At 40.4% G+C, this 41497-nt stretch carries 33 protein-coding genes and 2 tRNA genes; 23 read left to right on the top strand and 12 right to left on the bottom strand.

Going from position 1 to position 41497, the window contains the following annotated elements; genetic code table 11:
- Positions 1–154: 154 nt before the first annotated feature.
- Positions 155–829: a monofunctional biosynthetic peptidoglycan transglycosylase gene (mtgA, locus tag AXW61_RS09375; protein ID WP_062034112.1), complete on the top strand. Its 675-nt coding sequence runs from the start codon at positions 155–157 to the stop codon at positions 827–829.
- 110 nt (positions 830–939) lie between these two features.
- Complete coding sequence (gene ppk1 / locus AXW61_RS09370; RefSeq protein ID WP_062034111.1) at positions 940–3024, top strand: polyphosphate kinase 1; 2085 nt, start codon at positions 940–942, stop codon at positions 3022–3024.
- Positions 3025–3111: 87 nt separating this feature from the next.
- On the opposite strand, the gene oxyR is transcribed toward ppk1, so the two are convergent.
- The 4 genes from oxyR to rubA all read right to left on the bottom strand — a co-directional run bounded on the left by oxyR (position 3112) and on the right by rubA (position 6435).
- Positions 3112–4014: a LysR family transcriptional regulator OxyR gene (gene oxyR / locus AXW61_RS09365; RefSeq protein ID WP_058869206.1), complete on the bottom strand. Its 903-nt coding sequence runs from the start codon at positions 4012–4014 to the stop codon at positions 3112–3114.
- Between the two features lie 13 nt (positions 4015–4027).
- Positions 4028–4966 carry an alpha/beta hydrolase gene (locus AXW61_RS09360; protein WP_004694383.1) on the bottom strand — a complete coding sequence of 313 codons (939 nt, stop codon included), beginning with the start codon at positions 4964–4966 and terminating at the stop codon, positions 4028–4030.
- A 57-nt stretch (positions 4967–5023) separates the two neighbouring features.
- Positions 5024–6202 (bottom strand): FAD-dependent oxidoreductase, encoded by a 1179-nt coding sequence (locus AXW61_RS09355; protein ID WP_062034110.1) that lies wholly within the window; start codon positions 6200–6202, stop codon positions 5024–5026.
- A gap of 68 nt (positions 6203–6270) precedes the next feature.
- Positions 6271–6435 carry a rubredoxin RubA gene (rubA, locus tag AXW61_RS09350; protein WP_004694381.1) on the bottom strand — a complete coding sequence of 55 codons (165 nt, stop codon included), beginning with the start codon at positions 6433–6435 and terminating at the stop codon, positions 6271–6273.
- Positions 6436–6950: 515 nt separating this feature from the next.
- On the opposite strand from rubA, the gene AXW61_RS09345 reads away from it, so the two are divergent.
- Positions 6951–7493 carry an adenine phosphoribosyltransferase gene (locus tag AXW61_RS09345; RefSeq protein WP_062034109.1) on the top strand — a complete coding sequence of 181 codons (543 nt, stop codon included), beginning with the start codon at positions 6951–6953 and terminating at the stop codon, positions 7491–7493.
- A 35-nt stretch (positions 7494–7528) separates the two neighbouring features.
- Here the strand turns inward: AXW61_RS09345 and AXW61_RS09340 are convergent, their stop codons facing one another.
- On the bottom strand, positions 7529–8035 hold the full coding sequence (locus tag AXW61_RS09340; protein WP_062034108.1) for a YqiA/YcfP family alpha/beta fold hydrolase: 507 nt from the start codon (positions 8033–8035) through the stop codon (positions 7529–7531).
- Between the two features lie 278 nt (positions 8036–8313).
- On the opposite strand from AXW61_RS09340, the gene lysS reads away from it, so the two are divergent.
- From lysS to AXW61_RS09320, 4 genes are all read left to right on the top strand, one after another.
- Positions 8314–9840, top strand: a complete 1527-nt coding sequence (gene lysS, locus AXW61_RS09335) for a lysine--tRNA ligase (RefSeq protein WP_062034107.1) — start codon at positions 8314–8316, stop codon at positions 9838–9840.
- Between the two features lie 482 nt (positions 9841–10322).
- Positions 10323–11237, top strand: coding sequence for a sulfate adenylyltransferase subunit CysD (cysD, locus tag AXW61_RS09330; protein ID WP_004694369.1), 915 nt, complete (start codon positions 10323–10325; stop codon positions 11235–11237).
- A gap of 139 nt (positions 11238–11376) precedes the next feature.
- The gene (gene cysN, locus AXW61_RS09325; RefSeq protein ID WP_062034106.1) at positions 11377–12993 is read left to right on the top strand and encodes a sulfate adenylyltransferase subunit CysN; all 1617 of its coding nucleotides are present in this window, start codon (positions 11377–11379) and stop codon (positions 12991–12993) included.
- Positions 12994–13137: 144 nt separating this feature from the next.
- Complete coding sequence (locus AXW61_RS09320; RefSeq protein WP_062034105.1) at positions 13138–13410, top strand: hypothetical protein; 273 nt, start codon at positions 13138–13140, stop codon at positions 13408–13410.
- A 119-nt stretch (positions 13411–13529) separates the two neighbouring features.
- On the opposite strand, the gene AXW61_RS09315 is transcribed toward AXW61_RS09320, so the two are convergent.
- A complete protein-coding gene (locus tag AXW61_RS09315) occupies positions 13530–14693 on the bottom strand; it encodes a sterol desaturase family protein (protein WP_062034104.1) in 1164 nt (387 codons plus the stop codon).
- 239 nt (positions 14694–14932) lie between these two features.
- On the opposite strand from AXW61_RS09315, the gene AXW61_RS09310 reads away from it, so the two are divergent.
- From AXW61_RS09310 to AXW61_RS09285, 6 genes are all read left to right on the top strand, one after another.
- The gene (locus AXW61_RS09310; protein WP_010326273.1) at positions 14933–15454 is read left to right on the top strand and encodes a PadR family transcriptional regulator; all 522 of its coding nucleotides are present in this window, start codon (positions 14933–14935) and stop codon (positions 15452–15454) included.
- A gap of 9 nt (positions 15455–15463) precedes the next feature.
- On the top strand, positions 15464–15760 hold the full coding sequence (locus AXW61_RS09305) for a DUF3861 domain-containing protein (RefSeq protein ID WP_058869215.1): 297 nt from the start codon (positions 15464–15466) through the stop codon (positions 15758–15760).
- Positions 15761–15794: 34 nt separating this feature from the next.
- Positions 15795–16055, top strand: coding sequence for a DUF2798 domain-containing protein (locus AXW61_RS09300; RefSeq protein WP_004694355.1), 261 nt, complete (start codon positions 15795–15797; stop codon positions 16053–16055).
- A gap of 230 nt (positions 16056–16285) precedes the next feature.
- Positions 16286–17278 carry an NAD(P)H-quinone oxidoreductase gene (locus tag AXW61_RS09295; protein ID WP_062034103.1) on the top strand — a complete coding sequence of 331 codons (993 nt, stop codon included), beginning with the start codon at positions 16286–16288 and terminating at the stop codon, positions 17276–17278.
- A 231-nt stretch (positions 17279–17509) separates the two neighbouring features.
- Positions 17510–17710, top strand: coding sequence for a hypothetical protein (locus AXW61_RS09290; RefSeq protein WP_062034102.1), 201 nt, complete (start codon positions 17510–17512; stop codon positions 17708–17710).
- A 146-nt stretch (positions 17711–17856) separates the two neighbouring features.
- Complete coding sequence (locus tag AXW61_RS09285; protein ID WP_062034101.1) at positions 17857–18759, top strand: WYL domain-containing protein; 903 nt, start codon at positions 17857–17859, stop codon at positions 18757–18759.
- A gap of 144 nt (positions 18760–18903) precedes the next feature.
- On the opposite strand, the gene AXW61_RS09280 is transcribed toward AXW61_RS09285, so the two are convergent.
- Positions 18904–18989, bottom strand: a tRNA-Leu gene (locus AXW61_RS09280).
- Positions 18990–18999: 10 nt separating this feature from the next.
- Positions 19000–19073, bottom strand: a tRNA-Cys gene (locus tag AXW61_RS09275).
- A 152-nt stretch (positions 19074–19225) separates the two neighbouring features.
- On the opposite strand from AXW61_RS09275, the gene folD reads away from it, so the two are divergent.
- Together folD and AXW61_RS09265 are read left to right on the top strand one after the other, a co-directional pair.
- Complete coding sequence (gene folD, locus AXW61_RS09270) at positions 19226–20074, top strand: bifunctional methylenetetrahydrofolate dehydrogenase/methenyltetrahydrofolate cyclohydrolase FolD (RefSeq protein WP_010326278.1); 849 nt, start codon at positions 19226–19228, stop codon at positions 20072–20074.
- Between the two features lie 271 nt (positions 20075–20345).
- Positions 20346–21020 (top strand): 50S ribosomal protein L11 methyltransferase, encoded by a 675-nt coding sequence (locus AXW61_RS09265; protein ID WP_062034100.1) that lies wholly within the window; start codon positions 20346–20348, stop codon positions 21018–21020.
- A gap of 38 nt (positions 21021–21058) precedes the next feature.
- On the opposite strand, the gene AXW61_RS09260 is transcribed toward AXW61_RS09265, so the two are convergent.
- Complete coding sequence (locus AXW61_RS09260; RefSeq protein WP_062034099.1) at positions 21059–21487, bottom strand: hypothetical protein; 429 nt, start codon at positions 21485–21487, stop codon at positions 21059–21061.
- Positions 21488–21658: 171 nt separating this feature from the next.
- A complete protein-coding gene (locus AXW61_RS09255; RefSeq protein ID WP_062034098.1) occupies positions 21659–22978 on the bottom strand; it encodes an MFS transporter in 1320 nt (439 codons plus the stop codon).
- A gap of 537 nt (positions 22979–23515) precedes the next feature.
- Here AXW61_RS09255 and glpD point away from each other — a divergent pair.
- Positions 23516–25033, top strand: coding sequence for a glycerol-3-phosphate dehydrogenase (gene glpD, locus AXW61_RS09250; RefSeq protein WP_062034097.1), 1518 nt, complete (start codon positions 23516–23518; stop codon positions 25031–25033).
- Positions 25034–25104: 71 nt separating this feature from the next.
- Here glpD and AXW61_RS09245 read toward each other — a convergent pair whose 3' ends face one another.
- The gene (locus AXW61_RS09245; RefSeq protein WP_062034096.1) at positions 25105–25473 is read right to left on the bottom strand and encodes a hypothetical protein; all 369 of its coding nucleotides are present in this window, start codon (positions 25471–25473) and stop codon (positions 25105–25107) included.
- A 104-nt stretch (positions 25474–25577) separates the two neighbouring features.
- A complete protein-coding gene (locus AXW61_RS09240; protein ID WP_062034095.1) occupies positions 25578–27410 on the bottom strand; it encodes a phosphoenolpyruvate carboxykinase (GTP) in 1833 nt (610 codons plus the stop codon).
- A 415-nt stretch (positions 27411–27825) separates the two neighbouring features.
- On the opposite strand from AXW61_RS09240, the gene AXW61_RS09235 reads away from it, so the two are divergent.
- The 7 genes from AXW61_RS09235 (at position 27826) to AXW61_RS09205 (ending at position 41151) form a co-directional block, all read left to right on the top strand.
- The gene (locus tag AXW61_RS09235; protein WP_062034094.1) at positions 27826–28749 is read left to right on the top strand and encodes a diacylglycerol kinase family protein; all 924 of its coding nucleotides are present in this window, start codon (positions 27826–27828) and stop codon (positions 28747–28749) included.
- Complete coding sequence (locus AXW61_RS09230; RefSeq protein ID WP_062034093.1) at positions 28746–29522, top strand: metallophosphoesterase; 777 nt, start codon at positions 28746–28748, stop codon at positions 29520–29522. Before AXW61_RS09235 ends, AXW61_RS09230 begins: the two co-directional genes overlap by 4 nt.
- 194 nt (positions 29523–29716) lie before the next feature.
- Positions 29717–30007, top strand: coding sequence for a co-chaperone GroES (locus AXW61_RS09225; RefSeq protein ID WP_004694333.1), 291 nt, complete (start codon positions 29717–29719; stop codon positions 30005–30007).
- 67 nt (positions 30008–30074) lie between these two features.
- Entirely contained in the window at positions 30075–31709 is a 1635-nt protein-coding gene (groL, locus tag AXW61_RS09220) for a chaperonin GroEL (RefSeq protein WP_004694331.1), read from the top strand.
- A gap of 474 nt (positions 31710–32183) precedes the next feature.
- Positions 32184–35516, top strand: a complete 3333-nt coding sequence (locus AXW61_RS09215; RefSeq protein WP_240487453.1) for a type VI secretion system Vgr family protein — start codon at positions 32184–32186, stop codon at positions 35514–35516.
- A 287-nt stretch (positions 35517–35803) separates the two neighbouring features.
- Positions 35804–40714 carry an RHS repeat-associated core domain-containing protein gene (locus AXW61_RS09210; RefSeq protein WP_062034092.1) on the top strand — a complete coding sequence of 1637 codons (4911 nt, stop codon included), beginning with the start codon at positions 35804–35806 and terminating at the stop codon, positions 40712–40714.
- A gap of 2 nt (positions 40715–40716) precedes the next feature.
- Positions 40717–41151: a hypothetical protein gene (locus tag AXW61_RS09205; RefSeq protein ID WP_062034091.1), complete on the top strand. Its 435-nt coding sequence runs from the start codon at positions 40717–40719 to the stop codon at positions 41149–41151.
- The last annotated feature ends 346 nt before the right edge of the window (positions 41152–41497 follow it).

Genomic DNA, 41497 nt, shown 5'->3' with positions numbered 1-41497 from the left:
CTCGAAAATCATTTTAAAGCCTTTGATTTGACTTTCTTTTACCTTAATAACGGATTCGTTTAACGCCAGCATACTTTTTGAAACACCACCAAATTTTGCTATATTTGCCCAAGCTTAGCATGAATAAAAATGATTTTTGGAGTAAGCCACTGGCATGAAAGCTTTTATTGTTCGTAGTTTGTTAGTCGTTGTCAGCTTCGTGCTTTTGGTACAGTTGTGGATTTTTGCAAGCCTAGCGTGGTGGCGTTACAAGCCAGTGGAAACCACCATGTTTATGCGGATTGATTATTGGTCTGAGCCATCTAAACCTATTCATCACGAATGGCGTGATTATGACGAGATCAGTGAGTACATGAAAAAAGCCATTGTTGCGGCTGAAGATGGCAAATTTATGCAACATCATGGTTTTGACTGGGATGGCATTCAAGCGGCGCTTGAACGTAATAATGACACGGGCAAAGTGGTTGCGGGCGGTTCAACAATTTCTCAGCAATTGGCCAAAAACTTATTTTTATATAACAAGCGTTCATTCATTCGTAAAGGTCAAGAGGCTGTTGCAACTTGGATGATGGAACGGATGTGGAGCAAAGAACGCATCTTAGAGGTTTATCTGAACTCGGTGGAGTTTGGCGATAATATCTATGGCGTGGAAGCTGCAACCCAACACTACTTTGGTAAAAGTTCACGTAGCTTAAGCCGTGAGCAGGCAGTCTTTTTAGCGGCCATTTTACCCAATCCGAAATACTACCAAGACCATCAAAATGACCGTAAGTTGCAAAACCGTGAGCGCATGATTCGAAAGTATATGCGCTATAGTGATATCCCTTAATTTGATTGATCTGAAAAAGCCCAAAATTATGGGCTTTTTTTTATGAAATTGTCACAAAATTGAAGCATACTTATCATGATAAAACGCATTCAAATAATCAAAGGTTAGCTATGAATACGGCAGCAAGCACATCTCCGATACTACAACCTGAATACGCGTATAACGATCGCTATATTAACCGTGAGTTATCGATATTAGATTTCCATTTACGTGTATTGGAACAAGCCGTAGATCCTTTACATCCGCTGTTAGAACGGATGAATTTCTTACTGATTTTTTCACGTAACTTAGATGAGTTCTTTGAAATTCGTGTTGCAGGCGTCATGGAACAGTTGGATCTGGGTAATGAAAGTCGTAGCCCCGATGGCTTAACCCCACGCCAAGTACTCGACCAAATTTCGCAAACTGCACATGCTGCAATTGAACGTCAGTATCGTATTCTCAATGATGAAATTCTACCGAAATTGCGTGAGGAAGACATTTGCTTCTTACGCCGTGGGGAACTGACGCCTGCACAGTCTTCATGGGTGAAGAAATATTTCCAAGAACAGGTTGCACCTGTCTTAACACCGATTAGCCTTGACCCTGCGCACCCATTTCCGCGTTTAGTGAATAAAAGTCTCAACTTTATTGTGACTTTGGAAGGGAAAGACGCATTTGGTCGTCAGATTGATTTGGCCGTTGTTCCTGCACCACGTTCATTGCCACGTGTGGTTCGTCTACCGGATGAACTCACAGGTGGAAAAGAGCATCATGTGATGCTTTCAGCTATCATCCATGAGCATGTTTCTGACTTGTTCCCAGGGATGACAGCAACAGGCTGTTATCAGTTCCGTGTCACACGGAATGCTGATTTGGCGCTCAACGAAGATGTTGAAGACTTAGCCAAAGCACTGAAAGGTGAGTTAAGTTCACGTCGTTTTGGACGAGCAGTACGTTTGGAAGTTACACAAAACTGTCCAGAACATATTTATAACTACTTGCTAGATGAATTTGATCTGCATCAGGAGCAGTTGTATAAAGTCGAAGGACCTGTGAACTTGGCGCGTTTATTGTCCAATTTTAAACGCCCACATCTACGGTATGACGCACATATTCCTGTTATTCCGAAAGTGTTGAAAAAGTCGGAAAGCATGTTCTCTGCAATGCAAAAACAGGATATTTTACTACATCATCCGTTTGAGTCTTTCGCACCTGTGATTAACTTGTTGCGTGAAGCGGCACGTGACCCACAAGTGTTGGCGATTAAGCAAACCCTCTATCGCAGTGGTGCAGACTCTGAAATTGTACAAGTCCTAGCAGAAGCGGCGCGTAATGGGAAAGAAGTCACCGCAGTGATTGAGCTGCGTGCGCGTTTTGATGAAGAGTCAAATATCGAAGTGGCGAATGTACTGCAAGAAGCGGGCGCAGTGGTTGTTTACGGCATTGTAGGTTATAAAACTCATGCCAAAATGATTCTTGTGGTACGCCGCGAAAATAATAAACTTGTTCGTTATGTGCACTTGGGAACAGGTAATTACCATGCGGGTAATGCACGAATTTATACCGACTATGGCTTGCTCACGACCGATAAAGAGTTGTGTGAAGATGTACACCGTATTTTCCAAGAATTGACAGGTATGGGGAAAATGGCGAAGCTGAAAAAGCTACTTCATGCGCCGTTTACGCTCCATGCACAACTGATAAACTTTATTGATGATGAAATTGCCAATGCCAAAGCAGGTAAGAAAGCACAAATTATTGTGAAAGTGAATGCACTAACCGAAGTGCAACTGATCAATAAGCTGTATGAGGCATCACAAGCAGGTGTACAAATTGATCTCATTATTCGCTCGATTTGTTGTCTACGTCCAGGTTTGCCAGGGCTTTCGGAAAACATTCGTGTACGTTCAATCGTTGGGCGTTTCTTAGAACATACTCGTGTTTTCTATTTTAGTAATAATGGCGATGCGCGTATTTATGGTTCAAGTGCCGATTGGATGGACCGAAATCTATTTAATCGTGTTGAGGCCTGTTTCCCAATTGAAGATCCTGCTTTGAAAAAACGTATTTATCAGCAAGGGTTGTTGACCTATTTGCAGGATAATCAACAAGCTTGGTTACTACAGGGTGATGGAACTTGGCTTCGTGCGACACCTGCTGAAGGCGAATCCGAGCATAATGCACAGCGTTATTTGCTAGATGTGATTAAATAACTTTAGGGGTTGTGCTTGAGTCTACTAAAGATTTAGGCACAAAAAAAGGAGTCATGTTTGACTCCTTTTTTATGCACAAAAATAAGCTTAGTGCAGATTTTGAGTAATTTTTTGCAGGATTTGTAATAGCACATCAAATTCGCTTTGTAGCGGGGTGCTTTTACGTGTCACCAAAGCCAAGATACGGCTTGGAGCAGCTTCAATTTGTTTGACCATCAAATCTGGATTCGCTTTAATCATATTGGTATGAATTGCGATTTCAGGTAATAAGGTAAAACCAAGATCAGCCGATACCATTTCCACAAGGGTCGGTAAAGAACTCGCTTTTAAACGATGATCGTTTTTACGCTCACCAATTGGGCAGGCACTTAGAGTGTGGTCACGTAAGCAGTGGCCTTCTTCAAGCAACATTAAGCGTGAAAGGTCTAAGTCATCCAGCGATTTGGCTTGGCTTGCGATATCTGATTTATTGCAGACCAAAAACAAACTTTCTTTTGCGACTTCAGCAACTTTTAAGCCACGTGTATCAAAAGGTAGAGCCAAAACGACCATGTCTAAATTACCATGTTCGAGTTTTTCTACAATTTTCTCACTTTGCGCTTCGTGTAAATGTAGTTGAATTTTAGGGAGTTGCTTATGCACTTCATCTAACAATTGCGCCAAAATAAATGGCGCAATGGTTGGAATAACACCTAGATGTAAATCACCAGTTAAAGGCTCGCTCATTTCTCGGCTTAAACGCATCAGGTCTTGAGCATCTGCCAGTAGAACACGAGCACGAGCAACGACTTGCTCGCCTAGAGGTGTTAAGCGCACATTTTGGCGATCACGCTCTACAAGTACGCCACCGAGTAGGCGTTCAAGCTCCATAATCCCGCCCGACAAAGTCGATTGGGTTACAAATGAACGGCGTGCAGCTTCAGTAAAATGCAGCGTTTCTGACAGTGTAACGAGATATGACAGCTGTCTTAAGGATGGTAATGCAGCCATAGTGTCCTAATGATTATGATTTAAAGTGTTGTGCAAATAATTCGCTAAGATTTGGAATGAAGTGCGGTGGGATATCATGCCCCATTCCATCAATTAATTCAAATTTAGCGCCCATAATTGCCTTTGCAACGGCCTTTCCGTGACTAGGCGGGAGTAAACGGTCTCGCGAACCGTGTACCACAAGGGTCGGTTGTTGAATCTGTTTGTCCAGTTGCAATAAAGAACCTGTACATAATATTGCTAAAAACTGTTGAAGTACACCCGCAGGGTAATAACTTCGGCGATATAATTTGCGAGAAGTCTGAATTGACTCGATTGGATTGTGATAATCAGGCGAGCCAATGATCTTAAATACTTTCAAAGAGTGACTCACAATTCCTTCTTCATCGGTCGATTCAGGTCGACCAATTAGACTAAAGAGTTGCTTTGGAAAAGGCGGCGGCAGTAAAGGTTGGTTGTTACTGGTGAACATTAGGCCGAGCTTTTTGACCTTCTGTGGATGACGCGCTGCTAGAATTTGCCCAATCATACCACCCATGGATGCACCAATCACATAACTTTCATCTAAACCTAAACGGTCTAAAAGCAGTGCCACATCGTCAGCCATGTCGTATAAGTCATAAGGTGCACCACGGTTATCTAAACCTAAAGCAAAACGCCCCATCAGTTTGAGGGTGTTTAAGCGTGGACCTTGATGTTTAATTTTTGAAGATAAACCAATATCGCGGTTATCAAAGCGAATGATACGAAACCCTTGATCAATCAGAGATTTGCAGAAGAAATCAGGCCAAAATAAGAGCTGTGCTCCTAAGCCCATGATCAAAACAATGGTCGGATGATGGTCTTCGCCACCGATTTCGACATGGAGTTCAATACCATTGCCTAAGTCGACTTTGGTTTCGCGCATGAAAGAGGTATAGGGTGAAAGATTATATTGGAGTGCGCTATTCATTATTGTAATCCTCACATAAAGGACATCTATTGTTATAAATGTCCTTTTATTTAAACTCTAAACATGTGCTGGAATCAAGTCTGGAACCAGTTTTGTTAATGCTAAACGTTGTTTCGCTGCGGTTGCACCGAGCAGTACGAAGCCGCGAAGTGTACCTTGACTGTCTAGGGCTTTGGCAATCATGCCATCGTCTAACTCCTCAGTTTCCCAGTTCACCTCTGCATCGATTGGCGCAGGCAAAACAGTGAGCGGCGCAGCGGGTGTTTTAACTGCTACAGGCATAGCAGGGTAATGCACCGCAGTGGTGTCACCATTTAAGGTTTTGGCTAAAGCGCGTGCTTGTTGCATGATTGGCATGACATAAGGCAGCAAGAGTCCGTTCACTTCAGCACAATCTCCTACGGCGTAGATGTGCGGTTGATTGGTCTCAAGTTGTGCATTGGTCAAAATGCCACGACTGGTTTGAATATCTGCTTCTTTTGCCAGGGAGATGCTCGGTTGTAAGCCAATCGCAGATAAGACTACATCTGCAACTAAAGACTGACCATTGGCCAAGGTCACAACATAGTCACCATTTTCAATTTTAGACACTTTTTCAACTGTGGTGCCAAGGACAAAATGAATACCTGTTGCTTCAAGGTTTTCTTTAAAGGCACTTGAAACATGCGCTGGCAATAAACGGCCCAAAGGCTGGTTTGCCAAGTCGATGACGGTAGCTTGATGGCCTGTATGTTGTAAATCATTGGCAAATTCGCAGCCGATGAGACCTGCACCTAAAATGACTACACGTTTGTCTGCACGCTTTTCAAGTTCTGCACGGAAGGCTTTATAGTCGTCTAGATTGTTCACAACTTGAATGTCATTGCTTCCATCACCTGCAATGGCTAAGCGAATTGGGTTTGCACCTACCGCTAAAACCAATTGAGAGTAGGGCTGTGTAGATTCAGCACCATCTTTAACAAGAGTTAACTGCTGTTGTTCAGCATGAATCTCTTTCACCCAAGTATGCGTGGCAATCTGCATTTTCAGTTGTGTTGCCATTTTCTCTGCATCACCCAAAGCAATTTGTTCAGGCGCTTTGTTGGCAACAAAGGCATTGGACAATGTTGGTTTGGCATAATTAGTCGCATCATCTGCACATAGCATAAGCAGCTCTTGTTCAGGGTTAAGCTTGCGAAATTCACGTGCTACAGCATAGCCTGCCATACCTGAGCCAATGATGACGATGGGATGCATAAGGTTCTCCAAAGATTATTTTAAAGACGTAAAAAAAGACCATGCTGCATGGTCTTTAACACTATGAATTAGATTTCAACCATTTCAAAATCGATTTTTGACACGCCGCAATCTGGGCAAGTCCAATCGTCAGGGATATCATCCCATTTTGTTCCCGCCACGATGCCATCTTGTGGCCAACCTTCTGCTTCGTCATAAATCCATCCACAAACGATGCATTGATACTTCTTCATTTGACTCTCCAAAACGCTGAACAAGAAAGGGTTCAGCAAAATAATCCATTACGCAAGCTGCTATTCATCTGAGTGGTTAGCATACTTCGCTAATCTAAATTTTTACGCAGTTCTAATACGAATGTAAAGTAAATATCGGAGTTTAATGATTGAATCTATCTGCTAAAAGCGATGATCAGGACAAAACGTATCATTTAAAACCAGATCGTATTTTGCAAAAGTGTGAAAGATATAGATGATTGCAAGTCAAAAAGCTGTGTTTTTTCAATCAGCTGGTCTTTTAAAATCCTTAAAAATATAGACTATGGTCGTGATTCAAATGTAGAATTAAATTGCTATTTTAACATTGAGTACATCTATACCTAATATTTATTAAAAAAATGATTTAATTGAAAACAATAACTTACATAAATGTTTTGGTTGTTCAGTCGGCTGCATAGCCAGTGCTTGACTGTTTTTTTAACAGATAAAGCTGTAAAATTCATCTATTCCTTTTCAAATTTTATTGATCTCCTATGAGCAACTTGTCTACAACGTTGTGGTCGCACATTCGTACGGTCCAAGATTTTCCAAAACCTGGGATTTGTTTCTTCGATTTAACACCATTGTTTATGAGCAATATTGAGCCTTTAACCGACGCGTTAATTGCAAGTATTCCTGCTGAGCAGTTAGCGGAAGTAGACAGTTTTGTTGCTGTAGAAGCGCGTGGCTTTGTCCTTGCGAGCTTATTGGCACAGCGTTTAGGTAAAGGTTTATTGTTGGTGCGCAAAGCAGGCAAGCTGCCACCACCAGTCGTGGGTGTGGGGTATAGTTTGGAATACGGTTTAGACCGTTTAGAAATGGCAGCCAATACTCCATCGCAAAAAGTGATTATTGTAGATGACGTTTTAGCGACAGGCGGGACATTAAAAGCCGTTAAACAGTTAGTGGCAAAATGTAATCATGAAGTGCTAGGTGCCAGTATTTTTCTTGATTTGCCTGATTTGCATGCTGACTTAGGTTTAAAGATTTGGTCAGTATTAGATGACAAATCAAAACCAGAATCTGTTGCGGCATAAGCAGATAAAAAAGCCTTGGAATCTCCAAGGCTTTTTTATTTATATAAATATTGTTGTTCTAAATGTTCAATCAGTTGATTAATATTTTCAGGTTTAAGTAGTCGGTGATGTCCACCTTCAACCGTTTGAATCAACATGTAATTTTCTAAAATCTCCTGTGCCGCGTACATATCGATTAATTCATCTCCCAGCTCTAAATAGGCCACTTGCGGTACATTGTGATCTAAGTCAGTATCATTAATGCTCGGGTAATCATCGCGGAAGTCAGGGGCTAAGCGTGGGTTGGCAATCACACACGGAATTTGATGCAGTAGCGACATTTTCAATGCCCAATACGCACCAATACAATGTCCAACAATAATTTCAGGTTTTATTTTTTCAATAATATCGTCGTAGAAACTGGCTACGGTAGAAAAATTGAGATAGCGATAATCGATATCGATACAAAATTTCTGCTTTGCATCAATGGCATGGAATTTAGTGGACTCACGTGAGGAGTCTAATCCATGCAAAAACAAAATTTTAGATTCGCATCTGCTCATGATTTATCATTCAATTAAAAAAACTAAATTATTTTATGAGTGGAGAAAAGTTTACTTTTCCACGATTTATAATGTCCATTGTAGAGGGATTAACCGTGAAATGAAGTTAGCTTTTGGTCTAAGAAATAGACAGACCTTTTATACGGTGGGCGTATAAGCTCAGAAATAAACAGGATGTATACTTTTTTATATACCGCGTGGTTTTTGATGATGCTCATTCGTCTGGAATTCTGCTATGCTATGCAACTTCCGTTTTTTAATACATATACGAGGCAGAGATGACGCAACAAAACGCTCAATCGACTTCTGAACAAGCCATTTCCGAAAACGATTTAATTGCACAGCGTCATGCCAAGTTAAAGCAGATTGAAGATCAAGCCAAACAAACGGGCACTAGCCCATGGCCAAACACGTTTAAACGTGAACATTATGCGCAAGACTTACAAGATCAATTTGCAGACAAAAGCAAAGAAGAAATTGAAGCAGCAGAGCATGTTTATGTGTCTGTAGCGGGTCGTGTGATGTTGAACCGCGGTTCATTCATCGTGATCCAAGATATGACGGGTCGTATACAGTTATATGTGGCGCGTAAAGAATTAGCACCAGAAACTTTAGAAACCATTAAGAGCTTAGATCTTGGCGATATTATCGCGGTGAAAGGTTATATCGGTCGTTCAGGTAAAGGTGACCTTTATGTACATATTGAACACTTTGAGCTTTTAACCAAGTCACTTCGTCCACTTCCAGATAAATTTCATGGTCTAAACGACACTGAAGTTAAATATCGTAAGCGTTATCTTGACCTGATTGTGAACGAAGAAACACGTAAGACTTTTGAAATCCGTGCCAAAGTGGTTTCAGGCATTCGTGCCTTCTTAACTGAGCAGCGTTTCATGGAAGTAGAAACACCGATGATGCATGTGATTCCAGGTGGAGCATCAGCGCGCCCATTTGAAACGCATCATAATGCTTTGGATATGCCACTTTTCTTACGTATCGCGCCTGAGCTTTACTTAAAGCGTTTGGTTGTTGGTGGTTTTGAGCGTGTGTTTGAAATTAACCGTAACTTCCGTAACGAAGGTGTTTCGACGCGTCATAACCCAGAATTCACCATGATTGAATTCTATCAAGCTTATGCCGACTATAAAGACTTGATGGAACTTACCGAAAATATGCTTGAGCGTTTAGCGCTGGACATTTTGGGTTCAACTGATGTGCCTTATGGTGAAGAAGTGTATAGCTTCAAAGGCCCATTCAAGAAAATTTCAATGTTTGATGCCATTCTTGCACACAACCCACAGTTCACGCCTGAAAATGTCAATGATCGTGAATTCTTGGCAAAATTTGTGCAAGAAGAGCTGAAAGAACAGGTAAAACCAGGTTTTGGTCTGGGCAAACTTCAAACCATCGTATTTGAAGAAACTGTTGAAACTCAGCTACGTCAACCGACTTTCATTACAGAATATCCAGCTGAAACATCGCCATTGGCACGTCGTAATGATCATAACCCACACATTACGGACCGTTTTGAGTTCTTTATTGGTGGCCGTGAACTTGCGAATGGTTTCTCCGAGTTGAATGACCCAATTGACCAAGCTGAACGTTTTCAAGCACAGGTTTCAGAAAAAGACGCGGGTGACGATGAAGCAATGCACTACGATGCAGACTTTGTTGAAGCACTTGAGTATGGTTTACCACCGACAGCGGGTGAGGGTATTGGTATTGACCGTTTAGTCATGTTATTCGCTAATGCAGCAAGTATTCGTGATGTGATTCTGTTCCCACACATGCGTCATAAAAACTAAGTTTGATCTGAACATAAAAAGCCCGCATTTATTGCGGGTTTTTTATATTTTATGGATTAATCCCAAAGTAATTGGAATCTAAGTTTTTTGACTATCATATTGATATATAAAACAAAAAAGGTGATCTGTATCGAGTGTTATTTTTAGTCTTTTGGGTTGCGAGTTTGGTGAGTCACATACATAGAACCTAAATGAAACCGACTTTAGGTATTTGTAGATGTATTGCCAAGCAGAAATATAGATGAAGAATCGAAGCGTGAAAGGCTGAATACTTTAAATGAAGTTGATGTAATATTTGAGTTTATTTGGGGGATATCTAATTGTTGAATAAAACTTATAGGGCTTATCAATTTTGTTTTATATGAGGTTTTTGCATATAAATATAATAAAACAAGCAATAGTGTGTATAACTAAATCTTTATAATGAATATATATTTTTAAAAGTGTAATAAGTACACGATTTTTGTGAGTTGGTGCTGTCAATGTCATTAAATGAGGAAAGACTTACTCATCTTAAACAGCTTGAAGCTGAGAGTATTCATATTATCCGCGAAGTAGCTGCTGAGTTTGAAAACCCAGTAATGCTTTATTCTATTGGTAAGGATTCAGCAGTGATGCTGCATCTGGCGCTTAAAGCGTTCTATCCTGCCAAGCTTCCATTTCCGCTTCTGCATGTAGATACGGGCTGGAAATTTAAAGACATGATTGCTTTCCGCGACAACATGGCAAAAACCCATGGTTTTGATTTGATCGTACATCAAAACAAAGAAGGGAAAGATGCGGGCATAAACCCATTTGACCATGGTAGCTCCAAATATACCGACATCATGAAAACTCAAGGCTTAAAACAAGCACTTGATAAATACGGTTTTGATGCGGCATTTGGTGGTGCGCGTCGTGACGAAGAAAAATCACGTGCGAAAGAACGTGTCTACTCATTCCGTGACTCGAAACATCGTTGGGACCCAAAAAACCAACGTCCTGAACTTTGGAATCTTTACAACGGTAAAGTGAACAAAGGTGAAAGTATTCGTGTATTCCCACTATCAAACTGGACTGAGCTTGATATTTGGCAATACATATACTTGGAAAGCATTCCATTGGTTCCACTTTATTTAGCTGCAGAACGTCCTGTGGTTGAGCGTAGTGGCACCCTGATTATGGTTGATGATGAACGTATGCCTTTAAAAGAAGGCGAAGTTCCACAAATGAAATCGGTACGTTTTCGTACTCTTGGTTGTTACCCACTTACGGGTGCAGTGGAGTCAACGGCAAATACCTTACCTGAAATTATCCAAGAAATGTTGCTTGCAACCAGCTCTGAGCGTCAAGGTCGTATGATCGATCATGATGAGGCGGGCTCGATGGAGAAGAAAAAGCAAGAAGGTTATTTCTAAAATCTCCCCCTAACCCCTCTTTAGTAAAGAGGGGAGAACTCCCGAAAAAATGGAGGAAAGTCCTCCTTTATCAAAGGAGGATTTAGGTAGATTTGAAGATTAAAAACCGATTTCTAAAGAATATGTGGAGTTTTGAGCAATGTCTCATCAATCAGAACTGATTAGCCAAGATATCTTGGGCTATCTAAAACAACATGAAAATAAAGACTTATTGCGTTTTCTGACTTGCGGGAACGTCGATGATGGTAAGTCAACTTTAATTGGTCGTTTGCTTTACGATTCAAAATTGATTTATGAAGATCAATTGCAAGCGGTGACTCGTGACTCTAAAAAAGTCGGTACAACAGGCGATGCACCTGACTTAGCACTCCTTGTCGATGGTCTACAAGCTGAACGTGAGCAGGGTATTACCATTGATGTGGCTTATCGTTATTTTTCAACTGAGAAACGTAAGTTCATCATCGCTGACACACCGGGACATGAGCAATACACGCGTAACATGGCAACGGGTGCGTCGACTTGTGACCTTGCGATTATCTTGATTGATGCGCGTTATGGTGTACAAACTCAGACACGTCGTCATACTTATATTGCAAGCTTACTGGGCATTAAGAACATTATTGTTGCAATTAACAAAATGGACTTGGTTGAATTTTCTGAAGCGCGCTTCAATGAAATTCAGACGGAGTATGCAGGTTTTGTGGCGCAATTGGGTGACCGTAAGCCAAACAACATTATCTTTACGCCTATTTCAGCATTGAATGGTGATAACGTTGTCAATAAATCACCAAATACGCCATGGTATACAGGCGAAACGTTGATGGGTACGCTTGAGTCTGTGGAAATTAACCGCAATTCAGTGACCAACGATTTCCGTTTCCCTGTGCAATATGTGAACCGTCCAAACCTCGACTTCCGTGGTTTCTGCGGTACGGTTGCGTTGGGTGATGTATCGGTAGGTGATAAAATCGTGGCTTTACCATCAGGTAAGTCATCGACCATCAAAGAAATTGTCACTTATGATGGTAATTTAGAGCGTGCCGTTGCAGGTCAAGCAGTAACGTTGACGCTGAATGACGAAATTGATATTTCGCGTGGTAACGTGCTTGTACGTGCGGATCAAGCTGCGCCAGAAATTTCACGTTCGGTCAATGCCACTGTGGTTTGGATGGCAGATCAACCGCTGGTGATTGGTAAGTTGTATAACTTAAAAGTGGGTACGCAAACTGTTCCTGCAAAAGTCACTGCAATTAACTACCGTACCAATGTCAATACATTGGAAAAGGTACAAGTCGATAGCCTTGAGCTGAATGCCATTGCTAATGTCACCGTTGAGTTTGATGCGCCTGTCGTATTTGATCGCTACCAAGACAGTCGTTATACAGGTTCGTTTATCTTCATCGACCGTTTAAACAACGTGACGATTGGTGCGGGTATGGTGGAAGAGTCTGTGGAATGGTCTGCGCATAGCAACCCTGTCACAGCGGAAGACCGTGCTGCACGTATAGGTCAAAAACCTGCTGCGGTAACTGTATCTGTGAAAGCCCTAGAAAATACACAAGTACTTGAAAACTTGTTAATTCAACAAGGTGTGGTTGCAATTGCGAAAGCAGGTCTAACTGCTGATCAGGTTGCACTACTACGTGAAACAGGTGTGGTTGTGGTGACTGACCTTGTCGATGGTACAGATGTCGCATTCACTCAAGATGCGGTTGAAGAGCTAGCTGATAAAATTGTTGAATTGGTTCGTCTGTAACTGATTGAGCGAATTTGAAAAGGAACCCACCGTAAGGTGGGTTTTTTATTTCTATTTTAGATGGATAAATATTATTCAAATAAATAATGTGATATTTCAATAAAAATTCAGTGCTATAGAATGCCTCTTTTGTAGAGGGGTATTATGAAAAAAATATTATTATTTATTGGTTTAACTTTAACTTTTGCTGCTGATGCTAAACAGGCCACGCAAAGTGATGAAGCGATTAAGCAAAAAATTATTCAACAATCGATACAAGCGTATTCGGGAAATTGTCCTTGTCCTTACAATACTGCAAGAAATGGAAGTCGGTGTGGTAAACGTAGTGCTTACAATCGAGTCGGTGGCGCTGCGCCACTGTGTTATCCAGAAGACGTGAGTGATCGTATGGTCAAAGAATTTAAAGGGCGAGCGTAATTTAAGTTCGATTTACAAGGCTTGGAAAATGAAAGAAAACCTGCTGAGATACAGGTTTTCTATTTTGGTGAGGGATTAGACAAGCTTCAATTATTGAGATTGTTAATCGATTGGTTTTGTTAGGAAGTCTCATTATCTTTGTTTAAGCGCTTTTTCAGTTTATTCACATAACGTTTAAATGGCCAAGTAAACTGCTTCACAAAACTGTTTGGAATTTTATAGCCGACTGTGCCATATACACTGGCCAAATGATTAGGCATGTAAATCGATTTAAAAATCACATCATAAAGGGGGATAAAGGCTGCATAATTTTTATCAATCGCAGGCTGTTCAGAAGAATGATGCCAATGGTGAAACTCAGGTGTTGCGATCAGCCAGCGCAGATAGGGAAAGCGGAAACGCACGTTGGAGTGAATAAAAATGGCATGGAAAGAAATAAAGACCAAATAAGCAAAGACCGCAGAGGTATGAAAACCTAACAAGAAAATCGGTAAGGTTGCGATAAAACGGGTCATTAACACTTCAACGATGTGTAAGCGTGAAGAGGCTAGCCAGTCCATTTGTTCCGTTGAATGGTGAATGGCATGAAAGCGCCATAAAAAGTTCACTTCATGCATCGCACGGTGTAACCAATAGGTGGTGAAGTCCACCACAATCAATAACTCAATAAACTGTAACCAAATTGGCTGCGCCTGCACATAAGGCACAATCGGGTTATTGGGAATATGCGTGATCCAATACTGAATAGGCATGACCGTTAAAAACGAAAAAAGCTGAATGCCAATATGGCTAAACATGAAATATTTCATGTCTGTGACCCAGCCGACGCGCAGAATTTTCTGTTCAGTGTTCTTTGCAAAGAATCCTTCAAGTGGGATAAAAACCAAAGCAAGGATGATTAAGGTAATAACGAAATAATCAAAACCTGCATAAAACGGGAGTGCGGGCAATGTCGGTGCTTTGATCAGCCCACAGCCTAAAACAGCCGCTAAAATGGTGATACACAAACCATAAAAACCATATTTATTCTGTTTAATGATCGCACTATAGGTACCAAAGCCAGCACTGAGGACGATACCAAACAGTAAGCTATAGTAGAAAACATCATAGTGTTTGCTATATAGCGGGCGTAGCTCTGGTGTGGTGAGCACAGTGGGAAATAAAAAGCATAAAGCAGCAAAAATACCCAAAAAGCCTAAGGAAACAGAAAGAAATGCACTGATCTTGCCTTGCCCAGCATTGAGTTGTAGGTTTTCAAATTTTTTTCTGAGTTGATCTGTCATTTTAATTTAATTCTGAATTTTAGGAGTTTTGTCAGAGTTCACTTGAGGGGGAATGTGAAAACATAGGTTAAATTTTAGCGGTATTGCAACTGTTCAGCAATCTTATCTAAAAATATCAAGTAATCCTTCACGTTTATCCATTCGATCTTAAATTTTGATGTTCTATTTCAGGGCTTGAGGTTGCAATCATTAAAAAATTATTTAAGATATATCTTAATAATTTAAAGATGTATCTTTTTATGTCTAAAGCACAAAAAGTTGAACCCTTTGCTGATTTAGAGACAGCACCAGTGTTACGTAAACAGCGCCTATTTGAAGCGGGTCAGATGAAACTTTTAGCCTTACATCTCATTTCATTCGCGCCTAAATATGGCTATGACCTTATTAAAGAAGTGGGTGAAATTGTGGGAGGGGGCTATTGCCCAAGTGCAGGAACGATCTATCCAACCTTGAATTATTTGGAAGAGCAGCAGTTTGTTCAGGTCGCGTTAGATGATGCTGAGCGCAAGCAATACCGTATAACGGCCTTGGGTTTGAAGCATCTTGAGGTTGAGCAAGCAAGTGTGGAAAAGATCTTATCTCGTTTTGATACGCGTAAACAAATTCAAAATAATGAACAATATCTTGACATTAAACGTGCGATGGAAAACCTCAAAGCTTCCTTAAAGCTCAAGATACAACACAGTGAGCTGAGCGCTGAACAAATTCGTGTTATTGCAGAACAAATTGATCAAGCAGCGGTGAATATTGCACGTCTCTAGGAAAACAGAATGAAACAACATGCTTATGAAGTCACACTTAAACACATTGCAGATGCTCAAGGCAACCCGTCGACCTATACCGATATTTTGAGTTTTAACAGCTATAACCACGACGATATTTTTAAAGTGTTACAGGTGATTCAAAACAGTCAAATGCTGGATGATGAAGCAGCGAAATCATTTGCTGTTGGTTTAAAGCTCTTTAGTGAGGTGATGCTAGAGCATAAAAACCTTCCGCTCTTTAAAGATTTTATGCCACATTTTGGGCAGTTTATGAAAGCTTTAAAACAAACCGTTAAAACGTAAAACCAAAGCTAACTTTTATTTACTCAGGTCGATTATGTTCAACACGCTCCCAAAAATTCATATCAAACACTTAAATTGGTTAATGCCTTTATTACTTTCAGGTCTGATGAGCGGATCTATTTCTGGTTTTAACTTACTGTTAAATAAAGGCCTAGTGCATAATTTCTTCCACCTTTGGCTCAAAAGCTGGAGCTTATCTTGGTTGATTGCATTTCCGCTGATTATGGTGTTTTTGCCTTTGGTTCGTAAATTTCTAATGCAGTTTGTGTCTTTGCCTGATCAGCCACGCAACTGAATACTTGTGCTTTTCATCTGGTCCTAATGGTTCTAGGTGATGTTTGAGAAGGATGTTGAATGCAGTCGGATTGATGTCGCAGCTTGCTTTTTTATCAATGATCAGCGCTATCACGTAGCAAAATAGGCTTCAGGCTTATAAATAAGTACGGTGTTCTTCATTTCAATTTATTTCTATGATCAAATAGATCTATGAAACTTGAAAAATATCGCAAGAGTTAGGAATAAATCATGTCACAAACAACGATGCAACAGGTCATTATTACAGAGCCGGGTGGTGTGGATAAGCTGGCATATGAAACAGTGACTATCCCTGAAGCAAAAGCAGATGAGGTCTTGGTTAAGGCCCATGCATTTGGTATTAACCGTCCAGATATTTTACAGCGCCAAGGTTTATATCCGATGCCACCTGGGGTAACACAAGTACCAGGGCTTGAAGTTGCAGGTGAGGTCGTTGCAGTTGGAGCTGAAGTTACCCAGTTTAAAGTGGGTGATAAAGTTTGTGGTTTGACCAATGGTGGTGGTTATGCAGAGTATTGTGTGGTTCCGCAAAGTCAAACTTTACATATTCCAGAAAATGTAAGCTTTGTGGAAGCGGCGGCTATTCCTGAAACTTTTTTTACAGTCTGGGCGAATGTGTTCCAAATGGGTAAAGCCAAAGCAGGGGAAGTGGTGTTAATACATGGTGGAACCAGTGGTATTGGCACCACGGCGCTTATGCTATGTAAAGCATTGGGCATTAAAACCTTTGCAACCGTCGGCAGCGATGAAAAAGTACAGGCGATTGCGAATTTGACGGATGCCATCAATTATAAAACGCAAGACTTTGAACAAGTAATCAATGAGAAAACGGAAAATGCTGGTGTTGATGTCATTTTAGATATGGTGGGTGCACCGTATTTAGAAAAGAATTTGAACTTGCTACGCCGCGATGGACGTTTGGTTTATATTGCTTTTTTAGGTGGTGCAAAAGCCAAAGAGGTTAAATTGGGGCAAATTATGATGAAGCGCTTAACCATCACAGGCTCGACCATGCGTGCACGAAATACGGCTGAGAAAGCTGAGATTGCACAAGGTTTACAAAATCATGTAGCACCGCTATGGGCCAAGGGCGAGTGCTTGCCAATGATTTATCAAACTTTTGAGTTCGATCAGATTCAAGCAGCACATGCGTGCATGGATACGGGTGAGCACGTGGGTAAAGTTGTGGTAAAAATTCTGTAATATTTCTAGAGTATAAAAAGTAGAGCTGACCTAGTGTCAGCTTTTTTTGCCTAAAATTTTTCCAAAAAATAAAAATAATGTACTGAAAACAGAAAATAATTTCACAAAGATTAAAAAATGATAACTGTTCGACACAACCTGTCAAAACCGTGGTGTAAATTTTCAACTAAATTTAAACCTGACAAATTTACGTGGTTTTAAATGAAAAATAAAACAGAAAAGAGGGTTGTCATGAAAATTTTATCGACATCATATACACATGCGCATGGTTTCCGTGCGCTCAAGCGCTTGCATAAGGCTGTTATCTATAATAGTGTTTTACCTGATGAGTTACACAAGTTGTATAAAGCCTTAATTCATTTTGAGCGTTACATAGAGCGTTTAGCGCATCAGAAAACTGCAGTAAAAAAGAAGAAATCTAACAAACATTGATCGCTTTTTTTAATAAAAACATGACATAGCTTGAAAGCTGATCGTTTGTCTTTTACTTAATATTATTCAATTGCTTATATTGAATATAATGCTTAGGCATTTAACTATAAATAAAGACACAACATTGATTGTGCAGCGAGGGTAATATGAAGCGTAAAGCTTCAACACATGAACGCCTTGCGGAGCGTTTAGCAAATATTTTGACTAAATTAAATACTGGGTATCAATTGGGGGTTGCAGAACTAGCAGATGAATTTCAGGTGAGTACTCGGACAATAGAGCGAGATTTTGATCGTCTCAATACGTATTTGCCTTTACTTCAAGATGAATATACCAAGAAGTACTTTTTAGATCCTGTTTATCTTGGGCGCTTTAAGCTACAAGACATTCAAAACTTTGCACAGCTTTCTGGGATCAGTGAACTCTATCCATCTCTAGATATGTCTTTTCTACGTGGCCTGCTTGATGAGCGTGCGAATCAAGTGTTCTCTGCCAAAGGCTATTATTATGAAAATGCACAGCAATTTGCTGAACATTTTCAGGTTTTTGCGGACGCTATTCACAAGCGTCAAAAAATCAGTTTTATTTATAATGATCGTTTGCGACATGTTGAACCGTATCGATTAATTCATCATCAGGGCAGTTGGTATTTGGCCGCAGCTGTAGGTGACGAATTGCGTGCTTATCGTTTAAGTAAAATAAATCAGGTGGTTGTACATGAGTCGGAGCTTTTCGAGCACCATTTAGAAGTTTTGACCCAATTAGAACTGAGTGAGGGGATTTGGTTTGCAAAGCATAAGCAAACGGTGAAAATATCGGTTCGACCTGAAGTTGCTTTATATTTTAAGCAACGTCTGTTATTGCCAGAGCAACAAATCGTACTAGAAGATGCATCAGGTGGTTTATTAATTGATTGTCAAATTTGCCATGAAATGCAACTTTTACCTTTGGTGCGTTATTGGATTCCATACATTAAAATTATTGAGCCAGCTCATTTTCAAGAAAAATTAGAACAAGATCTGCAACATTATTTATTACAACCCTCATAGTGAGTGATAAACGAATGAAATATTACTTTTAAGAGAGTCAATGTGCTCTCTTTTTTGTGCATTGCATTATGCTTTTTCTGTAGGCATAAAAAAACCAGCTTAACGCTGGGTTCTTTATATGCACCATACTTATAAGTATAAGAATGGTGCCCGAGGCCAGACTCGAACTGGCACGCTTTGTGGGCGGGGGATTTTAAATCCCCTGTGTCTACCGATTTCACCACTCGGGCTTTAACAAGATGGAGGCGGAGGTCGGAATCGAACCGGCGTCCACGGAGTTGCAGTCCGCTGCATGACCACTCTGCCACCCCGCCGCGTCTTGTTGATGCGTATATTAGCAAGCTCTGAAAAAAAAACAATAGTGCTTTCATTCATATGCGCATAAAAACAGCATATAGCGAAAAATATTTAAAATTATCATGTATTATGTGCAAAATTGATTCATATCAACACTTGGAGATGTGCCGTGGCATTAGTTTTAGATGGTCGTGCATTGGCAAAACAAATTGAAGCTGACTTGTTAACTCGCGTTGAAGCGCTCAAAGCAAAATCAGGTCGTACCCCAATTCTTGCGACTATTTTGGTGGGTGACGATGGTGCATCTGCAACTTATGTACGTATGAAAGGAAATGCCTGCCGTCGTGTTGGTATGGACTCACTTAAAGTTGAACTGCCAAAAGAGACCACCACTGAACAATTGTTGGCTGAAATTGAAAAACTGAATGCAAATCCTGATGTTCACGGTATTTTACTTCAGCATCCAGTGCCAGAACAAATTGATGAGCGTGCATGTTTTGATGCCATCTCTCTTGCAAAAGATGTGGATGGTGTAACGTGTCTTGGTTTTGGTCGTATGGCTATGGGTGAGGCAGCATATGGTTCTGCGACGCCTGCTGGCATTATGACTATTTTGCAAGAAAACAACATCGAGATTGCTGGAAAGCATGCTGTCGTTGTAGGTCGTTCTGCAATTTTGGGTAAACCAATGGCTGCGATGCTACTTCAAGCCAATGCAACCGTAACGATCTGCCACTCACGTACTCAGAACTTAGCTGACTTTGTGAAACAAGCCGATATTATCGTGGGCGCGGTTGGTAAGGCTGAATTGATTCAAAAAGATTGGATCAAACAAGGTGCAGTGGTTGTTGATGCTGGTTTCCATCCACGTGATGGTGGTGGTGTAGGCGATATCCAATTGGTTGGTATTGAAGAAGTGGCTTCTGCGTATACGCCAGTTCCAGGTGGCGTAGGTCCAATGACGATTACCACACTAATTCGTCAAACGGTTGAAGCGGCTGAGAAAGCTTTAGGTTAATTTTTATAAGACTCTAAAATCAGTTTTATGATGGTTTTGGAGTCGTGACATCGTCATTTGCTGCTGTTCGAGGCCGGACTAAATTTGATAAAAATGTTTCTGCGAAGCAGTAAATAAATGATGACTTCAGTCGAGTTCAGCAAATGGCAATGGTTTTGCCTACTTTTGTCGAAACAAAAGTAGGTCGAACCGAAGGTTATGCATATCATGCGTCTTAATGTGTAAGACTCCGTTGTGCGTTTATTAAAAATTCTACAAATATAAAATCTCCATGAGCTGTACTTTCCAATTCCCCAAAGCCCCAGATCATTTACTTCAAGCCTTGCATGAAGTGATTCCACAGTGTGAATTGCTTGCGCAACAGCTTCCTGAAACATCTATTTCGCTGTGGCTCATTCCTCCTGTATTTCCAACCGATAAACTGGATGATGAAATCATTCGCCGTATTTGGAATGAGACGCCATATTGGATCTTTTGTTGGGCTTCAGGCCTAGCCATGGCGCAGTGGTTACTGGCAGAGCCTCATCATGTCAAAGATAAGGTGGTCTTGGATTTTGGCGCAGGTTCAGGTGTGGTGGCGATTGCAGCCAAAATAGCGGGTGCAAAACGTGTGATTTGTTGCGATATTGATGCAGTTAGTTTAGATGCTTGCCGTGCCAATGCAGAACTTAATAATGTAGAGCTAGAGTATTTGGATGACTTGTATCAATCTGAACAGGTCGATGTTCTATTGGCTGCCGATGTTTTATATGACCAATGTAATCGATTCTTTTTAGATGAATTTTTAAAGTTTGCACCTGATGTGTGGGTGGCAGATAGTCGTGTTAAAAATTTTAGTCATCCGCAATACATAAAGCTCGATGAGCGTAGTGCCACAACTTGGCCAGATCTAGATGAGTCACCAGAGTTTCGAAATGTGAGTTTTTATCGAACTTTAGAGACTTAAAAAGGGCACTAAGCCCTTTTTTATGTGTATAAGTGCTGTTAAGAACAAGTATAGCGTACAACATGTAGTGTGCTTGGGCGTGCTTCAAGTGACTCACGGGTTGCAAAGTTTTCACCTTGATGTAGGTCCGGTGTATTGCTTAAACCAAAAGTGGCACGGGTTTGACCAATTTGGCGGCCATATTCGGGAACATCCGCTGCGGTGTTAGGAGTTTCATTAATACTTAAAATCGCCAATTTATAATTCTTTTGTGAGCCTAAAACCTTTTGGCAAGCACGTTGTAATTTGTTTTCATCGAGTTGCTGATTTTTACGAGCAGCAAGCGTATAAGCAAGGGTAGCGCTCGACGCTGATTGATGTTCAATTTGATAGCCAACATTGCCATTGTATTGGCGAGGCGTGCTTTGACATGCAGATACTGCTAAAACGATACAGCTTAAGCCTAAAAGTTTATACGTATTTTTCATATAAAAAGTTCCTAACATTATTCTTGTTCTTAGTATGCCATACGCGGGTGTAATTCACGATATTTCAATCGATCAAGTTTCGGCAAAAAATTGATCAAACATAAAAAATGCCTTCATTCGCGAAGGCATTTTTTATGTTTAGTTTATTAACTTACATGCTTACTTTAAGCATCAATGATCGGTAATCATACTGTGCTTTTTGGTGTCTTTCATAAAGATGTAAGTCAGTAGAGATAAACCAATCATGAAGGTGATGTAGTAAAAGAAGTAGTTTTCATGTCCTGCGTTTTTAAAACTCAACGCTACAAGTTCTGCTGTACCACCAAAGATGGTATTGGCGATCGCATAAGGCAGGGCAACCCCTAGTGCACGAATATGCGCTGGGAAGAGCTCTGCTTTGACTACAGCATTAATTGCGGTATAACCCGTTACAATCACCATACCACTCATACATAACATAAATGCGGTTGTTGGGCTGCTGGTTGAACCTAGACCGTTGAAAATTGGAATCGTGAACAGTACACCCAATACACCAAAAGTGATCATAATTGGTTTACGACCAATTTTATCAGACAGTGCACCCACAACAGGTTGTAATAACATGAAGACAAAGATTGCTGCTGTGGTGATCTCTGTTGCTGTGGTTTTCTCAAAACCTGAGGTGTTGACTAGGTATTTTTGTAAATATGTCGTGAATGTGTTGAATGCCAGCGTTCCACCCGCAGTCAGCATAATCACAGTGAAGGCTTGCTTTGGATATTTGGTAAATAAAGCAAGTGCACTAGATTTTGGGCCACCATTTTTAGCCTGTTCTTGTGCATCTTTTGAGGATTGGGTTTCAACCAAACCACGACGAATCCAGAACACCACAATGGCAAGTACAGCACCAATGAAAAAGGGAATACGCCAGCCCCATTCAGATAACTGTGCTTCGCTCATGGTGCGTTGTAAAATGATCAATACACAAAGTGCCAAGAGCTGACCTGAAATAAGGGTCACATACTGAAAACTAGAGAAGAAACCACGATGGTTTTTGCCAGCCATTTCCGTTAAATAGGTTGCACTTGAACCGTACTCTCCACCTACACTTAAACCTTGCAATAAACGGGCAAAGAGCAATAAGGCAGGTGCGAGCATACCGACACTGGCATAGGTAGGTGCACAGGCAATAATCAAAGATCCTACACACATTAAAGATACAGACAGGGTAAGACCTGATTTACGTCCTTTACGGTCTGCATAAATGCCCATGATCCACGCGCCAATAGGACGCATCAGGAAGCCCAGTGCAAAGACGGCAGCAGCTTGTAAAAGTTTTACCGTGTCATCCCCTTCAGGGAAAAACTGTGGCGCGAAATATAAGGTAAATGCGGCATAGACATACCAGTCATACCATTCAACTAAGTTGCCAGCTGAACCACCGAGAATCGATTTTAAGCGGGTCTTTTTATCGATGCTTACTGGAGCAGCTTGGGGAGATAGATCAGTCACAAAAATTTCCCAAAGAGAAGTTCGGAAAATACATCTTTTAACTGTTTAAGTAGAAAAAGTTAAAACAATATATTTTAAGATTAAACAAAAAATTCTGTTTCGTTATACGCCCCTTATCCTTGGACTTCATTCGACTTTAGTCTAAATATTGGTATGATTTATATGCTGTTAAGTTTTTCTAATGAATATCTTTCTTTTAATGGGAAATTATCATTTTACTTATCTAAAACAAACTCTTGTGGTTTTTTAATATGTGAATAGTCAATTAAAATACAAGGGGTTATAGGGCTTTTTTATTTTATGGTGAATGTTGATTTTTAGAAAGGAAAGTGTTTTTTAGCTTGGAAATTAGTCGACTTTTCACTGAATAGTCAAAATTAAAAATTAAATTGTAAAAATAGATGCGGTTATTAATTTATTTAGAGTAACGAATTTTCTCTGATTTGACTGGCTTTGGAATATGACAAGGTTGGATTTTGATGTTAAGTTTAGCGTGAAGAACAAAAATAACACAATAACTCAATGAGAGAGGTGAATATGCAAGACACAGATGCCATTTATGATATTGCCGTTGTGGGCGCGGGCATCAATGGGGTGGGCATTGCAAATGACGCTGTAGGGCGCGGTTTAAGTGTTTTCGTCTGCGAAAAAGATGACTTAGCTAGTCATACGTCTTCAGCCAGTAGCAAGCTCATTCATGGTGGATTGCGTTATCTCGAACAAAAAGAATTTCGTTTGGTGCGTGAAGCGCTATTAGAGCGTGAAGTACTGTTAAAAAAAGCCCCACATTTGATCCATCCTATGCGTTTTATTATGCCGCATTTACCTTATTTGCGTCCTGCGTGGTTGATTCGTTCAGGCTTGTTTATCTATGACTATTTGGCAAAACGAGAAACATTAGAGGGCTCGGAGCTTGTTCATTTTAATGTCGATAGCCCGTTAAAAGACACCATTAAACGTGGTTTCGAATATTCAGACTGTACTGTAGATGACGCACGGTTAGTGGTGGTTAATGCAATCCAGGCACATGAGCTAGGAGCTCAAATTCGGACACAAACGCGATGCGTTTCTGCGGTTCAGCAGGAGGGTGTGTGGTGCCTAACGTTGGAGCATCAAAAACAACATTACCAAATTAAAGCTCGAACTTTAGTTAATGCAACGGGTGCATGGGTCACAGATTTTATTCAACAACAACTGTCCCAAACCCCAAAGGCAGGCATTCGATTAGTTCAGGGCAGTCATATTATCGTGAAGCGTTTATACCCGGAACCGCATGCGTTTATTCTACAAAATGATGATCAACGCATTGTGTTTGTAATTCCTTATTTAGATGAATACAGCCTGATTGGTACCACGGACGTAGAGTTTGAGGGCGATGCAAATCATGTCCACATTTCCGAGCAGGAAACGGCTTATTTGACTGATGTGATTAATGACCACTTCAAGCTTCAATTACAGCCAGAAGATGTAATTTCAAGCTTTGCAGGCGTAAGGGCGCTGTATGATGATGCAAGTACACAAGCCTCTAAAGTGACACGTGATTATGTACTAGCAATGTCTAAACCTGTTGCGGATGAAGCGCCATTGTTATCTGTTTATGGTGGAAAGTTAACGACATATCGAAAGTTGGCGGAAGCAGCTTTGCTACAGCTAAAACGTTATTTCCCACACATGAAGGTAGAATGGACGGCTGCGGCAAAACTCCCAGGTGCGGAAGGTTTTAGTTCAGTCGAGGTTTTATGTGCTGAGTTGATGCATGAAATCAAAGGGCTAGAGTCTCAAACAGCGCATCGTTGGGCAAACAGTTATGGTAGTCGAGTGTGGCATATGCTCGGTGAGAACAAAGATGTACAAACTTTAGGGCAGTCTTTTGGCCATGGTTTGTATCAGCAAGAAGTGGATTATGTGGTGAAACGTGAGTGGGCCATCAGCAGTGAAGATGTTTTAAAACGACGGACTAAACTGTATTTAAAATTTGATGCACTAGAAACTCAAGCTTTACACCTCTACTTGCAGGATTTACACCTGCGTCGTATGCAGGGGGATGCTGCATAGTGTGAAGTATGTGTAATGGTTACAGTTGATTTCGTTTTATTAAAAAAGCCGCTATCGCGGCTTTTTTAGATTTAAATTTCAATACCGCCGAGCTGTTTACAGTCCACAGGTGTTTTCCATTTTACAGCCGTTCCCCAAACGACTGGGCGGACAATACGCCAAGGCCAAAAGCCAAAACGTTGGCTAGCATTGTAGTTGATGACGACATTACCACCGACTTGATGTGCACGCTCAGCAAAACGCGGATAGAGTTCAACTACGCTGCCATAAGTGCCTTTAGCGACTTTGATGCGCTTTTTGATTTCAAATTGAGTTGAATCAGGTGTACCTTTGATTGCGCAAACATGAAGTGCTGGCTGAGTTGTTACTACTTCTGTTTGAGCCATGACTAAGCTTGATAGGCCCAGTAAACCAATTGTGAGTGTGAGTTTTTTAAGCATGAATTACCCCTTGATAAATTTTTGTTGAGTTATAAAGTTTTAAAATTATTAATAGATTAAAAAAAGACCGCTTACGCGGTCTTTTTTTTGGCTTAATTTAAGGATTAAGCAGATTGCTTAACAGCATCTAAAAGTTCGTTTTGGCGAGCTTTAAGAGCAGCTGGTAGGCGTTCACCAAGTTTGTCGAATAGTTCAGTATGGCTTTCAAGCTCTTTGATCCATTGATCTTTGTCTTGAGAAGTCACAAGGTCAAACTGTGCTTTAGTGAAGTCAGAACCTGTCCAGTTCAACTGTTCATAAGTTGGAACTAAACCAATTGGTGTTTCAACTGCATCAGCACGACCTTCACAACGGTCAATGATCCACTCAAGAACACGCATGTTTTGACCGAAACCAGGCCATACGAAGTTGCCTTCAGCATCACGACGGAACCAGTTCACGTTGTAGATGCCCGGAAGTTTGTTGCCCGCAGCTTTAGCTTTCGCTGCAACTTCTTCACCAAGCTCTAACCAGTGAGAGAAGTAATCCGCCATGTTGTAACCCGCAAATGGAAGCATTGCGAATGGGTCACGACGAACAATACCTTGTTGGCCAACAGCAGCAGCAGTTGTTTCAGAGCCCATAGTTGCAGCTTTGTAAACACCATCTACCCAGTCAAATGCTTCTGAAATTAGAGGCACTGTGTCCGCACGGCGACCACCAAAGATGAACGCTGAAATTGGAACACCTGCCGGATTTTCCCAGTCAGCATCAATAGAAGGACATTGACCCGCTGAAACAGTAAAGCGTGCATTTGGATGAGCTGCTTTTTCTGCGCCAGTGTGGGGTTGACCTTTCCAGTTGGTCAGGTTAGCAGGTGCTTCTTTAGAAAGACCTTCCCACCATACTTCACCGTTGTCAGTTACAGCAACGTTGGTATAAATCACGTCTTTGTGAAGTGTAGCCATACAGTTCGGGTTGGTCTTGGTATTTGTACCAGGCGCTACACCGAAGAAACCTGCTTCTGGGTTGATTGCATATAAACGACCGTCTTCACCTGGTTTGATCCAAGCAATATCGTCACCTACAGTTTCAATTTTCCAACCTTCGTAGCCTGCTGGTGGAATCAACATTGCGAAGTTTGTTTTACCACAAGCAGAAGGGAATGCCGCTGCGATGTAGTGTTTTTCGCCTTGAGGATTAGTCACACCAAGGATCAGCATGTGTTCTGCTAACCAACCTTGTTGACGACCCATAGAAGACGCAATACGTAAAGCTAAGCATTTTTTACCTAACAATGCGTTACCGCCGTAACCAGAACCGTAAGACCAGATTTCACGTGTTTCTGGGTAATGCACGATGTATTTTTCAGGGTTGCAAGGCCATGCAACATCTTTTTCGCCATCAGCAAGCGGCGCACCAACAGTATGTACGCAAGGAATAAATTCACCGTCTGTACCAAGAACGTCATAAACAGCTTTACCCATGCGAGCCATTTTAGACATGCTAACTGCTACATATGGAGAGTCAGTTAATTCGATACCAATGTGCGCAATATGAGAACCTAATGGGCCCATAGAGAACGGTACTACATATAAGGTACGACCTGCCATTGAACCGTCAAACAAACCATTTAGGCGAGCACGCATTTCAGCAGGCTCTTCCCAGTTGTTTGTTGCACCAGCATCTTCTTGTTTTTCAGAGCAGATGTAAGTACGACCTTCAACACGAGCAACGTCAGAAGGATCAGAATTAGCAAGATAAGAACCAGGATGCGTTTCTTGGTTAAGCGCTTGCATTGTGCCGTTAGCGATCATCAAGTTGATATAACGTTGATATTCTTCTTCGCTGCCGTCACACCATTCAATTTTCGCTGGTTTTGTTAATTTTGCAATTTCTTCCACCCACGCAATAAGCTTAGGGTGACGAACGAATTCTGGTGCGTTCACTTGGGTCATGGTGAGGCCTATCTCAAATATGTACACGTTTGTACAAAGTACAATCTCAGCAATAAAATTTACTGCAGAGATGAAAAGATGAAAAAAAAGTGGCTGTATTAAAGCATAATTTGATAAAAAAAATAAGACCAAAGGCGTATCTAAATTATGAACAGTTCGATGGGGTTGCTTCATTTTAACTATTAAAAAACAATAGTTTGGTTTGATTTTTTGCTTTTATTTTGTGTATTTATTATATTTATGAGGATTATTCATTTAAGATATTAGTATTAAAATCATATATTTGCATTTATTTTGTGATTAAGATTTATTATTGATTAAATAAATGGTAGTCATTTGAATTTTACATAACAAAACTGTTAAGTGTTGAATATTTGGACAAAAATAGAGCAATTACTTCAAGTTTAGGTGCAAAATGTCAGAGCAACTCAAACCTTTATCACTTATTTATAATAAAAAATCAGGTTTTCATGCCGCAAATAAAGATGAAGTATATGAGCAGTTGGTAGCCGATCTGAGTACCGCGGGTTTTGAAATACAGTCATTTGAGTTAAGTGAGTGCATGAACTTTGATCAGATGATGCAAGAGATTTTACTACGTCATCGTCAAGCGGAAAATGTAGGGGTCGTCGTTGCTGCAGGTGGCGATGGCACTTTAAATGCTGTTGCATCTAAATTGATGGGAACGGATATTCCCATGGGGATCTTGCCGCTAGGTACCTTTAACTATGTTGCGCGAGTGCTGAATATTCCGTTGGACCTATTAGATGCAGCCAAAGCCATTAGTGAAGGGCAGCCATGTTCTGTACATGTGGCACAGTTGAATCAACATATATATCTGAACAATGCCAGTTTAGGACTTTATCCTTTATTTATTCAAAAAAGAGAACAGTTTAATAAGCATTTTGGACGTTTTCCATTGCATGCGTATACCTCAGCATTGGATGTTCTCATCCGCGACCGTAAAGAGTTAAAACTTGAAGTGGAAGTCGATGGACAGCGCTATCCAGTGAAAACGCCATTGATTTTCTTTGGCAATAACCAACTTCAACTGGCTGAAATGAAACTACGTATTGCCGAGGCGGCGGAAGCAGGCAAAGTGGCGGGCGTGGTAGTAGCAAAAAGTGATAAGCGGACTTTGTTCAAGACCTTATGGCAGCTGATTAAAGGCAATTTGGATCAGGCTTCCGATGTCTATAGCTTTGCAGCAGATGAAGTGATTGTTCATTCAAAGCGCAATAAGCTCACGGTTGCGGTAGATGGAGAAATTGTCACGATGACACCACCGCTGAAAATTACAGTAAGTAAGCATGCGCTGAATGTCATGGTTCCCGCATGATTTTACATTTGTCGGATTTACATTTTGGGACCGAACGCGAAGCCTGTTTGCAGGCCATTCGTCAGTTATGTGAGGAACACCCTTTTGAAGCAGTGGTGGTCAGTGGGGACTTGACCCAACGTGCACGGTTTATTCAGTTTTATGCTTGTCGGCAGTTTTTAGACAGTTTAAAGCTGCCGTATTTGGTGGTGCCGGGGAATCATGATATTCCGCTGTACCATGTGTGGAATCGTTTTTTTAGCCCCTTTGCACGTTATCAGCTGTTTTTTGGGGGGATGGAAAACACGTTGGAAACTGAACACTTTTATGTCATTGGGGTGAATAGTATTCGTCGGCGTTACCACACGCGAGGGCATATTTCACTGAGCCAAATTCAAGAGATTGACCTGAAGTTGCAGCAAGCACCTGTACACAAAATTAAACTGATCGCCGCACATCAGCCTTTTTATACTCCGCCAGACCATAGTCATGGTGTGAAAGACTGTCCAATGCTTGGTCGTATTGCGTTGGAGCAATGGAGCCAGCATGGTTTAAATGGACTCTTACATGGGCATCTACACCATGCTGCCGTTTATGATTTAAATCAGATTTATCAACTTGGGGTATCGCATCCGGTGCTGGATATTCATGCAGGAACGGCAACGTCTTATCGTTTACATGCGGGCCTGCCCAATAGCTTGAATATTATTTTGCCGAATGCTGATGTACAACATTTGAGCTTTAACGCTGCAACCAATCGCTTCGAGTTGATGCAGCAAAATACGTCAGATTGAATTGAGTGTTTAAACTTTGATGAGGTTTGCTTAAAAAGAGCGCAAAAATATAAAAATATTTTGTGTTTGCCCTTGAAGCGTTTTATTCCATCCCCACAAAAGTGTCATATCAAAATTTTGTTGATGACCTAGGAATAAGAAGTCATCTTCACATCGTAAACAATGGCATTTTGAAAATGTCTATGGAGCTAGAAATGAGCAAAATTCGTCCTTTACATGACAACGTTGTGATTCGCCGCGTAGAAAAGGAAACTAAAACTGCGGGTGGTTTAATTTTGAGTACTTCTGCTGCTGAACAGCCAGCTCAAGGTGAAATTATTGCAGTAGGTAATGGCAAAATTACAGACAATGGCATTCGTGCTTTAGATGTAAAAGTGGGCGACAATGTACTGTTTGGTGCATATGCAGGCACTAAAGTTAAAGTTGAAGGCGAAGAACTTCTTGTGATGAAAGAGTCTGATATTTTAGCGGTTCTTGAAGGTTAGTTCAGAACGTTCATTTGCTGTTTAAGCAATACAATTGATTAAAATTTAAGAATATTTGGAGTTTAGTATGTCAGCTAAAGACGTAAAATTTGGTGATTCAGCTCGTTCTAAAATGATTGCAGGCGTAAACGTGCTTGCAGATGCTGTAAAAGTAACTTTAGGTCCTAAAGGCCGTAATGTTGTGATCGACCGTTCTTTCGGTGCGCCGCACATCACTAAAGATGGTGTAACGGTTGCGAAAGAAATTTCTCTAAAAGACAAATTTGAGAACATGGGCGCTCAATTGGTTCGTGAAGTATCTTCTAAAACCAATGACATCGCTGGTGACGGTACAACAACTGCAACTGTACTAGCTCAAGCAATTTTAAATGAAGGCATCAAGTCTGTAACAGCGGGCATGAACCCAATGGACTTGAAACGCGGTATTGATCTGGCTGTTAAAGCATTGGTTGCTGAAATTAAAGCAACAGCAAAACCTGCTTCTGATACTAAAGCGATTGAACAAGTCGGTTCAATCTCTGCAAACTCTGACGAAACTGTAGGTAAACTCATTGCACAAGCAATGGAACGCGTAGGTAAAGAAGGCGTGATTACCGTTGAAGAAGGTTCAGGCTTTGAAGATGCTTTGGACGTTGTTGAAGGTATGCAGTTTGACCGTGGTTATATCAGCCCATACTTTGCAAACAAACAAGACACATTAACGGCTGAACTTGAAAATCCGTTCATCTTGCTTGTTGACAAAAAAATCAGCAACATCCGTGAATTAATTACTGTACTTGAAGCTGTAGCTAAAACAGGTAAACCACTTTTAATCATCGCTGAAGATGTTGAAGGTGAGGCCTTAGCTACACTTGTTGTTAACAACATGCGCGGAATTATCAAAGTATGTGCGGTTAAAGCACCTGGTTTTGGTGACCGTCGTAAAGCAATGCTTCAAGATATCGCAATCTTGACGGGCGCGACTGTAATTTCTGAAGAAGTAGGCATGACTTTAGAACAAGCTTCTCTTCAAGACTTAGGTACTGCGCACAAAATCACTGTGTCTAAAGAGAATACTGTGATTGTTGACGGTGCTGGTGATGCAGCTCAAATTGCTGAACGTGTTACGCAAATCCGCGCGCAAATTGAAGAATCATCTTCTGAATACGATAAAGAAAAACTTCAAGAACGTGTTGCTAAATTAGCAGGTGGTGTGGCTGTGATCAAAATTGGTGCAGCGACTGAAGTTGAAATGAAAGAGAAGAAAGACCGTGTGGACGATGCGCTTCATGCAACACGTGCTGCTGTTGAAGAAGGTGTGGTTGCTGGTGGTGGTGTTGCACTGGTACGTGCTGCAGCTGCACTTGACGGTGTAAATGGTGCGAATGACGACCAAAACGTAGGTATTAACATTTTACGTCGTGCGATTGAAGCGCCACTTCGTCAAATCGTTGCCAATGCGGGTGATGAGCCTTCAGTTGTGATCAATGCTGTGAAAAATGGTGAAGGTAACTTCGGTTATAACGCTGCTACTTCTGAGTATGGTGACATGCTAGAAATGGGTATTCTTGACCCTGCGAAAGTAACGCGTTCTGCACTTGAGCATGCTGCATCTGTAGCTGGTTTAATGTTGACAACTGAATGTATGATTACTGACGTTCCAGAAGATAAGCCTGCAATGCCTGATATGGGCGGCATGGGTGGTATGGGCGGAATGATGTAATCTGCACCATATTATTTTAGATGTAAAAAGGCCGCTTAAATGCGGCCTTTTTATTATTTGTAGATGTTGGATTAGTTTGGCTCATAATGTTCAAGTGGTTTAGTTAGGCTGTTTAATTAAAATAATTGATTTTTTAGCCATTTTTTAATCTGAATAAATTTTAAGTATTATCATACTTTGATCGTAATATTATGGTTCTATTTATTGATCATTTATATTTAACATTTTATTGATAAGTTATTGAAGCAAAATACATATTAAGTTTTTTTATTGCTGTGTTTGTGCATTTTTTCGGATTTATTTATGGCTATCTAAGCCATTTTAATATTATTTGATTGCACTGTTTTAGGAATATAATCAAATAGATTAACAATAAAAAACATAAATTATCATTCAAATATGGAAGTAACTAGATTAGAATTCGGGCCAATTTGTATAAATGACCACATTCTAAAATTAAATAATAAATCGCTTATGTCTAACAATATTTATGCTGCATTAGAGCAACTTGGACTGATAGCACAGAAACGTGCGATCCATGTGCAATTCTCAAATACGTCTCTAAATAATCAAGTTTTCCTACAACGTATTGATGGGATGCATAGCCTTAATGAGGGGGCTCATCTACAATTGATTTGTCTTTCAACCAACTCTCAAATTCCATTAAAACAATTTATTGGGTGCCAAACTGCTGTTGATATTGTCACAGACAAATCTGAGTTAACTCGTGTTTCAGGTATTGTGGCCCAAGCAGATATAGGTGCGAGTGATGGTTCTCTTACAATCTATCGTTTGACTGTCAAAGATTCTACAGCCTTATGGAACCATCGTCGTAATAGTCGCGTGTTTATGAATAAGTCGGCTGTGGACGTGATCCAAATCGTGTTTCAAGAATGGGTGCAACGTAGTGCGCTCTTCGCTTTAAGTTTGACTTTGGATAAAAGCGGCTTAACCAAAGATTATGATGTTCGTCCATTTATTATGCAGGCCTCGGAAAGCGATTTTGACTTTCTGACTCGGTTGATGAGAAGTGAAGGTATTAACTGGTTGATCGATGAAGCACAGCTTAAAGTGCTTAGTTCTAGTGAACAGATCCAGCCGCAAAGGTTAAGGTTAATTGATGATAATTCGCAATTTAACGTCCTAGACCGTCGCAGTATCCGCTTTCATCGCAGTAGTGCCGTAGAAAAAAACGATTCTATTACTCATTTTGTAAGTCAGCGTTCAATCCAACCGACTTCTGTACATGTACAACGTTGGCAAGCCGATGTGTTAGCAACTGAAGAAGGTGCGGGAAGTGTTCAAAGCAAGCATAACCATAGTGAAAATTATGACAATGCCAGTTTAGGTTTGGAGCAGGCATGGCACTTTAGCCCTGCATGGATACAGGACTTAAATGGTGAAGATGGTGCGACCAAATCAGGCAATAGTCAGATTGAAAAGTTTAATCAAACCTTAAGTCACTACTACAATGTACAAGCTAAACAATTTAGAGCAACCTCTACAGTACGTGATGCACATGTGGGTTACTGGTTTGAGTTCAATGAACACCCCGAAATAGACCAACATGCAGATGCAGACAAACAGTTTCTAATCACTGCTAAGGCTTTTCACAACCAAAATAACTTACCTAAAGACCTTAATGATCAAGTAGGTGCCTTACTTCAACAAAGTAATTGGCAAGCAAGCAAAATTCCAATTAATAAGATAGACGAACGCCAAGCCAACATACTTACGCTTCAGCGACGTAACATCGTTACTGTTCCAGAATACAACCCGCTACAACATAGACCGATAGCATCACCACAACGTGCCAAAGTTGTTGGCCCAACTGGAGAAGAAATCTATGTTGATGAATGGGGACGCATCAAAGTTCGATTCCTATTTACTCGTAACGAAGATAACACCCATGATGGTGGTGCTGGTTCCAATGATAACGATACGGATTCTGCTTGGGTAGATGTACTGACCCCATGGGCAGGTGAGAGCTATGGGGCAAGATTCCTACCACGCATTGGTGAGATCGTGATCATTGATTTCTTTGATGGTAATATCGACCGACCATTTGTGGTGGGACGTATCCATGAAGCACAACGCCATCCAACCAAGTTCGACAACAAAGGTAAACTACCTGATACTAAAAAGTTGGCAGGGATAAAAAGTAAAGAATATCAGGGCAGTGGATACAATCAACTTAGGTTTGACGATACGACAGGGCAAATCAGCAGCCAGTTACAGAGTAGTCATGGCGCTAGCCAACTCAACTTGGGCAAACTGAGTCACCCAAAAGACAAAGCTGAAAGTGATGATCGTGGTGAAGGCTTTGAGCTTCGTACTGACCAATGGGGAGCAGTACGTGCAGGACAGGGCTTACTACTTTCGACCTACAAACAAGATCAAGCCAAAGGTGAACATTTAGATAGTGAGATTGCCAAAAAGCAACTTGAAGGCAGCCAGACCAATAGTAAAGCCTTAAGTGATATTGCCAAGAATCAAAAGACCGATGAAATTGAATCGATTGAGCAACTAAAAGCTTTTGCCGAAGAAATTGAAAAAGATGTTGCCAAGTATAAAAAAGCCATCATGTTACTCAGTTCTGTTGATGGGATCGCCTTAAGTACCCCTGAAGATATCCATCTTTCAGCCACAGGTATTATCAACCATACTGCGGGCGATAGTATTAACCTCAGTACCCAAAAGAATCTTTTGGGACAAGCTTTAGGCAAAGTGAGTCTATTTGCTGCACAAGGTGGCATTAAAGCCATTGCCGCGCAAAGTAAAGTTGAAATTCAAGCACAGTCAGATGCTTTAGATGTATTTGCTAAATTGGGAATTACCATCTCGTCTACAGAAGATCGGATAGAAATCAGTAGTCCGAAAGAAGTTTTGATTACGGGTGGCTCATCGCAGATTGCCTTGAATGGCTCAGGAATTTTTCCAAAAACGGGTGGGAAATTTGAGGTTAATGCTGGACAACATATGTTTAAGCCGAGTTCCAGCGTCAGTAAATCAGCGCAATTGCCTGCATCGAATCCACTTAAAGGTGCACTCGACTTACTAAAAAGTTACGGTGGACAAGACTTCTTTAAGCAGACTGGCTTTAAAGTAATTGATTCATTTGGGAAACAAGTTTCAGGAAAATTAGATAGTAATGGCTTTGCACAAGTGACGGGTATTGCTCCAGGGCCAGCCAAAGTCGAATTTGAAACTGATCCGCGGAGTGCATGGGATAAAGCAAGTCATTTTAATCGTGATTATACTTGGTCAGAAGAAGTGGTCGGTGGTGCCACAAGTTTTGCGCAAAATGCATTAAACTCAGTGGGACAAAATATAATGTCCCAACTCAAAAATAATTTATTCTCTTTGAATGCTGACTCATTGAAAGATATGGGAAAAAATTCTTTAAAAGATTTAGGTACGCAAAGCTTAGGATCGTTTAAAGACCAATTTACTCAAAGTGCATTAGGTTCAGTCTCTTCAGCATTGAATTTAAATTTATCTCCGTCACAGATGATGAACATGGGGCAGATGATTGCCAATCCAAGTCAGTCTTTACAAAGTATCCAAGACCAAGCATCAGCATTGTTTACTCAACAGACCAGTGGTTTAGTTTCTAATTTAACTACTGGAACAGGGTTTGGATCATCACTGGGGCAAGGCTTTGTTGCAGAGTCATTGGGTTCTGCTCACAATGAGTTGGATGAGTCAGTCAAAGTGGTTGATGAGGTTATTAAAAAAGATGAATGTTCTTCACGATTCCTAACCTATAGCATTACCAGCCGAAAAGGTGGGGCATCTGTATCGTAATCATCAACGACTCCACAAAGTATGCTTCATCATATGAATCAAACTTCCTCGGCTTTGGCACAGCATATTCCACGGCCTGCAAAAAACGCGGTCTATTTATAACATGGATAAAAATGTCCTACAGATGGATTTGGATCAATCCTGTTATATCGCTACACAAGAACCTGTACGGAAATGATAGTTGAAGAATCTGATGTATATAACGTGTGAAACAAATAATTTAACATTTTTAAAATTTTCATTGATTGAAATTAGATTAAAAATTAGAACGTATTAAGGTTAAGTTTATGGCATTTATAGACAGTAAAAATCAGACCACAGGGTCAAATACCCAGCAACAATCAGCTGCTAAAGAGACTAAGCCAGCAGTTGAGTTGGCCGTATTTAACTTATCCAGCGTGACACATACCGAAGACCATAAGTTTATCGCGCACCAAATTCAAAATTATTTACACGCTTGCGGAAATACCAGCTTAGAACAGATAAAAGCGAGCGCCAATGTAGCGACAGTTGCTAATATCTTTGCTTTATCAGGTAGTGTTTTAGACCTTGTTTTATTTGCCACAGAACCCAAACAAGCTGAAGCGGGCGTACAACAAGCAGCTCTACTGAGCATGAATTTAATCGGTTTATTTTTACAACCGAATACAGAAGCACATGTGCGTATGGCTTTACGTCCAATGCTGGGTTTAATGGCAGAATGTTTATATCCAACCAATGGCAAAATCAAAGAAGCTGATTTACGTCGTATGCAGCTACACTTAAATGCGCAGATGGCAGGTGATTTAGAAAAATTCCTACAAGAAACACAAGGTAAATTATCAGGTTTATTGTCTAGTGCAACGACACTGGGGACTTCAATTCTCCAAGCTTTTAGTAGCAGTGCTGTAGTTGGATTGCCCAGCGTTACTTCAGCAGGGGCAACAGCTGAAAAACGTGACCCAAGCAAACAGTTTAGCAACTGGGCACAGCCATTGATTGATTTGTTGGGTGCGCCTGCACAAGCAGATATGACAGCAAAGTTGAGTCCAGACTTAAAAACACGATTAGACTTAGAATCTACTAAAGCAATATCTGTGCTTGCTACGGCGATTCAACAACAAAGTAATGCAGGAACTCAATATAGCCTTGCTTGGTTGATTCAAGAAACACTGAAAGCAATACAAACACAAGATAAAAAAGCCACAGCCAGTGTGCCGTTAAACCAAACGGGTGAATATGAGCAGCATATCAATGGTGATATTTTAGAATTTGTGACCTTACAGCCTGATGCATTAAATGCTCCCCCATGTGATGGAGCCGACTCGCAAACAGGGCGTAGTATTAGTTATGCTATTGGGGCAGAGAGAATTAATCACTTAGATTTCTATTTGGCAAAGGTAGATTTTGCATTTCACCGCCAATACAATTCGCAAATGGACGAGTTTGATCACAGCATGATCGGGGCACGTTGGATGATGCCTTTTTCCAATGTAATGATCCAAAATGCACAAGGTTACTTATTTATTGATGGTAAAGGGCGTAAACATCAATTGCCATCCTCCATTCGCTATGAGGCTTATAGTGTTCCTTTTGAAGGTTTTACGGTTACGCCTCATGAAGATAATGATTTATTACTGAATTTTGGTTCAGCATGGAATTTCCATTTCCATAGTTTTAATGGCGGAAAGCATTATCATGTTGTTCAACAGTTTAATGATAAAACTGATGAAAAGGTTGTTCTAACTTATTTATTATTTGAACAGTTTGCTTATTTACAAGCTATTGATTTCCAATTGAAGCGTGCTAAACACGTACTCAAGTTTGCTTTTAATGAACAAGCCAAAGTGATTGCGGCTTTTGTCGATGATCAGGCGGAAGCTTTGGCACGTTATGAATATGATACACAGGGCAATCTGATCAAAGCCATTGATCAAAATGGACATACACGAAGTTATGAATATAACGAAACTCACCAGTTAACCCGCTATACAGACCGCACAGGGCGGGGGCAAAATATCCGTTATGAATCGACGGCAGCTAAAGCTAAAGCTGTTGCAGAATGGGCAGATGATGGCAGTTTTAAAACCCGATTAGAGTGGCATCCACGTTTGCGCCAAGTAGCAGTATATGATGCTTATGATGTTCCGACCTATTATTATTTTGATTTAGATGGTTTTACCTACCGCACCCGTTTAGCTGACGGGCGAGAGACATGGTTGTCTCGTAATGGACAAAAGCGTATTACCCGTCAGATTGATTTCGCAGGTTTTGAAACAGAGCAAATCTATAACAATCAGGGTCAAATCATTAAAATTGTCCAGCCGAATGGTGGAATTATCCTTTTTGCTTATGATGAAAAGGGTAACTTAATCGAAATCAAAGACCCAGAAGGCAATATTTGGAAACAAGAATATGATGTTCATGGCAATGTCAGCAAGGAAATTAATCCTTTAGGACAAACGACACAATATAAATATAATAGTAACAATCAATTGGTTGAAGTGACCGATGCCAAAGGAAGTTCCAAGAAAATCCAATATAACGATTTGGGGCAGGTGGTTTCCTATACCGATTGTTCAGGGAAAAATAGCGCATGGCAATATGATGATGAAGGCACGCTGATCGCCCAAGAATCTGCCGATAGCCAAAAAGTTCAATATATTTACAGCACGCAAGGTAAAGACAAAGGGCAGTTACAAGCGATCATTTATCCTGATGGTTTAACTGAACAATTTGAACATGATGAAGAAGGACGCTTACTTAAACATATTGATAGCAAAGGACAAGCTACCCAATACAAATACAATCAAGTGGGTTTACTTGAGCAACGCATAGATGCCAATCATCATCAAATTACTTACCAATGGGACAAACTTGGACGTATTGAAAAGCTGATTAATCAAAATCATGCTGAATATGTATTTGACTATAATCGCTATGGACAATTGATCCGAGAACAAGCGTTTGATGGTGAAGAAAAATACTATAGCTATACTGATAATGGGCAATTATTCCAAATCCGTCAGCCCAATATTTTGACCCAATTTGGCTACCATGCAGACGGGTCGATTGCGACAAAAACCTATACTCATATCCACACACGACATAGTCAAACAGAAGCATTTGAATACAACTTGAATCACCAACTGAGCCAAGTTAAAAATGCAGAAAGTCAGATAGATTTCTATCGAAACCCAATTGGATTGATTGTTCGAGAACATCAACACTATAAAATACCTAAGCGAACAGCGCTGACTGCAGTGTTACGTTATGACTATGATGAATTGGGAAATCTGATCAAAACCATCCGACCAGATGGGCAAGTTCAAGCCAATTTAAGCTATGGTTTAGGGCATATTTATGGCATTGCTTTTAACCAACAAGACATGGTGGCATTTCAACGAGATGATTTACACCGTGAAACGACACGTCGGCTTGCCAATGGATTAATACAAAGCAAGCGCTATAACGATGTTGGCTTACTCAGCTCACAAATGATTGTGGTTGAAGACTCAACAACAGACCTATCTCAACTACAAACGCCAAAATACCAAGCAGAACGACATTATCACTACGATAAAAACTATTTATTAACGCAAATTGAAGATAGTCGTTTAGGAAAATTGAATTATCAATACGATCCGATAGGACGTCTTATCAAAACCCAAAGTGCACATCAAACTGAAAGCTTTAGTTTTGACCCTGCAGGTAACTTGATAGACCCGATTGCAACCCAAGAATCACAAGTCAAAAATAACCTGATTAAACACTTTCAAGGCAAATACTATAAATATGATGCACAGGGCAACGTGGTAGAAACCACGCAAGCAGGTAAAACCCTAAAGCTGACTTGGGATAATTTAAACCGACTGATTCAAAGCGATCACAATGGTCAAATTACCGAGTATGGCTATGATGTATTTGGAAGACGTTTATATAAAAATGATCAGCAAAATAGCAGCCTGACGTTGTTTGGTTGGGATGGTGATTTAATGATTTGGGAATCGCAACACAACCAAGGAAATCCAAGCCATTCAAAAAATCAGAATCATTCAAGTCCACAAGACTACACCAAGCACTATGTGTATGAACCGAATAGCTTTGTACCATTACTACAAACAGGTTATGCAGGTTTTATACAACTGATAAAAACGCCTGATTATCAACAAGATCAACATGTTCCCTATTCAATTTATAAAGATCCTGTCTGGAACACGGACAGCAGAAAGAAAAAAGCAGCATTAGAGCGAGTCACGTTTTATCACTGCGACCAAGTGGGCACACCGCAGACACTCAGTAATGAACGTGGCGAATGTGTATGGGAAATGACACAGGATACATGGGGAACGGCTTTAGCGATCAAGGCTTCAGACAACTTACTTGAACAAACCAACTTGAGATTCCAAGGTCAGTATTACGATAGTGAAACAGGCTTACATTATAACCGTTATCGATATTATGAACCGTTTAGTGCAAGGTATCTAAGCAAGGATCCGATTGATCTCTATGCAAGTCTTAACCATCATGCTTATGTGATTAATCCAACTTTATGGGTTGATGAGCTTGGTTTATCTCCGACCTATGGTGGACAGCTTATAGGATTAAGTCCGCAAGCTTCAGCTAATTTAGAGTATCAAGCATATAGAAATTATGATTGTTGGATGAAGACTGGGAATGTCTGTAGATTAGAGGCAGCACCTTTATTTGATTATGTTTATTGTTCAGGTGGTGTTGGGCCACTCGCTTATGCAGAAATTACTAATTTACATAATGGTAAAGTTTTTCAAGTTGGTGCTGCGTCACGACCAGATGTAAAAGGAGCTAAGGCAATTGGAAGAAATGCAATTGCGGTAATAGATGGTAGTAAGAAAATAGGCGCTGCTGATCTTTCTAAATTAAAAGGTAAGTTTTCTGCGAGTTGTATGGCTGGTTATATTTTTAATAAGCCAGAAGGTAGGGGGGATGATCAAAGTACAGATAGTTTCCTTACAGGGTTAGCAGGTAGTGCAAGTGGCGGAATGTGGGGTATACGCGCTGGCGTAGTACTACCTATTGATACAAGTTCAACATCTGCTAGTGAAAAAATTAAAGCTTATTTTTCATCTAAAACAATGAAAGGTTTGGAGGTGGGTGTTGGAACACCTGGTGCAGATTTCAATTTTGGATATGGTGTTGATGCTCAAGGTCGCTCTCTTACAGAAAAAATTAGGGATTAAATATGAAAATCAGAAGTTTAAGTTTTTGTATATGCATTATTATCACTTTAATGGGATGTAGTAATAATAAAATTCATGATGAACCATCAGATAAATACCCGTTTGATGAAAAAATGAAAACTGTTTTAGGTGAAAATTTAGAAGTTGTTAACTCATTAAATAGAGCAGAAGTTCAATTAGCGTATGTCGAGTTACCAGCAAACTCTATAAAGACTAAGAAAATAATAAAGTTGTTGGGAGATGATGGGTGGATACTGAAAGGAAGTGGAGTGAGTGTCGATACATATTGTCTGGATACAAAAAATAGCATAAATATAGCTAGCCCAATATCATTTAATGCGACTGATTTTAAAGGAAATAAGGTTAGAGTTACAAAAACGGATGTAGATATAATTTCTTATAGCTATAACAAGTGGGGGGATGAACTTTGTGAGTAATTGAGTTCATTCTAAATTTTTTGCATGCTTTTTTGAGTGAAATAAATAATGCTTCCGCTTTAAGCCGTAGAAGCATTGATTTTATGTTGCCTATTTCTATATCTCAAGGCAAAACTTAGTCCAAGTAATCATTTAGTTGTCTTTTGGGAAGTCAAATTTGGATATACGAGTGGTTATGATGTCATGCATGCTTCACTTCATAAATTAGGCTGGACTCCTAAATGGTAAAAGCCTACTTTACATTTGAAACGATAAAGGTTTGGAGGTAGGTGTTTGAACTCCTAGTGAGGATTTTAATTTTGGCTACGGTATTGAAGCTCAAGGCGGCTTTGTTGCACAAAGATTT

Origin of the sequence: Acinetobacter sp. BMW17, assembly GCF_001592855.1 — a bacterium.
In the GTDB taxonomy this organism is placed as follows: Bacteria; Pseudomonadota; Gammaproteobacteria; order Pseudomonadales; family Moraxellaceae; genus Acinetobacter; species Acinetobacter johnsonii.
The sequence above is the reverse complement of the archived record's forward strand: the minus strand, read 5'-3'. Positions and strand labels throughout refer to the sequence as shown.

Coding starts and splice junctions, on each gene's coding strand:
- AXW61_RS09265 (WP_062034100.1), top strand. CDS start 20,346: ATGAGCTGTACTTTCCAATTCCCCAAAGCCCCAGATCATTTACTTCAA.
- AXW61_RS09240 (WP_062034095.1), bottom strand. CDS start 27,410: ATGACCCAAGTGAACGCACCAGAATTCGTTCGTCACCCTAAGCTTATT.
- AXW61_RS09215 (WP_240487453.1), top strand. CDS start 32,184: ATGTCTAACAATATTTATGCTGCATTAGAGCAACTTGGACTGATAGCA.
- AXW61_RS09305 (WP_058869215.1), top strand. CDS start 15,464: ATGAAACAACATGCTTATGAAGTCACACTTAAACACATTGCAGATGCT.
- cysN (WP_062034106.1), top strand. CDS start 11,377: ATGTCTCATCAATCAGAACTGATTAGCCAAGATATCTTGGGCTATCTA.
- AXW61_RS09310 (WP_010326273.1), top strand. CDS start 14,933: ATGTCTAAAGCACAAAAAGTTGAACCCTTTGCTGATTTAGAGACAGCA.
- AXW61_RS09235 (WP_062034094.1), top strand. CDS start 27,826: ATGTCAGAGCAACTCAAACCTTTATCACTTATTTATAATAAAAAATCA.
- oxyR (WP_058869206.1), bottom strand. CDS start 4,014: ATGGCTGCATTACCATCCTTAAGACAGCTGTCATATCTCGTTACACTG.
- lysS (WP_062034107.1), top strand. CDS start 8,314: ATGACGCAACAAAACGCTCAATCGACTTCTGAACAAGCCATTTCCGAA.
- AXW61_RS09285 (WP_062034101.1), top strand. CDS start 17,857: ATGAAGCGTAAAGCTTCAACACATGAACGCCTTGCGGAGCGTTTAGCA.
- AXW61_RS09315 (WP_062034104.1), bottom strand. CDS start 14,693: ATGACAGATCAACTCAGAAAAAAATTTGAAAACCTACAACTCAATGCT.
- AXW61_RS09345 (WP_062034109.1), top strand. CDS start 6,951: ATGAGCAACTTGTCTACAACGTTGTGGTCGCACATTCGTACGGTCCAA.
- AXW61_RS09260 (WP_062034099.1), bottom strand. CDS start 21,487: ATGAAAAATACGTATAAACTTTTAGGCTTAAGCTGTATCGTTTTAGCA.
- mtgA (WP_062034112.1), top strand. CDS start 155: ATGAAAGCTTTTATTGTTCGTAGTTTGTTAGTCGTTGTCAGCTTCGTG.
- rubA (WP_004694381.1), bottom strand. CDS start 6,435: ATGAAGAAGTATCAATGCATCGTTTGTGGATGGATTTATGACGAAGCA.
- AXW61_RS09230 (WP_062034093.1), top strand. CDS start 28,746: ATGATTTTACATTTGTCGGATTTACATTTTGGGACCGAACGCGAAGCC.
- AXW61_RS09320 (WP_062034105.1), top strand. CDS start 13,138: ATGAAAAAAATATTATTATTTATTGGTTTAACTTTAACTTTTGCTGCT.
- AXW61_RS09360 (WP_004694383.1), bottom strand. CDS start 4,966: ATGAATAGCGCACTCCAATATAATCTTTCACCCTATACCTCTTTCATG.
- AXW61_RS09205 (WP_062034091.1), top strand. CDS start 40,717: ATGAAAATCAGAAGTTTAAGTTTTTGTATATGCATTATTATCACTTTA.
- cysD (WP_004694369.1), top strand. CDS start 10,323: ATGTCATTAAATGAGGAAAGACTTACTCATCTTAAACAGCTTGAAGCT.
- ppk1 (WP_062034111.1), top strand. CDS start 940: ATGAATACGGCAGCAAGCACATCTCCGATACTACAACCTGAATACGCG.
- groL (WP_004694331.1), top strand. CDS start 30,075: ATGTCAGCTAAAGACGTAAAATTTGGTGATTCAGCTCGTTCTAAAATG.
- AXW61_RS09340 (WP_062034108.1), bottom strand. CDS start 8,035: ATGAGCAGATGCGAATCTAAAATTTTGTTTTTGCATGGATTAGACTCC.
- AXW61_RS09210 (WP_062034092.1), top strand. CDS start 35,804: ATGGCATTTATAGACAGTAAAAATCAGACCACAGGGTCAAATACCCAG.
- AXW61_RS09295 (WP_062034103.1), top strand. CDS start 16,286: ATGTCACAAACAACGATGCAACAGGTCATTATTACAGAGCCGGGTGGT.
- AXW61_RS09290 (WP_062034102.1), top strand. CDS start 17,510: ATGAAAATTTTATCGACATCATATACACATGCGCATGGTTTCCGTGCG.
- AXW61_RS09300 (WP_004694355.1), top strand. CDS start 15,795: ATGTTCAACACGCTCCCAAAAATTCATATCAAACACTTAAATTGGTTA.
- AXW61_RS09225 (WP_004694333.1), top strand. CDS start 29,717: ATGAGCAAAATTCGTCCTTTACATGACAACGTTGTGATTCGCCGCGTA.
- glpD (WP_062034097.1), top strand. CDS start 23,516: ATGCAAGACACAGATGCCATTTATGATATTGCCGTTGTGGGCGCGGGC.
- AXW61_RS09245 (WP_062034096.1), bottom strand. CDS start 25,473: ATGCTTAAAAAACTCACACTCACAATTGGTTTACTGGGCCTATCAAGC.
- AXW61_RS09355 (WP_062034110.1), bottom strand. CDS start 6,202: ATGCATCCCATCGTCATCATTGGCTCAGGTATGGCAGGCTATGCTGTA.